This window comes from Desulfovibrio sp. JC022, from assembly GCF_010470665.1.
In the GTDB taxonomy this organism is placed as follows: Bacteria; Desulfobacterota; Desulfovibrionia; order Desulfovibrionales; family Desulfovibrionaceae; genus Maridesulfovibrio.
This window is the reverse complement of record NZ_VOPZ01000001.1, coordinates 115,343-173,013: the sequence shown is the minus strand read 5'-3', so window position 1 is coordinate 173,013 and position 57,671 is coordinate 115,343. Positions and strand designations below refer to the sequence as shown.

The window sequence follows — 57,671 nt, the reverse complement described above, 5'->3', positions numbered from 1 at the left end:
GATGTCAAACTTACCCCAGTCGCGACCGGAGTGAGCACCAGCGTTAGGAGCGAATTCACCGCCGACGTAAGCTGCAACAGCTTCCTGGTCGATGCGGATTTCATCACGCCACATACCTACAACGGAGAAGTCAGAACGAGCGAGAGCACAAACACAGCTGTTCGGGCAAGCGTCAAACTTAAACTTGAACTTGTAGGGGAAAGCAGGACGGTGGAGTTCGTCCTGGAATTCCATGGTCATGTCGTAGCAGAGAGCCTGCGCGTCGTAACATGCATACTCACAACGAGACATACCGAGACATGCTGCAGGGGTACGCAGGTTGGAGCCGGAGCCACCAAGGTCAACGTCTGCATCATGAGTCAGTTCGTAGAAAATTTCTTCGAGCTGAGGTGTGGTTGTTCCAAGGAAGACGATGTCACCGGTGGAACCGTGCATGTTGGTAAGACCGGAACCACGCATGTCCCAGATGTCAATGATCTGACGCAGGAATTCGGTGGTGTAGTACTTAGCAGTAGGCTGAGCAACACGAACAGTGTGAAAGTGTGCTACGCCGGGGAACATTTCGGGCTGGTCACAGTAACGACCGATAACGCCGCCGCCGTAACCGAAAACGCCAACGATACCGCCGTGTTTCCAGTGAGTTTCACCATCGGTGTAAGACAGCTCGAGAACACCGAGAAGGTCTTCGCAGACTTCAACGGGAATCTGATAATTCACGTCCTTCTCGTTTTTAGCTCTAACTTCGGCTTCTTGTTTTACGTCGGACACGAAGCTAGGCCAAGGCCCACTTTCAAGCTGGTCCAACAAGGGAGTTTTGTGTTTCGCCATTCCCTTAAACCTCCATAAAGTTTAATAAGATATACCTACCAATACAAATTAGGCATCCGGTACGTCAGCCGGATAAACCGACTTTAGCCCGGTTGCTTTCCTCTCTTAGTTCGAGACCCCGCTCATCTTTCGATGCAAGGGGAGGGAAAGATACCCCTAAGTGAAAAAAAACACAACCTATAGTGTTGGATAATTAACTAACACGCCTATTGTCAATACATGATTCAAATTATCACAATTGATAAACTCGGACTTGCCAAGCAAGCCGGATTCAGCGTATTTACTCTTCCCGAACACAAGGTGCGTCAGTAGCAGATAATTCCTACAAAAATTTTTGATAACCAGCAACATAAACTTGAAAAAGTGATTCCTTTAATATGAATGAATGCAAACAATGCGGAACCTGCTGCCGTAAAGGCGGCCCGGCACTGCACACATCGGACCTGCCTCTTCTTAAAGAGGCTGACGGCATTGACATTACTGATATTGTTACCCTGCGCAAAGGCGAACTGGCCTATGACCAGCCCGTTGGCGCGGTAATTCCACTTGAGGAAGAAATCCTCAAAGTAAAAGGATCAGGTGGAGAATGGATCTGTAAATTTTTGGCTCAGGCTTCCAATGTCTGCCGCATTTACAAAAACCGTCCTCTTGAATGTCAGAAACTTTTCTGCGAAGACCCGGAACCCCTGATGGAAATTTACAGCAAGGACAGAATTTCCAGAAAGGATGTGCTTCCCGCAGAACATCCGGTACTCGAACTCATCGAGGAACATGACCGCAAATGCGATCCCATCAAAATGTCCGAGCTTGCAGCCTCGGCCATTGAAAACTGGGACGAAAGTGCCGAACTTCAGGCCGGCTTGCGCGAAATGCTGATTTTCGATGCTTCAGTCCGTGAGCTGGTTATTGAGAAAGCCGGGCTTCCCGAGGAATCCATGGATTTTTTCTTCGGCAGACCCATGAGCATTCTTATTAAAGGGTACGGCATTATCGCCACCCCCAGCGGAAAATCTTTTTCACTGCGTAAACTTTAAGGACTTATATAATGAAAGACGAACGCGGACTTTATTACTACCCTTCCCTGCAAACCCGCGACACCAAAATGTACGTGCGGGAAACTGAAGGTTCTATTGAGTTCAGGCTCTGGTCAAACGACAACCCCGTTATCTGGGAAAAACATGAATGGCTGCCCTATGACGTAATCATGGAAGCTGCTGAAGAATACAAGAAGCGCGGCACCGACCGCAACCCGCTGGCACTTTACGATATCAACGTGGCCCAGCAGCTTATTAAAGAAGATAGAATTACGCATTAGTTTGATGCGCTCCGCGCTTTTGTTGAAATGAGCTTGCCTCCGGCGGCTTGAACCCTTTTAATAAGGCTTCGCCACGCTACAAGGCAAATCTTGCGTAAAAAAATATCCCGGAAATCTTTTTGGATTTCCGGGATATTTTTTATTCTGTTTCCAGTTCAAAGCCTTCTTTACGAAGCATGGCAGCAAACAGGCCGTCTCCATCAATCATGTTGCTGCTGAAGGTTCCGTCATAAATTTTTCCGATGCCGCAGGATGGTGAGCGGGCTTTGAGAATCGCTTTTTTACTGCCGAGCAATTTAGCGAGTTTAATTGCTTCTTCTGCTCCGCGCATAAAATTATCAGTCAGGTCCGCACCCTGATCGCTGACTACCTTTCCTGCCACTATTTCACAGGGAGGGCGCGGCGTGGTCAGTCCGCCCAGTTGCTCCGGACAGACCGGTACGGCCCTCCCTTCAGCAACCAGCTTCATGACTCTTTCATCTGCATTGTCCTTGCCGTCATAACGGCAACAAAGTCCGGCCAGACAGCCACTGACTATATACATACTCGTAACCTCCGAAAGGCTGATCTGCATTGTTAGCTTTCACTCATTGTGCTAATGATAAATTTCATAAACAATTTCCACGGTCAAGGAGGAGTTATGACCGCCATTACCACTTCTGTTTTCGAGCTCTTCAAAATCGGTCCCGGACCATCCAGTTCCCACACCATCGGTCCCATGAAAGCCGGATATAATTTTAATAGAACTGTTGCGGATCTTGCTCTTGAAGTGCAACCCGACAATATTGAAATCAGACTCTACGGAAGCCTCAGTGCTACCGGAGAAGGACACGGCACAGATCGCGCTGTAGTTGCAGGCCTCCTCGGTTTTAAGCCGGATAATGTTGAATGCGATTTTCTTGATTCCCTCGCTGACGGCAATCCGCATCAATTTAAAAGCGGCGTAATATCCCTGCCGCTTAGCGTAAAAGATGTAGTCTTCGCCGAAGTAAAAAACGATTTCCCCTATGCAAACACTCTGCTCCTGCGCCTGAGAAAAGGAGAAGAAATTCTTTTCGAGCAGGAATACTATTCTATCGGCGGCGGCTTTATTAAATGGAAGGGCCAACAGGAAGAGATTCCCCGCGTCCCACCGCATCAGTACTCCAATATGGAAGAGCTGAAAGCCATCCTCACTGAAAACGAACTGCGCATGCATCAGGCCATTCTTGCCAATGAAACCGCTATCAGCGGTATTTCAAAAGATGAGGTATATGAAAAACTGGATGTAATCCTTGATGCCATGAAAGAGGCAGTAAGAAACGGTCTTGCAGCTGAAGGCACCCTGCCCGGCCCCATCGGCTTACATCGCAAAGCGAAACGTCTTTTTGACAACAGTGTCCGTCCCAACTGCGCCGACAGCTTCCTGCTTCGGCTGAATGCATACGGATTTGCCGCGTCCGAGGAAAACGCTGCCGGACATATCGTTGTCACCGCGCCTACTTCCGGTTCAGCAGGAGTCATCCCTGCTGCCGTCTTCGCCCTTGAGGAAGAATTAGGGATCAGCCGCGAAAATGTGCGCCAAGGCATGCTAGTAGCAGCCGCCATCGGATTTATTGCCAAACATAATGCAAGTATTGCCGGTGCGGAAGTCGGCTGTCAGGGAGAAATCGGAGTGGCATCAGCAATGGCAGCAGGCTTGATTGCCTATGCCAACGGCAACCGTTTCTGGCGCACCGAGAACGCTGCGGAATCAGCCCTTGAGCACCATCTGGGCATCACCTGCGACCCCGTGGGCGGATACGTGCAGATTCCCTGCATCGAACGCAATGCCATGGGTGTGGTCCGGGCCTACAATGCTTATCTCATAGCATCTGTTGAAAATGAGAAATTCCACAAGGTCAGCTTTGACGAGGTCGTTCAGGCCATGGCTGAGACCGGAAAGGACATGAATAGCAAGTACAAGGAAACATCTCTTGGCGGACTGGCTGTGTCAGTTCCTAATTGCTAAGACTTAAAAGCCCCTACCGAACTCCATAAAGCTTTGCATCAGAAAAGATCTAACTGGTCCAAATTAAAACTCCGCAATATTTATAAATATTGCGGAGTTTTAATTTGAAAGACGCCCCAACAAGCTCTATGCGCAGCTTATTAAAAGATTTTGAAAAGGATGGGGTCCGGGGAAGGAAAAACTTTTGCAAAAGTTTTTCCTTCCCCGGCCGCCGGAGGCATCTTATTTAAACCAGCCCTTGATATGCAGGGCATTGGTCAGCTTAGCGAGCAATTCAGGCTTGCAGTTGAGGTCTGCTGTCTGCTCAAGGAAATGCCTGCGCTGGGCAAAGCGGTCCTTGAGAGTCTGAAAGTACTCGGCCCTGTGTTCCACGTTAGCCGGATTGTAGGTATCGTAGAAACCGGGCAGCACTTTTTCCATGCAGTTACGCTTGGGAATCTGTGCGCCGGGCAGCAGATCCCAATCTTCCCATTCCAGCTGATCAGTTAAGACCATTGTCTGGAGAGTGAGAGAAGTCTGCAAGGGAATGGGAGTCAGGTCGGTATCTGAAGCATGCCAGAAACCGACGGAGTTAAAGCTGTAACCTTTTGCGCCGCAATCAAAGACATGCGCGAAAGCTTCAACATCCTTCCAGAGTTCATACACGCGGAAAGGGTTGGCATAGGGGATGAAAACAAGTTTCTTGAGTTCTTCCTCAGAAACGTTTTCAGCAAGGTTGCGCTTAGTTGTCAGCGCAGCACCCATAGCCACAGCAAGGTAGGTATCGGTAAAACGGATGATCGGCGGCAGACAAGTATCCTTCATCAGCCAGCACAAAGAATTAGGGAAGGTACAGCGATTGACGTGATCACCGATAACATCGCGGTCGATAAGTGCACGCCCGTTGGGGTTACGGATATCCTCACCCAAAGGCATAACCTTGCCGTCAATTTCCAGCATGGCATGGTTCATTACGGAAATCATATATTTCCAGTCCTGGTGACCCAGCGGACGGGAATCTGTTTTGTCAAAAAGGGTCGGTTCCCATGCGCGGCAGACGCGGTTTTCCGTATCAATCTGGAAAGCGTCATCGTGCAGTACTTTTTTGGCAAACCCTTTAGGAAGAGTTCCGCCATTGTCATGGGAGTTGGTGTGGGATGATTTACCGGTACCGGAAAGACCGAAGAAAGCAATGGACTTTTTGCCCAGCTTTTTAATGTCTTTATCCGGGCACGCGGAGAAATCAATCTCCTTGATGCCGCCGTGGCAGGCGGCCATGCCTACGCGTATGCCGGAAGTCCAGGCAAGAGTGAGAGTTCCCTTCTTGCGCTCACCAAAATAGCGCATGCCGAAGTTGTAAATAACGTTACACTCTTCATCCACGAGTGCCAGCTGCGGAAAACCCTGATTGTGGTAAAAAGGATCATCGTTGCGCCAAAGGTTATCACCGATAATGATGATATCCTGAATGGGCAGCTTTGCACTCTTGGCATATTCTTCAGCCAGCTCATCAAATGGAGTAAAGTTTACCAGCCAGTTAAAAATATTGGCCGCATCGTCTTCACCGCCAAGAATGGTGGCCTTGATCATAAGGTCCTGATCAAGACCGACAATAGCTTCGGCCTTGATGAGCGGACGTTCCTGCATGTCGGAAATAGCTTCTCTCAAATCACCGAGAACCTTGCGCTGATCCGGTCCATTCAAGCCGTTATAGAACCGGCGAGCCAAAGCGGTACGACCGACGATCTTACCGTGGCAATGGTTGAGAAGCTTTGCGCCCTCGGGAAGGCCGAGCCTTTTTGCAGCTTCAGGATAAACAGGATGATCTGTTTCCATTACGTCCCACTGCTTACGGGCAAGTTCATATGCTTCTGCCGCATTTACTTTTCTTACCCTTTTATCTGCAAGCAGAGTTTCCGCGATCGCCCGGAGAGGCGGAATCTTGGAAAGGTCATCTTTGTAAAACTCATAGGTTGACTGACTAGCCACTGTTTTTTCCTCCAAAGAAAATGTAAGTCGTCACGACTTCTGATGAGACGCCCTAACGCCATTTGCGATAAAATGCCACTGTTCATTTACTTAAAATTAATAAGTTTTCCCTAATGAACCGGTTCCCTGTTCGGCTTCGCAAATTTTTACACAATTAGACCAATAATGTTCACACTTCCCCCTGCCGGGGTATCATAAATGAAAAGGCGCATACTCTGGTTGAGTATGCGCCTTTTATTCGATCAGTTGTTACCTGCTGTTTCCAGCTTGCTTCCCTTCATGCCGGGATTCGCAATCGTATTTCTACGTTTGCGTTTTGTCATCACGGTTTGTTTGGAAAGCTTATTCATCCTGATTTCTCCTACATTGCCAGAACGGACCAGAGAACACCTGCACCAACTGCTGAACCGAGAACCCCGGCTACGTTGGGGGCCATGGCGTGCATGAGCAGGAAGTTATGCGGATCTTCATCACGGGCGACCATCTGAACCACTCGTGCGGAGTCGGGAACAGCGGATACGCCTGCGGCGCCTACCAGCGGGTTGATCTTGTCCTTGCTAAACACGTTCATGAGCTTGGCAAAAGCAAGTCCACTTGCAGTAGCAACACAGAAGGAGGCTGCACCCAGCCCGAAGATAAGCAGGCTGTCAGGTGTCAGAAAGGTCTGAGCCTGAGTGGATGCACCAACGGAGAAACCGAGCAGGATGGTAACTGAGTCGATAAGCGCGGTACGCGCAGTCTCAGCCAGACGCTCGGTAACACCGGATTCTTTGAGCAGGTTACCAAAGAAGAGCATACCGACCAGAGCAAGTGAGCCCGGAGCGATAAGCGCGGTGATGATAAAGCCGCCCACCGGGAAAAGAATCTTTTCACGGGTGGAGACTTCACGGGGCGCGCTCATACGAATGAGTCGCTCTTTCTTGGTGGTCATCAGCTTCATGATCGGAGGCTGAATAACCGGGACCAGTGCCATGTACGAATACGCGGCAATGGCGATAGCTCCCAGTAGATGCGGTGCCAGCTTGGAGGAGAGGAAGATAGCCGTAGGCCCGTCCGCCCCGCCGATAATGCCGATAGCACCGGCTTCACTGGGGGTGAAGCCCATATACATGGCCCCGAGGAGGGTCGCGAAGATCCCCATCTGGGCGGCTGCACCGAGCAACACAAGTCTCGGATTGGAGAGCATGCACGAAAAGTCGGTCATGGCTCCAATGCCGAGGAAGATCAAAGGCGGGAAGATCCCTGCGCTGACCCCGAAGTAGATATAATAAAGCACGCTGCCTTCGTCATAGACGCTGAGCGGCATCCCGGCGATGGAGGGGATGTTGCCCACGATGGCTCCGAACCCGATGGGCAGGAGCAGCAGCGGCTCGTAGTCCTTAATAATAGCAAGGGCGATGAAGATGATCCCGATGACAATCATGATGAAGTTGCCCGGGGTCATTTCTGCAAAGCCCGTTGTGCTTATGAAGTGCAGAAGTATATCCATAACGTCTGTCTAGCCCTTGTTTTTATGCAGATACGCCACTGCGGCAGCCACAATCTCGGCTTCCGAAGGTCCGGTCTGAACCTGAGGAGCAGGAGTATTGGCCACCGGCCCGCTGTGATGGGCGGAAGGCGGAATTATCTTATTTAAGAACGCGGCAAGCTTCGGCAGCAGCGCGATGTAGACACTGACTAGAATCAGGGCTGTGAACACGATGCACATACCTGTGATAGAAAGCGCCACGCCGTTACCCGCGACCACGTTGTCCCAACTGAACAACATCTGTTGCATTATTTATCTCCTATTAAGCTTATCTGTCAGGAGACTAGACTGTCATCTGTGCAAGAGGCTGTCCCTGCTGAACCTGATCACCCGCGGTAACGGAGAACGAGGAAACAGTTCCGGCCTTGTGCGCCTTAACTTCCATTTCCATCTTCATGGCTTCCATGACGATGATGGTCTGCCCTTCCTGAACCTGAGTACCGGGATCCACAGCCATTCTGATGATCAGACCGGGCATGGGAGCGGCGATAGGTTCGGTTGCACCTGCGGGTGCTGCGGGAGCCGCGCCGCCTGCTGCGGGAGCATCACCGGCACCGATGTTAAAGGACTTGCCGTTGATGGTCGCGGTGGAACCGTCAACATTAACTATATAGGACTGACCGTCCACAGTAACGTTAACAGGTCCGGAACCGGAACCGCCGCCGACAGTGGCACCGAGCTTCTTGAGCTGTTCGGCTTCAACATCTTTCTTATAACGGACACCGACGCGGGCTTCACCTTTAAGATAGCTGACACCCTTGTCTTTGCAGGTTGCCACGATGAAAACATTCTCATCGGTAAGCTCGAAACCTTCTTTTTCACAGATTTCGCGAGCAGGCGCGAGACCTTTGGATGAATCAGCGTCGTTAATTTCAAGGGGAGTTTTCTTGGTCGGCTCAAGTTCCATCTGTTCGGAAGCGAGCTTGACGATTTCCGGATCAGGCTCGACCGGAGTCTTGCCGAAGTAACCCAGAACCATTTTGCCGTAACCGTCGGCAAACTTTTCCCAAGGCCCGAACATTACGTTATTGAAAGCCTGCTGGAAGTAGAACTGGGAAACCGGGGTAACCGAAGTACCAAATCCACCCTTGCGCACAACTTCACTCATGGCCCGGATGATTTCGGGGTATTTGTCCATGAGGCCGTTATCGCGAAGCATCTGGGTGTTCGCGGTAAGCGCGCCGCCGGGCATGGGGCTGAAGGGAATCATGGGATCGACCTGAGTTGCTTCCGGAGGCAGGAAGTAATCCTTCATGCAGTCACGGAAAACGTCTTCAGCATCAATAATCTTATCAATATCAACATCAAGAGTATAATCAGTACCACGCAGGATGTGCCACATGGTGATGATATCAGTCTGACAGGTTCCGCCTGAAGCGGGAGCCATGGACAGGTCAATGGCATCTGCGCCGGCTTCGATAGCTGAGTGATAGCAAAGTCCGCCGATCCCTGCTGTTTCATGGGTATGAAAATGAAGCAGGACATCCTCGGGCAACATCTTTTTAGCCGCCTTGATGGTTTCATAAACCTTGGACGGAGTAGATGTACCGGATGCATCTTTAAAACAAACTGAATCAAAAGGAATATCCGCATCAAGAATCTGACGCAGGGTCTTCTCGTAAAAAGCGGCATCATGAGCACCGGAACATCCCGGAGGCAGCTCCATCATGGAAACTACAACCTGATGTTTAAGTCCGGCATTGGCAATACACTGACCGCTGTAGATCAGGTTGTTAACGTCGTTGAGAGCGTCGAAGTTACGGATGGTGGTGATGCCGTGCTTGGCAAAAAGGTCGGCATGGGCTTTGATGACGTCGCTGGGCTGGGATTCAAGTCCGACAACATTGACTCCACGAGCGAGTGTCTGAAGGTCGGCATCGGGACCTGCGGTCTCCCTGAACCTGTCCATCATATCAAAGGCACATTCATTGGAATAAAAGTAGAGGGCCTGGAACCGTGCGCCTCCGCCAGCTTCAAACCAGTTGATACCTGCTTCCTTGGCCGCTTCTACGGCAGGCAGGAAATCATCGGTCTTAACTCTGGCCCCGTACACGGACTGAAATCCGTCACGAAAGGCTGTACACATGAACCTAATCTTCTTCTTGGCCACTTCCCCTCCCTATGGTTTGAGAATGGAACACATCGCCGCAAGCGGGGAGCATGCGGATACATTCTTGTTAAACCCAAATTTTTTAAAGGAAACCAGTAATTTACGAGAACATATTCGTCTAGCCTGAAATAAAATGTGGCAATGAGACGAGCTGAAAGTAACACTGACTTAACACAATCCTCTGACAATTTCAGCAAAAAAGAGTAGCTAAAAAAAATTTAAGTAGTTAGGTTATAAATTTACCTCTCTGTGAGACGGTTTTTCACTTTACACGCATATCACCTTATCCGAAAAAAACAACATAACACACTGTTTTAATATTCTTTTTTTAAAAGAAACAAATCATTCCCCTTAACGTCACCCTTTACTAAACATGTAATCTCACTTTCGTTCATGACCGTTATTTCTTATGTAAAAGTTCATTTATGAACCTCAATTCAGACCAAAAACAACATATTTGAACATTTTTTCACAATATGATTTACATTTTTGTGCTTACACCATCGCAAAGCTTAATTAACTCTAAAAACATACTGGTAGAGTAGCTAATTAAGAAAAAGATGTGCTTTTATACCACTATGCCCGCCACCACAAAAAAAAGCCGCCCACGACATGCGGACGACTCAATTTATTAGGCTCACAACAACTTCCCGCCACCTGAGCAAAAAAGTATGCAAGCATTTAAAATGCTTAAATTTATTTAGTTTTGCTACTTTTGTCGAAGATCATTAATTCCGTCGTTGCCGCCACAGCAACCACTTTCCCGGTCTTTGGATCCTGGGCAGTCACAACCGCAGCCGCAACCTCCGCCTCCTGAACCGAACCACTTTCTGGCCAGATAGACGACTGCAATTCCGATTACACCGAAAACAATTATATTTTCCATTAGGGACCTCATCGATAAAGGATTTCATTTTCACCTAACCAGATTGTAACCCTGATTTAAATGAAGTCAACCCCGTCTGAAAAGATAACCTAAGATCAGGCGACAAAACCCTGAAACATCCCCAGAAGCTTGTTTACCGGTCCGGGGAAACGGTCAAGCAGGGTTTGACAAGCAATGTAGGTGGCAAACAGGAAAGCGGCAAAGCCTCCCCAGACTACAACATCAAATAAAACGGGTATGGTTCTTTCCGAGATTCGTTTTTTGGACATTTATTACCTCCTTGTTTCAAGAAAGCAACTTGCATACCAAATCATCTTAAGAAAGATTAATCAGACAACAGACTGAAATATAGACGAAAAACGACATGAAATCACGACCACTCTCATGGTCATAAATTTGGCGAGAACATTTGTCCCAGCATTCAAATGCTACTTGTGCGCAAGAGTATCAATGTGCCATAATCATAAGAATCTTTACGTTAACACCGGGACTTTACAATGGACATGAGCAAAGAAGAATTAGTCAGGGAACTTAAAGCCAGAGACAAACGCATCGCTGAGCTTGAAAAACAATTGTACGGAACTGACAGTTACCATGAAGAACGATTTCGTAAATTAATTGACCATGTGGAAATGGTTTCCGTGCAGGGCTACGACAAGAACCGTAAGGTTGTTTTCTGGAATACCGCTAGCGAGAGGCTATATGGATATTCACGCGAAGAGGCAATTGGCAAAAAACTTGAAGACCTGATCATTCCCGACTTTATGCGCGAGGGGGTGATCAACCATGTCCGCAACTGGCATGAAAACGGGGTCCGCATCCCGGCTGGAGAACTGGAACTCATTCGTAAAGACGGAAGCACTGTCCCGGTATACTCTGCCCATGCAATGCAGGAAAACCAGGACGGTACAAAATATATGTACTGTATTGACGTCGACCTTACAGAAATCAAGAAAGCCCACAGCCAGCTTATCCAAGCCAAGGAGCTTGCAGAATCCGCCAACCGGGCCAAAAGTGAATTCCTCGCCAATATGAGTCATGAAATCCGCACCCCGCTCAATGGTATTCTGGGAATGCTGCAACTGCTTAAACTTACCCCGCTAGACAAGGAACAACTGGAATATATCAACCTTGCCGTCATGGGAGCCAAAAGACTGACCACCCTGCTTTCAGATATACTGGATCTTTCCCGGGTAGAAGCGGGAAAACTTTCCATAGAATCCTCACCCTTTCAGCTGAATGAGTTACTGCATAATATTGCGGACCTATACCGCCCGGCAGCGCACCAGAAAAAACTGACAATAAAGCTATCCCCGCATCCGGCAACCCAGTGCCTAGTAAAAGGAGACGCCGCTCGTTTGCAGCAGGTGCTGACCAATATATTGGGTAACGCCATTAAATTCACTGAATCCGGAGATATTTTAATCGAAACCTACCCCCTGCCAGCTCCTTCTCCGGATCACACAAAAATTCTTTTCAGCATAACCGATACCGGACCGGGCATCCCGGACAGCAAACTGGATGAACTCTTCACCCCCTTCACTCAGGGAAACGTAGGATTCGACCGTCCGCATCAAGGAGCTGGGCTCGGCCTGACCATCTGCAAACAACTAGTACAATTAATGGGCGGCAATATTGCCATAGAAAGCGAATTAGGAAAGGGAACAACTATACATTTTTGTATAAATTTCGGAACAACTTCTTCTCAGCTACCTCAGCCCATTAAAGCTGACGAAAACAATATCCATCCGGTTAAGATGAAAATTCTGCTAGCCGAAGATGAAATCATAAGCAGGCTCGCAGCCAAGAAACAGATGGAACTGAATGGATGTGAAGTTACGGCAGTAGAAAACGGGCGGTTGGCATTGGAAAAAGTTTCAGCCGAAAAGTTCCATATAATAATGATGGACATCCAAATGCCGATCATGGATGGGATTGCAACCACTCAGGCCATTAGAGACGGGGAGGCCGGCAAGCAAAACCAGAACATCCCTATTATCGCCATGACCGCATATGCCATGAAGGGTGACCGGGAAAAGTTCATTAAATCCGGTATGGACGATTACCTGGCCAAACCTATCGACAAACATGACTTATTGAAAATACTAAACAAATATAGAACGGAATAGCCCCTGAGACACTATTTATTCTTTCCCCCTGCTTGACACAATCCTAGCTGTGCTATACTTTCAAAAAAAGTATGCAGACCGGGCCTCACAAATCAGAAAAGAGGACGTAATCAGCATTACTCATTTTAAAAAGGAATTAGCATATGCACATATCGGAAGGAATACTATCACTGCCGGTGCTTGCCAGTGGTGCTGCAATAGCAGCCACAGGAACCATGATCGGCCTGAAAAAGCTAGATTCGGAAAAACTCATTTCCGTGGCCCTGCTCTCCTCTGTCTTTTTTATTGCTTCGCTGATCCACATCCCCATCGGCCCTTCCAGTGCCCACCTGATCCTAAGCGGACTCATGGGCCTGCTGCTCGGCTGGGCAGCTTTTCCGGCTATCCTGACGGGCTTACTTTTACAGGCAGTTCTCTTTCAATACGGCGGACTGACTGTTATCGGCGTCAACACAGCAACCATGGCCCTACCTGCTGTAGCCTGCCACTACATGTTCCGTCCGCTGCTTAATAAAAATATTTTCAGCATGAGTATTGGGGCTTTCCTTTGCGGAGCGGTCTCCATCGCGCTTTCCGCGATCCTGACCGCGCTGGCCCTCTCCTTTACTGACGAGAGCTTCGGGGCCGCCGCGCAGATGATTGTTTACGGGCACATCCCCATCATGATCATCGAAGGCTTTATCTGTGCCTCAGCCTACGGATTCCTGCAAAAAGTCAGGCCGGAAATGCTGCTGGCTACACAGGAAACATAAAATTTTACTTGTTAGAAACAAGTAAGGCCGGGTTGAACTCAATCAACCCGGCCTTTTGTTTTCGCTTAGTAAATAAAAATTTAATTCTTTCTTCTGACGACAATTCCTATCAATGCCGCAAATCCCAGTGCCAACCATTCCAAACCGAATCCGGCTGCGGGATTCATCACGCACCCGCCTCCACCATTCATAGCTCCAAGAGCCGCAGGGTCCTTGATGGAGCCCAAGGTTCGGTCTTCATCATAAATACCGTTATCTTTTACAACGTAGTTTACCCAGTAGTTGGTACCCGCTGTCAGGGCAGCTCCTTGATCAAGGTAGTTGCCATCATCATCTTCCAGCCACCAGGCCCCTTCGGTGTCAGGGTCAATGGCAGTGGAATAGGCTCCAAAAGCCATGCTGGTTCCATTGGTGTCATAACATTTATACAGCCGGATATCGCTGGTCGTACCATTCAGGCTGGTTGAATTGAAGCGGAAGACCCCGTTAGCTCCGTTACTGTCCACGGTGGCTGTAAACGCACCTACAGGAGCACGCAATTCAAAATTACTCGGCATATGATAGGTCTGTTGTAGAACCTCATCAGTAGTTGCGTTTTCGGTATTGGAAAGAAGTGAGACATTAACCCCGCTTTGCTGGTGCTCTGAAGGGCGCACGTAGCCGTTACGGAGAACTGCCATGGGTACGGGCCGAGCAAGATCAGCACTGGAATATTGCCATTGCGGGGCAACATCACCATTATCTGTTGTCTTGTATACGTTAATTTTCCCGTCGCCATACTGGGATGAATAAATATAGTCATCTTTCACCACAAGTCCGTAAGGACTACTCAGCTTAGTTAAACCACCTTTAATCGTCGCTGCAGGCTCCACAGCACCGTTAGTGGAAATAGGAAAAAGCATAATCCTGTTATATGCATCTGCCACGTAAACAAATTTTCCATCTACATCCAAGCCATAAGGGGTAACGAAATTGCCATCTTTATGTTTTATTACGCGCTTCGGTCTTACATTTGAATTGGCATTTATATCAAAAACACAAATTTTTTCCTTATCAGTCACGAATATTTCGGAACCGTAAATAACTAAACTTCTTATGGTACTAAGAGAAAAGTCAAGGAAATTACAGCTGATCGTCCGCTTAGGAACAGCAGCTCCAGAATCATCTAAATTAAATACCTTTACCTTCCCACTCCCACGCTCGCCATTGAAGGTATCGCCAACAAAGATTTCACCACCGGACACAGACACACCGCTGGGATAATCAAGACCTGTGATTTTACGTTTGGGGGCTACATTTCCATTAGCATCTACATCGAAAACGACCAGACGCTTCTGACCATCAACAGTCCCGAATATCTCATTATTATATACAAAAATCCCCCACAGATCATTAAACCCGAGCAACGTACCCGCACCTGAAATAACCCGCTTTGTGGCCGGGGTAGGATGATCATTAATATCTATTGTTACAATTGAATTATTATCAACATCCCCTATATATAAATCTTCCGCACAAACAGGAACTGAAAGAAAAACCGCCAGAAAGACAAACATCCAAGAATATAAATATCTACTAAACACCTGCACCTCCGAATTATATTCTATTCAGCACCCCCTTCAAGGTGGTTTAACCCTACTAACAACGGCAAAACAATAGATCAAGCCTATTGGATAAAAAATAACCCAAGCACTTTACCTATAACAAAACCGGAACAGGTTTCCCCATTCCGGTTCTTAAGATCATGTATGCATTGGAATTATTCTACTCAATCACCCGCATACTCTCCCACTTACCGGACCGGAACCGCCAATAGAAGGCAGCAGCCAACACAATGACGTAAAGGGTGAAAATGGCCCACAGGAAATAAGGTCCCAACGGGAAGATCTCAACGCCCATATAGCAGGGGATTACCATCACCGCGATGCAGCAGATTCCCACGCTTTTCATTACATAGACAACATCCCCCGCCCCTTTTAAAGCACCGGAGTAAACCAGTGCCACTCCGTCGAAGAGGATATAGGCCGCAGTGAAGAGCAGAAAATGGGTTCCGTAATCCAGTACGTCTGCAAATACGGCATCTGTTATGTTGTCCGGACGGAACAGAGATAAGAGCACTTCCGGGAAAATCAGATAAATCAACCCCATAAAGAGCATCCAGACGGTGGTGATGTGCAAAGCGCACTTAGTGGCCCGCCGGGCATAGTCCGGCCTGCCCTGCCCGATGGCCTGCCCCACCAGCGTACTTACCCCCACTGCAATGCCGTAAGCCGGAAAGAAAGAAACCCCGTCAATGGAAAGAACAATGTTGCTCGCCGCCAGAATAACCGTTCCCAAGCGACCGACCATGTACACAAAAAAAGTAATCGCAAAAATATCCAGAAAAAACTGTACCCCGTTGGAAAGCCCGAAGGAGATGAACCGCTTGAACAGTTCCGGCTCAAAGCGGAAGTTGCTGCGGGTCTTGAAAGCTTTTTCATTCTCGCGGTTAAAAATCAGCGGTATATAAATGGATACGATAACCAGCATGGCAGTTATCGTGGCAATAGCAGCCCCGCGAATACCCATTTCCGGAAAAATCCAGACACCGTTGATGAGCGCGTAGTCAAGCGGGATATTCACCGCCGCGCCGATCATATTAACAATCATTACCGTGCGGGTCAGGCCACGTCCGGCAAAGAAGCCGGAAAGGGCGGTATCAAGAACAGGAAGTCCGGCACCCAGCATGAGGATACGAAAATATTGAATTTCCAGCTCCAGAACTTCAGGGGGATGCCCTCCGCTTTCCAGCAACGGGGTAAGCCAGAATCCCATGACACCCAGCAGCAGCCATGACCCCAGCGCGAAATATATACCCTGCCAGAGGCTGGAAGCAACCCGTTCCGGTTTGGCTGCCCCGGTATACTGGGCGATAAATACATTAATATAGCTGGCCACTCCCATGAAAAAAGAAATAAACAGAAAGGACATGATCCCCGCAGGAAGTGCAGCGGCAATCGCTTCCATGGAATAATGGCCCAGAAAAATGCGGTCTGTGACCTGCATAATGGTGGTGGAAGCCATACTCACCGCAAGGGGCATACTTATATCAAGCACATGCTTGTATCCGAAAGGTTTGTTCCATAAAGATTTCATATATCAACTCCGATAGCTTGAAACTCAGCTAGGCATAATAATTAATAAGCACATGACATTTTTTATCATCTTCAACCGGGAGCGCAGCGGAACGAGAGGAAGGCTATGAGTAATCTTTTTTATTGTACACATAAAAAAAGCCGTTCCCGGTTACCCGGAAACGGCTTTAAAACTTCTTCAGAACCAGAATTATTTAACTGCGTCCTTGAGGAATTTTCCGGGAGTGAATTTTACGCCACGGGAAGCGGGGATCTGGATGGCTTCGCCGGTCTGGGGGTTGCGTCCGGTACGTGCGGAACGCTCAACAGTCTTGAATGTACCGAAACCTGTAAGGGTAACATTGCCTTCTTCTTTGAGGCCGTCTTCGATTGCGCTGAGAACGCCGTCCAGTGCGGCAGATGCATCTTTTGCACTCAGCTCCATTTTTTCCCGGATTTTCTTAACAAGAACAGTCTTACTCATAATTAACTCCTTCAAAAGTATTTTTCCCGCACTCAGGCGGCGGATGTCCGTACCCCTAAAAGCCCACTACACCAGAAATTTAGAAAAAGCCATAGCGAAAAGCTGATCCTGACCTGAGAAGATATTATATTCAGTAAAACACACAAAACAGAAACTTTTCGCCGGCGCAGCGGGCCCTGTCAAACAGGGCGGAAGGGGCGGATTACAGGCATTTGCGCGGGATTGTCAAGCTGATTACGACAAATGCTATATTTAGTCTCAAAATTGATTCAAAGAGCGCAACAAGAATCTCTTCATAAAAAGCTATATTTTTTTGATCCACGGTGTTGACATATGCGCTGAGCGTCTTAGTTTATTTCAGCTTCTGCGGAAGCATCCGGCCTGCTGAGATACGCAGGCTTTGAAATTTAAAAGTATGATCCGCCATAATCACGCGGATTACTTAATCTTATTAAAAAGTTTATTTATTCTGGAGGAAACATGAATCTCAAGCCGTTGCAGGACCGTGTACTTATCAAGCGTCTGGAAACCGAGCAGAAAACAGCTAGCGGCATCATCATCCCTGATTCCGCACAGGAAAAACCCATGAAAGGCGAAGTTGTTGCTGCCGGTCCCGGTAAAGACAACAACCCCATGACCGTAAAAGCAGGCGATGTTGTCCTGTTCGCCAAATATGCCGGTAATGAACTGAAAATCGACGCAGACGAATTCATCATCATGCGCGAAGACGAAATCCTCGCAGTTGTCGAATAATATCCCCTTAATAAATTAATTTTTCCAGATCAGGAGAATCATCAAAATGGCTAAAACTATCGAATTTGATGTAACAGCACGTGACCGCCTTAAAAAAGGTGTGGACACCCTCGCAGAAGCAGTAAAAGTTACCCTCGGACCCCGTGGCCGTAACGTAGTTATTGAAAAATCCTGGGGCGCTCCCACCATCACTAAAGACGGTGTTACCGTTGCCAAGGAAATCGACCTCGAAGACAACTTCGAAAACATGGGCGCACAGATGGTTAAGGAAGTTGCTTCCAAAACCAACGACATCGCTGGTGACGGTACCACCACTGCTACCGTTCTTGCCCAGTCCATCTTCGCAGAAGGTGTAAAGCTGGTTGCAGCAGGCCGTAACCCCATGTCCATCAAACGTGGTATTGATTCCGCTGTTGAAGCTATCGTTGAAGAGCTCGGCCAGCTTGCCAAGCCCACCCGCGACAAAGCTGAAATCGCTCAGGTCGGTACCATCTCCGCAAACAGCGATTCCACCATCGGTGAAATCCTCGCTGAAGCCATGGACAAAGTAGGTAAAGAAGGCGTTATCACCGTTGAGGAAGCCAAATCCATGAAAACCGAACTGGACGTCGTAGAAGGCATGCAGTTCGACCGCGGATACCTTTCCCCCTACTTCGCAACCGACACCGACAAAATGGTTTGCGAATTCGACGATCCCATGATTCTTCTTGTTGAAAAGAAAGTTTCCAACATGAAAGATCTGCTCCCCATCCTTGAGCAGGTTCTGAAAATGTCCCGTCCTCTGCTCATCGTAGCTGAAGACGTTGACGGCGAAGCTCTGGCTACTCTCGTAGTAAACAGACTGCGCGCCAACCTTAATGTCTGCGCTATCAAGGCTCCCGGTTTCGGTGACCGCCGCAAGGAAATGCTCAAAGACCTCGCAACCCTCACCGGTGCGACTGTTGTTTCCGAAGACATCGGTCTTTCCCTCGATGCCATGACCGTTGAAGGTCTGGGTACCGCCAAGCGCGTACGCATCGACAAAGAAAACACCGTTATCGTAGACGGCGCAGGTGCTGTTGAAGAAATCAAAGCACGCGTTAAGCAGATCGAATCTCAGATTGCAGATTCATCTTCTGACTACGACCGTGAAAAACTTCAGGAACGCCTCGCCAAGCTGGTCGGCGGCGTTGCAGTAATCAAAGTCGGTGCTGCTACTGAAGTTGAAATGAAAGAAAAGAAAGCACGCGTTGAAGATGCTCTTAACGCTACTCGCGCTGCTGTTGAAGAAGGCATCGTAGCCGGTGGCGGTACCGCTCTGGTTCGCTGCTCCAAAGTCCTCGACGGTCTCAAAGCAGGCAACGACGACGAACTGGCCGGTATCAACATCATCCGCCGCGCTGCCCAGCAGCCCCTGCGCATGATCGCTGAGAACGCTGGTTTCGAAGGTTCCGTTGTTGTTGAAAAGGTTTCCGAAGGCAAAGACGGTTTCGGCTTCAACGCAGGAACCGGCGAATACGAAGACCTGATCAAGGCCGGTGTTATCGACCCCAAAAAGGTTACCCGTATAGCTCTCCAGAACTCCGCTTCCGTGTCCAGCCTGCTGCTGACCACCGAATGCGCCATCACTGACGCAGTCGAAGACGAAGAATAGTTCTGACATTCAGACAAGTTAAAAGGCCCGGCAACGCGAGTTGCCGGGCCTTTTTTTATATTTTACACGTAAGGTCATTGTAACCAAAACTATTTCTATCAGGAGTTGCCATGGGCGAACTTATCCTTGCCGGAGCCGGACACGCGCATATGTTGCTTATGGAAGCCATCCCGGAAATCATTGCGGACGGACACCGCGTCACGGTCATCGGCCCGGATGAACGCCATTACTATTCCGGGATGGGTCCCGGCATGCTCGGAGGAACCTATCGCCCGGACGAAATCAGCTTTCCCGTAAAAGATATGGTGGAAAGCAGGGGCGGAACGTTTGTGCTCGGCAAGGTTGCCCGTATTGATCCCCGCAAGCGTCTGGTTTTTCTTAATGGGGAAAAGAAAGAACCCTATCCCTACGATGTCCTCTCCTGCAATTTGGGCAGCACCGTACCCGACAGCCTCGCAGAAGCGAACAGCAAAGATGTCTACAGCGTAAAACCTATACAAAACCTTTTGCAGGCCCGCATGAGGATTCAAGAAATCGCTTCTGAACGGACGGTGCGCATCGGTATATGCGGGGGCGGCCCCGCAGCATTTGAAATTGCCGGAAACGCTTGGGCAGAAATCCAAAAGCAGGGGCGCAGCAGCGCGAAAATTCAAATTTTTACAGGCAATACATTTCTGCACAATCAGTCGGAAAGAGTGCGCAACCTAGCTCTCAAAATCCTGACCAAACGCGGAATTGAACTTGTACAAGGCAGTTACGTGCAGAGGGTAGCATCCGGGAACGTCATATTGCAAAACAGAGAACACTACGCGCAAGACATCATCTTTCTGGCTTTGGGGGTGACTCCTTCTGAAGTCTTTGCCGACTCGAATATGCCTACAGGGAAGGATGGCGGGCTGAAGGTTAACCGCTATCTGCAATCAATTTCATACCCGGAAATTTTCGGGGGAGGCGATTGTATCTGTTTCGAATCGGCCCCGCTGGATAAGGTGGGCGTTTATGCTGTACGCCAGAACCCCGTGCTCGTACACAATGTGCGAGCGCAACTCGAAGGGGGCAACCTGAAGCAGTTTGATCCGGGCGGCTCCTATCTGCTCATATTGAATGCCGGAGGCGGGAAAGGCATATTGCACAAAAACGGATTGAGCTTTGGCGGTTCTCCCGCATTTTGGATCAAAGATTATATCGACCGCCGATTCATAAAACGGTTCAAGCCTTGAGGTACACTATAGCCAAAGATAGTCATAGAATAAAAAAGGCCGCGTTCCCGAGGGAAACGCGGCCTTCGCTTTTTATCTAACTACCAGACTACCAGTTCAAGGTTTCCTTGAAAGCAGTTGCGAGGTCTTCAACCTTGCTGCGGACAATACCTTCAGAACCTTCCATGAGGCCGAAGGAGTTGCCGCCCACGGTCATACCGATGCGCTGGCAGATCTGGCCTGCGAAGAGTTCTTCAAACTTGCCTGCATTCTCAGGAGCCACGGTAACCGCGAAACGGGATGCGGACTCACTGTAAAGAACAGACAGAGTAGACATGCCGTACTCGGTGGGCACAGAGCGAAGATCAACTTCACAACCGATGCGTCCGCCAAGGGACATCTCGGCAAGGGCCACACCCAGACCGCCGTCAGAGAGGTCGTGGCAGGAGCTTACCAGACGCTGACGCATGGCCTGATTAAGAGTCATATAGCGAGCCTTGGCAGTAAGCGCTTCTACATGAGGCACCTTGTCATGCACAAAGCCAAGCTGGGAAGCGATTTCAGAACCACCCATCTCATCACGGGTCATACCGAGCACGTAGATGAATTCACCGGGCTTCTTGAAATCGGAAGTCACACACATGTTAATGTCCGGGACAATACCGACTGCGGAGAAGAGCACGGTAGGCGGAATGGAGATTTTTACGCCGCCGCCCTTGTAATCGTTCTTCATGGAGTCCTTACCGGAGATGCAGGGCACTCCGAAAGCACGGCAGAAGTGGGACAGAGCCTGGTTGGCACGAACAAGCTGAGCCAGCTTGTAATGACCGTCCGGGGTGGATTCGGACTGAACCGGATCACACCAGCAGAAGTTGTCGATACCGGCCATATGGGTGATATCACCACCAACAGCAACTGCGTTACGGATGCCTTCATCAACTGCGTTAGCCATCATCCAGTAGGTATCAATATCTGAGAATTTGGGGCAGATACCGTGAGATACGACCAGACCTTTGTCATCATCAAAGTCAGGACGAAGCACACCTGCATCAGCGGGACCATCTTCCTGCTCACCGACCAGAGGCTTGACTACACTGCGGCCCTGCACTTCATGGTCATACTGGCGAATTACGTATTCCTTGCTGCAAATATTAAGTCTGCCGAGCATATCCTTGAGCAGTCCGGTATGGTCTGCAACTTCAGGTTCCCCGGTAAATTCAATTTCAGGACGTTCCCAGACCGCTTTGAGCTGCATCTGAGGCACGCCGTCATGGAGGAAATCCATGCGCAGGCAGGCCACAGGCTTTTCGCCGTAACGAATATTGTAGAGACCGCTGTCAGTGTAAGTACCGAGCGCGGAAGCTTCAACGTCCATTTCATCAGCAAGGGCCATGAACTCGTCCAGCTTTTCCGGCGGAACAGCAAGGGTCATACGTTCCTGTGCTTCGGAAACAAGGATTTCCCAAGGCTTGAGGCCGTCATACTTAAGCGGTGCTTTTGAAAGATCGAGATCACAACCGCCGGAATCCTCGGCCATTTCACCAACGGAAGAGGACAGGCCGCCCGCACCGTTATCAGTGATAGCGTTGTACAGACCCATGTCACGGGCGCGCATCAGGCAGTCGTACATTTTACGCTGGGTGATGGGGTCGCCGATCTGAACCGCAGTTGCCGGGGAACCTTCATGCAGTTCCTCGGATGAAAATGTTGCACCGTGAATACCGTCTTTACCGATACGGCCACCGGTCATGACGATAATATCACCGGGCATAGCCTGCTTTTCGTAGCTGAGGCGACCAGCGGATTCAACGGGCATGGTTCCTACGGTTCCGCAGTAAACCAGCGGTTTACCAAGGTAACGTTCATCAAAAACAATGGAACCGTTCACAGTGGGGACACCGGATTTGTTACCGCCATGCTCCACACCTTCACGCACGCCTTCAAATACGCGGCGGGGATGCAGCAAACGCGGAGGCAGCTCACCTTCGTGAAAAGGAGAAGCAAAACAAAATACATCAGTGTTGCAGAGCAGGTTCGCGCCCAGTCCGGTACCCATGGGGTCACGGTTAACACCGACAATCCCGGTCAATGCTCCACCGTAAGGGTCAAGAGCGGAAGGACTGTTGTGGGTCTCCATTTTAACGCAGACATTAAGTTTGTCGTTAAACTTGATAACACCTGCGTTATCCTTGAACACGGAAAGGCAAAAATCATCATCGCCCTTTTCAGCGCGAATTTCCTTAGTGGTGTTCATGATGCAGGTTTTGTAGAGACTGTCTACAGTGGAAGAAACCCCGGTTTCCTTGTTTTCGTACTCAATTTTAGAGCTGAAAATTTTATGCTTGCAGTGCTCGGACCAAGTCTGAGCCAGAGCTTCAAGCTCGGCATCGGTAGGCAGGGCGGTGAGTCCCATTTCCTCACGCTGCTTAACCACTTCGGGATCAGCGTAGTAATTACGGATACCGTGGAATTCCTCAAGGCTCAGCGCCAGAGTGTTCTCGCGGCTGAAAGCCATCATCTCATCATCAGACATGGCTGCGAGATCGATAACCGCAACCTCATCACTTGCCTTTCCGGTAACGCGGGCAGCCTTGGCTTCAAAGCCGGGGGACTTTACCCACTCATCTGCGGAACGGATTTCGTAACGCTGGATGAGTTCGTTAGCCAGCAGGTCCTTGGCAATATGGCTGATCTGCTCCAGACCAAGGTCTTCGGCAAAAAGGTACTGGATAGAGGTGTAAACTTTCACCGCTTCCACATCAGCGGGTTCGGTAACCAGAATTACCGATTCCTTGGCGGTACGGCCTTCGTTATCGGTAACACCGGGACGGAAGCCCACTTCAAGGTTCCATGCGAAATCCTTGGCCAGAGGCTCAAGGGAAGGGTTATGCAGAACCGGGTCGTGCAATACACCCAGCTCCAAAACCTTTTCAATCTCGTCTTTTTCAAGACCTTCTACAGTATATACCTTGATGGTCCGGACCCCGCCGGCCTCAATACCGAGTTCTTCTTTGATCTTATTGGAAACTTTATGACCGTGAACATCACGGACATGGTCTTTAAGTGCGACCTCGACACGCCAGAGCATGGCTATCTCCTCTTAATAATTAAAGTCCGGGCTATTTAGCCCAGACCAGTACATTTCCGCCCAAATCCTTGGCTTCATACGTAGCTTTGTCAGCACGGTTCAACATGGCTGCGGAAGTATCCCCTTCCTTAAGCACAGTGAGTCCGCCGCTGATAGTTACCTTGCCAGAAAATTTCTTCTCCACCCGGAGCCTGATCCTGTTACCGATGCTCTCCAAAGCTTCAGACCGGACTTCAGTAACAATAACCCCGAATTCATCCCCTCCGTAACGACAGGGAAAGTCCATGCCCGAACGGAGTTCGTTACGCAGTATTTCACCAACACTCTTCAACACTTCATCACCGACCTGATGTCCCTCAGTATCATTAACAGCCTTGAAACCGTCCAAATCAAAGAATAACAAGCCCACAGGACGCCCGGTGCGCCTGCTGCGGTTGATTTCACGAGCCAACAGGGTGTTGAACTGGGTATGATTGAAAAGATCAGTCAGTCCGTCAAAAACCGCTTGCCGCCTGAGCTTGTCTTCCAGCCTGCGGATGGCAGTCAAGTCACGAGCAACGATCAGGCTTTTCTCACCCGATCCGGCCAGTCTGGTGACAACAAACTCAAAAGGACGTCCGGCAGTATCAGTCCGTTTCAAAAGGACTTCAACAACGGTTTTAGACCGATCAAACATATCCGGCCCCCAGCGTCCGGTGTATGTTTCACTGGGAGCTGCAATATCAAAAATATTACGGCCCAGAAAAATCTTTGAAAATCGTGAGGATGCGTAAGTAATATTCCCGCGATTATCCACAGTCAGCACCACATCGCGCATGGACTCCACAAGACCTTCAAGAAAATCCCGCTGTTTGAGAGCCTGAATCTGACTCTCGGACATCTCCCTGATATCTTCCATGACCAGCGAAATGACCTGTTCATCACCACGAACCTGTTTATACGCGGAAACATAAAGGCAGGCATCCCGCGGCATGCCCCCGGTTCTTAAGCTTACGCAAATAATTTTACTGAAAGATTTTTTTTCCTCGTCATCAAGGAAGACATTCCAGGTTTCCCCCAATCCCCCACCGACTCCGAGCTTGAAAAGTTCGCTGAAATTCCTTGTACCGGAAATAGAAGCCCCGCCGAGCAGCCGGATCATCTCTTCGTTCATATCAATGAGATCACCTTGAGCATCAAGGCTGGCAACTCCCAGCGGCAAAGTATCAAGAGTCTCTGCACGGTCTTCAATCAAATGCTGCTTGGCGCAATAGTGCTCATAAGCCTGACCGATAAAACGGAAATAGAGTTTTAGATTCTTCCTGTCTCCGGAATTAAGACTTTTAGAACTAAACCTGAATCGACCTAACAGGACATTTCTACTGACTATGTCTTCACCGCCAGTACGTTTCTGCCATGGGATATTATCCTCGGTACAATCGGTAGCCACAACCTCAAGTCCGGTCCCTTCTTCAATACGGTAAAATTTATACTTGTTAGTATGCGGAGATTTGAGGGCCAGTTCCCAGCTGACAATATCCCAACTAAGCTTGAGATGTCTGCCGATGGTACGCGCAATGGAATCAACTCCGCCCTCAGCTGTAAGCAGTTCCAGACTTAAAAAATAACTGGACTGAAGGCTTCTGATGGAATGGTTGTAAAAATGAGCGTCTCCGCCGTCATCGGACATACCGAGAATCTTGAGCATTGACTGAAACTTGGTCCGGCAGACTTCCCTAAATCCTTCAATGGCTTCCTCGTCCATATCAAGAGAACGTTGCAGCTGAACTTCAAATTGCAACACATTAAAGGGAGCAGATCTACTGCCCAGTTCCATTTCAGCCCATCTGGTAGCTAAAATAACAGCCTGAGTAGGCAGGTCAAAAGAATCAATTTCATCAAGTGCGTGATGATGCTGAATAGCCGAACAATCAAGGTTGTCCATCTTCCAGCGATTCAAAAGTAACTGACTGAGAGCACCATGGTTCATGCCCCAGATTTCATTTTCAGAATCCTGCTGCCCCGGCTTGGACTGGGTCACAGAATCTTTTGAAATCTCCTCCGGCAATTCTCCCGGAGCTGCGCAACGCAGAAAAAACAGGGAAATATCTTTCAACAGGCAACAAAGGTAAACCTTGTCAGCCTGATCAGGGCAAATACGCGAGGCAATGAGCTGGGCAGAAATAGCTCCCCACACGGTGAGCATCCAATCATTGTAAATTTTGTAATCGTCCAGCTGCATATGGGTACAGATATGCTTTTGATATGTAACCGTAACTGCAAGATTAAGCAGTTCGCGGGTTCCAAGCACAACTGTAGCCCTTTTGAAGTCTGTAATTTCCTGAGAAAGGCCGTAAAACGGAGAGTTGACGAGATTAAGAATGGTGGTTGAAAGAGCGGGATCCATGCTGATAATTTTACCAAGCACCGCAAAATCAGGCTCAGGCTTGCAGGCTTCCTGCATCAGCTGGAGCATGACCGGAGGGAAGCTGAGTTTCATCATCAATCGTGGTGATTCAAGAATATCATCCAAACTCATAGCTACAGCTCCTCTCTTTTGGTCTCACCTATTTTTTACGGGTCAGCACAAAGTCTGCGGCCTGCTTGAGGACCTGCTTTTCCTGACTTTCGGGCAGCGGCATCAAACACGATTTGGCTTTTTCCACATATTCTGCCGCATAGGTTCTAGTCCTTGAACCCAGACCGTGCTTTCTGATCTCCGCGAGTACACGCTCCCGCTTATCATCCGCCAGAGTCCGGTTCTTGATTTCAGCAAGCAACTGCTCTGCCTCTTTTTCTTGTAACATTTCAAGATAAAGAATCAAAGGCAAAGTAATTTTACCTTCCTTAAGGTCTCCGCCTTCGGGCTTACCGGTATCATCGGAAGGAGATTCGTAATCAAGAGCATCGTCTACAAGCTGGAAAGCTATGCCCATATTCAAGCCGAAATTACCGACCGCATCTTCCATTTCCCGGTCATCGGATGCGAGGATGGCCCCAAGCCGGCAGGAAGTTTCAATCAAACGCGCTGTCTTGCCGATAATAATATCCATATAGGTATCACGGTCCATGAGCGGCTCAGAAATATGAGCGATTTCGAGAATCTCACCTTCAACTGTAGCCATAATCCCTGAAGCAAGCACAGAACTGATCCGGGGTTTCCCGTAATCAGCACCGATCTTGTTGGCCAGAGCAAGCAACACATCCCCGGCGAGGATTGTTTCAGTGGTCCCGAAAACCAGATGTGAAGCCTCTACGCCACGGCGCAGGTCTGCATCATCTAAAATATCGTCATGCAGGAGAGTCGCGGCGTGGAGAAGCTCCAGTGAACCTGACAGGGGGTAAATGTCATCTTTCCCATACCCCAAACCGCGGGCGGAAAGAATAGTCAAAACAGGACGAATCCTTTTACCCGGAGCAAGCAGCACATGCCTTGCAACATCCTTAACCAACCCCTCAAGTTTAGCGGTTTCCGTATCAAGGAAATCGTTAATAAGAGGCAGTTCCTTTTCAAAATAGGCTAATAACTCAATCATCCGCGTATGAATTATCCCGGTTGCGAGAGAAGAAGAGCAGTCTTTGGAAAATCACTTGACCAGAGCTGAGCAGACCCGCCCCAACTCCGCAAGGGCACCGCGCAAATCCCAATCATCACTATCTCTTGATCCCACAAGGTTCGAAACAGTCCGCACCTGACATAGCCCCACCCCGACAAGGGCGCACACATACGCAGCCGCAAAACCTTCCATATTTTCTATATCCGCCGCATATTCATTTCTGTGTGCGACAGCACCCTCAGCCGTAGCGGTCACCCCGCTCACGGTCAAAGACACAGCTTCGGGTAGATTTTCAAATCGGTCAAGTCCTGAATCAACAAGACTTTTTCCAGAACAGAGTTGTACTTCGTTCCAGACAGGCTGCCCGTCAATTTCCGCAAGGCTAAAACCCAGCCCTTTGGGATCAACATGGTCACCCTTTTTCAGCCCGTACTCGGACCAGATTTCCTTTCTTACCACACAGGCTGAACGAAGAGGGAACTGTTCTGCGTTAAATGTCCCGGCAATTCCAGCCAGCACAACCACGCCCACATCATTCCCGGACAATGCCCGCCCAAGGGCGAAAGAAGTATTAATCACCCCGATTCCGGTTACCAGCAACAGCCCGGAACGATCGCCGAACATAAACGGAACAAGCTTGCCCTGCTCCAAACGGGGCAGCTTGCAAACCCCGCCCAGCGCGGCTTTCATTTCCTTGGCTGTTGCCGTAACAAAAAGAATCGGTTTCAAAAATTACAATCTCCAGTGCCTGATGCCGGCTTCATCCAGTTCCGCGCGATCAAAGAAGCATTTCACGTCGATGATCAGAGCATTATCAGGATTACGGAACCAGCCCTTGATGGTATCGAGGCCTATTTCACGATATTTATCGTGGGAAACTGCCAGAATAACCGCTTCAAGGTCTTTGAACTCGTCAAAAGAAACAGTATCAATACCGTATTCCTCAACAGCCTCTTCAGGATCAGCGTAAGCATCGTGAATAAGCACATCCACGCCGAAGGACTCCAGTTCATCCACAACATCAACAACTTTGGTGTTGCGCAGATCAGGCACATTTTCCTTAAAGGTCAGACCGAGGATACCGACCTTGGCACCCTTAACCCTGCTATCGCCGTTGATCATCTGCTTAATGGTGGTGTCTGCAATGAACTTACCCACGGAATCGTTGATCTTACGGCCTGCAAGAATAACCTGCGGGTGATGGCCTATCTCTTCCGCCTTGGTGGTCAGATAGTAAGGGTCAACACCGATGCAATGTCCGCCAACCAGACCGGGACGGAAAGGCAGGAAGTTCCACTTGGTTCCGGCAGCTTCCAGAACATCAAGAGTATCGATACCCATTTTATCGAAGATCATGGAAAGTTCGTTCATGAGCGAGATGTTAAGGTCACGCTGGGTGTTTTCAATTACCTTGGCAGCCTCGGCAACCTTGATGCAGGAAGCGCGATGAGTTCCGGCAGTGATAATTGAAGAGTAAAGTTTATCAAGAAGCTCGGCAACTTCAGCATTATTACCTGCAACAACCTTAACGATGGTCTGCAAGGTGTGCTCACGGTCACCGGGGTTGATACGTTCTGGGGAATAACCGACCCCAAAATCTTTGCCGTATTTGAGACCGGATTTTTCTTCGAGAATGGGAACGCAGATATCTTCAGTAAGTCCGGGGTATACTGTGGATTCGTAGACAACCACAGATCCGGCGGACATATTCTCACCGACCATGGTGGAAGAACCGACCACAGGACGCAGGTCCGGGTTGCGGGCTTCATCAATAGGGGTAGGTACGGCAACAATGATCACACCGCAATCCTTGAGCAGGGAAGCGTCAGTGCTGAATTCTACATAATTATGGAAATCGTTTTCCAGCACTTCAGCGGTGCGGTCGTAACCTTCGCGCAATTCTTTAACGCGCTGTTCGGAAATATCAAGCCCGAGCACCTTGAACTTACGGCCAAGGGCAACTGCGAGGGGCAGGCCGACATAGCCGAGGCCGACCACCGCAATTGTAGTATTCTTCTTTTCAATGTCAGAGTAATTAATCATAAATATCGTCCTTTATTGCTTAGATAACAAAATAAGCCTTCAAAAACACTTGTATAATAATTCCGGCCTTAAAATTTAATAAAACAACTCTGTTCCGTTAAGGGTAGACATAATCAACCAGCACATATACATAGCTACTATTATGAATATCGACTGGTCCTTTCTTCTGTCCGCCCTCGGCCTGGCCTTCATTATTGAAGGGATTCCTTATTTTGTTTTTTCTGAGCGCATGCCCAGAATCCTTATTTCAATTATCGAGCGAGGCCCGAGGCAATTACGCATACTCGGCCTGATCGCCATGATATTCGGCTTGCTGCTTATCTCGCTGGGCCAGTCTCTGACCGACCTTTAAGATTATTCCGCCGGTTTTTCCGCTACATGGATATAAACTATCCCGGAAAGCAGCGGAATAAACATCACCCGTCCGAAACCGGCACTGCGCAATTCCTCACCGAGACTTCTTTCATCCGGGAAAGAGCGGATAGTATCCGCCAGATATGAATATGCCCCGGAATCACCTGAAACGACCTTGCCCAAAAGAGGCAGGACCTTGTTCAGGTAAAAATTGTAAACACCCTTCCAGATTTTCTTGCTCCCGGAGCCGAACTCCAGAATACAGAACCGTGCGCCGGGCTTGAGTGTCCGAAGGACCTCTTTATAGCAATCCTCACGGGGAAGTATATTTCTGATGCCGAAAGATATTGTAGCTCCGTCCAGGCATGAGTCCGGCAAAGGCAAGACCCTTCCGTCGGCCTGAACCGCAGCGATGCTCTCACTGCGAACAATATGTTTGCCTTCCAGCTTTTTTGTCTTCCCGCAAGCAAGCATCTCATGGGTGAAGTCCATGGCCAGAACTTTCACATCAGGATACTGGCGCAAAAGCTCCACGGAAACATCAAGGGTTCCGGCTGCAAGATCGAGCACCAGCCCGTCTTTGCCCGGACGGACAAGCTTAACCTGACGATAACGCCAATAAATATCCTGTCCGGCACTTAAAAAATGGTTCAGGAAATCATACCATCCGGCAATCCTGCCGAACATATCCCTGACCTTTCTGCCATGCTCCTGATCAGATACCTGCGCCATCTACTGAGCATCTCCCTTGCCGTCAGCAGCAAGAGCCTTTTCCTGCTCCACTACAGAAGCGACAACATCAGCGTGAATGGCACTGAAGTGTTCAGAAAAATTGGAGGGGGAAATTCTTCCGACCTCAATAAATTTTACTACGATTTCTTTAGCGACCTGCAAAGCCTGCTTCTGAATCTTATCCATGGTATATATCCTTGATTAGGCTTGAAAAACCCCGCCCGGTGGGAAATGGCCACGACCTCCACAGGTAGGGCGCCGGGCGGGTAAAAAGAAGAAAACCTGTTAAGCACCCTTCTTTTGTGAGGCTCTTTAGCATGAGACCTCCAAATAGTCGACCCGCTTTTTGCTGCCTCCGGCGGCGAGATGAGGGCTTAACCCCTTTTGCGAAAGGGTTTAAGAATCCCAAAACCTTTTATTAAGACTTCACCGCATCGACTGCAAAACCGAGGGCCGTAGGCTTTTTCTTTTTCCCACGCACTTAATACAAATCAAATCGGTCCGGCAGACATATGTCCGCCGGACCGATCAAAAAAACATTATTAATAAAAATTACCCTTCAAGTTCACGGGCAAGAGCCGCAATCTCTTCACGGATAATCCGGGCAGCTTCGGCAGGCACAGCCCGCTCAAGCTTGTCAGCAAGAAGCTCCTCAACAGAAGCCTTAAAGGATTCTTCAAGCTCGCCCTTCATGTTCTCAATTTTCTCAACCAGACGCGGAGCAAGGTAATCTTCGATGTCTTCGGTCAGACGGCCTTTGATGCGATAAAAGGCCGGGGAATCAGGATCAAGTTCCTTTTCAAGGGCCTTACTTACAACATCTTCCACATCAGGCAGAGCTTCGAGTTTTTCCTCAATCTCAGCCAGACGCGGTTCAGGATCAGGAACTTCATCAAGTCGGGCTTCAACTGCCGCAATGCGCGGTTCATGGTCTGGAGCTTCATCAAATCGGTCTTCAACTGCCGCAATACGCGGTTCATGGTCTAGAGCTTCATCCAAACGGGACTCAAGAGCATTCATGCGCGGCTCAAGCTCGGGACCTTCAGCAAGCTTAGTCTCGATAGCGGCAACACGCTCTTCGGAATCTGCGCGAACTTCACGCAGGCCCAGCTGAACCTGATCATTAATTTTATCGCCCACTTCATCAGCCGCCGCCGCAGCAATAGCAACAACCGCAGCAGAATCAGGACTCAGGGCTTCACTAAGCTGTTGACTCACAGCAGACTCAACTCCGCTGCCTTGAACAACCTTCTCCTCAAGCAAACGCATATTTTCCGCAAAAGCGGCCATATTTGCTTCAAAGGAGTCAACCTGCGCGATACGCTCAGTGGCGGACTCCAAAGCCTGTTCAAGCACCGCAATGCGCTCAGTCGCATCATTCAGAGAAATTTCAAGAGCTTCGGAACGTTTGGCAGCAAAAACTGCTTTTTCTTCAAGCTCCTCAATTATAGCAGCTTGTTCACCTGCATCGTCCAAACCGTCAGCATCATCGGCTTCAAGTTCAGCATCAAGATCGGAAAAATCTATTTCAGCATCCTCAAGCAGTTCACCGAGATCAAGGTCATCGGCATCGGCATTAAGCTCCTCGTCACTGACCATTTCAAGGTCGGCGGCAAGATCAACATCCCCTGCAATGATTTCAGGCTCTACTGCTTCACTTTCTTCAGTGGGGATATCTTCGACTACAGGCTCTTCAATTTCAACTACAGCCTCTTCTGCAACGGATTCTGCAATCACTGGTTCGACAACTTCAGGCTCGACGACCTCAACTTCAGAAACAGCCTCAAGAACCGGCTGCTCTTCTAATTCGTCTGCAACCTCATCCAGCAGATCAAGACCTTCTTCGTGCAGTTCGAGAACTTCTTCGTGATCATCGCTCAGCAGACCTTCGATGTCTTCATCAGCAAGGACGTCCTCACCAAGATCACCGAGTTCCACCTTGTCCTCCACTTCACCAAGAAGACCGTCCAGCTCGTCGTCTTCATCCGCTCCGGCTTCTTCCAGCAGGGAATCTAGATTTTCAACATCGGAATCTTCTTCGAACAGAGCGTCTATATCCTCGGCATCATCTTCAGCTACGGTTGCGTCACCGCCAAGGTCGTCAATAAGACCGTCAAGGCCGTCAGCGTCAAGTTCACCGTTTTCAACTCCGTCAGCGGCAAGGACCTCGGCCTCACCGAGATCAAAATCAATATCATCTCCGAGGTCAGTTTCAGCCACAGCCTCTTCTGCCGGAGATTCAGAAATTTCTATTGCTTCTTCAGCAACTTCACCGAGATCAAGAACATCACCGGCATCTTCTAAAACATCATCAAGTTCAAGAACATCTTCCCCGGAAGCATCTTCAACAATGTCGTCCAGCACAAGGGCGTCGTCTCCAGCGTCTTCAACTATATCATCAAGTTCAAGAACGTCATCCCCTGCATCTTCAACGACATCGTCCAATTCAAGAACATCGTCCTCACCGGCTTCAACAACATCATCAAGCACCAGCAGGTCATCGTCACCACTTGCCTCGACAACATCATCCAGCACAAGAAGATCGTCTGAATCATCCATGCTCAATTCAGGTTCTTCAATTTCAAGGTCTTCAGAAAAAAGGTCTTCGAGTTCCTGCTCAAAGCTGGCATCAACCTCTTCAGCAACATCATTAAGGTCGAGAACCTCTTCCGTGCCTTTCTTATCCGGTGAATCCGGGGTCATAGACTACCCTCTTAAAAAAATTTAAAAAAAGGGGGCGGGCAGCCCCCTTTTAATTACACATCAAGAAAACTTACTATTTTTTCTTGGGGTGGCAGTCACCACATTTGGTGGGACCAGTTGCCTTCTTGGCTTTCTTCAGAGCCTTATGGCAGCCTACGCAGCTCATGTCAGACTTGGAGTGGAAAGCAGAGTAGAAAGAAGTAGGCTTCTTTTTACCTTTTTTGCTGGTGTCAGCGTGACAACCTTCAGCAGAACATTTTTTCACAGCAGCTTTTCCGTCCCAAGTGTGGTGACACTTAGTACAGTCAACAGCAGCATGTCCCTTGTGAGAAAAATCAACAGGAGACTTTTTCATTTTTGCACCAGCAGGTGCTTTCAGAACCATGTCGCCGGGAGCATCAACAGCGTACAGGCTGGGAAGTGCGAAAGCACATACCAGAGCAGCTGTTACCATGCAGATAAGCAGGGTCTTTTTCATCCTCAGTTCCTCCTTAAAATAACGTTAACCTAATTACAGTCTTCTTGTGGATTTAATTTAGATAAAAAACCATGTCAAGCACGGTAAAAAAATCTACTGATTAAAATTAGCGGTATCAAATAGTTATCCCGCACAAAATCAGATGTCATACTTGTTGGCGTAACCACGCGGAGTGAGCATTTTCCCCGCAACCTCCCTAGTAGAGGAATTCCCAACAATCAGAACTGTTTGCATATCAACATCATTAACATCAAGAGTATCAAGAGTAACGACACGCACCTGCTGTCCCTCGCGATAAGCCTTGTTTACGATGCCGAGCGGAGTGTTTCCTTCGCGGTATTTTTTCAAAATATCAACAGCTTCACTTAGATGTCCGGCCCTTTTCTTGGAACGGGGATTGTAAATTGCAATTACAAAATCAGCCGAGGCAGCAGCTTCAAGTCTTTTCGCAATCTTTTCCCACGGTGTGAGCAGATCACTGAGACTGATGGAAGCGAAATCATGCATAAGAGGTGCTCCGAGCAGAGCCGCAGCCGCAGAAAAAGCAGGAATTCCCGGCACGACTTCAAAAACAACTTTATCGAACAAGTCGCCAGCTTCAAGCAATTCCATAACCAGTCCGGACATGGCATAAATCCCCGGATCACCGCTGCAAACCATAACCACATTACGCCCGGCAACAGCACCCTCAACCGCCTTGCGGCAACGCTCCACCTCGGCCATCATGCCTGTGGAAAGCACTTCGCGCCCTTCAAGCAACTCCTGCGGAACCAGCTTCACGTACCCGGTGTAACCGACCACGGCATCAGCCTCCACAATGGCCTGCCGGGCCTGCGGGGCCAGCAGACATTCATCCCCCGGACCAAGCCCGATCACTTTTATACAACCTTTACTCATATTTTCCTTGCTACAGCCGCAGTCACCCGCGCGCTTTTACTCTTGGGAATCAAAATTTCAGTGGAGTCAGCCAGCTTCATTGCCGCTGCCTCGCAAACACCGTTAACTCCCATATGTTTCATAACCATGCCCGAAGGATTGGCGACTTCAATCTTATCAAGTTCCGCCGCACTGAAAAACTTCAATTCCAGTCCTAAAATTTCCGCCGCCTCAAGCAGCCCTTCTTCATCACTTTTGGCATCAATTGAGCCCATGCAAAATATGGACTTGGGAGCGAGATCACTTTCCCCGACCACCCGGAAAATCAGCTCCAGAATCTCATTTGCAGGGACTCCGCGCCGGCAGCCGACCCCAAGACTCAAACACTGCGGATAAAGAGTCAGCACCCGCTCCCCCACTTCATGTCTCCGCCAATCCACAACAACACCGCAGCGAGACTCCGACAACACATCAACATCGTCCACCACATAAAAATAATCACTAATTGCGGATATGTCCAAAAAACCGTCAGGATCGTAGACCGGAACCTTCTGCCCATCCAGAATTACGGCATTGATGTGTTTAATTAAACCGATATCGCCAATGTTCAGCCCCTGATCACGGGCGATCAAGTCCACGGAAGGTACGCCCGCGCAGTCCGTAGCCGTGGTAATCACCGGAACGGCCCCGATTTTATCACCCACCAGACGCGCCAGTTCATTGGCTCCGCCCAGATGCCCGGAGACCAGACTGACGGCAAACTCCCCTTCCTGATCCACAACAACCACAGCCGGGTCCACATCCTTACTTTTCAGATGCGGCGCGATCATACGCACCGCAATTCCCGAGGCGGCAATGAAAACATGGGCCTCATATCTGGAAAACTTATCGGCAACTGTATCTTTCAGGGATTCAAAGGGAATATCATATTTTGTGGCGTAACGGTCCAGCGCATGGCAGTCGGCCTGCAATGCTACGGCAAGTTCATGGGCTATTTCTGTGCCTTTTCGAGTGAGGGCAAATATGGCTGTACGATTTTTCATGGGGAATCCCACTGTAACAAAAAACGGAGGGAGTTTCCTCCCCCCGTCAAAATTGAAACCTACTAAAAAGTTTTGGGATTCTTAAACCCTTTTCCCAAAAGGGTTTAAGGCCCCCGGCAGGGTCGCCGAAGGCTTCTTATCCTTTAAAGCTTTTAACAGCTTCCAGAGTGGCTTCGTAGTCTGCTTCGCTGTGCGCGAAGGAAGTGAAAGTACACTCAAAGCTGGACGGAGCAAGGTTTACGCCGTTCTCACGCATATGGCGATAGAACTTGGAGTAAAGCTCGGCATCGCCGGTCTTGGCGGATTCGAAATCAGTCACTTCCTGATCAGTGAAGAATAGAGTGAAGATGGAAGCGATGTGATTCAGGGTAATCTTGAAACCGTTGGCTTCAAGGGCTGCTTTCATGTCCTGCGCCAGCTTGAGGGTACGAGCTTCAAGCGCATCGTAATCCTGCTGCTGCAAGGAACGCAGGGTAGCAACGCCAGCTGCCATGGCAACGGGGTTACCGGAAAGTGTCCCGGCCTGATAAACATCACCGCAGGGAGAAATGCGGCTCATGTATTCTTTTTTACCACCGTAACAACCCACAGGAAAACCGCCGCCGATGATCTTACCAAGGGTGGTCAGATCCGGGGTTACGTTGAAACGGGGACCTACGCCGCCGGAAGTTACGCGGAATCCGGTAATGACTTCGTCAAAAATCAGCAATGCGCCATGCTCGTCGCAAAGTGCGCGCAGCCCTTCGAGGAATCCTTCCTTAGGCAGCACGAGGCCCATGTTGCCTGCTACGGGCTCAACGATGATCGCGGCGATATTTTTGCCTTCTTTTTCAAAGACAGCTTTTACGGCATCAAGATCGTTATAGGGAGCAAGCAGGGTATCCTTTACGGTTCCTTCGGGAACACCGGGAGTTCCGGGAATGGAAAAAGTAGCCAGACCGGAACCTGCGCTGGCCAGAAAACAATCGCTGTGACCGTGGTAGCAACCCTCGAATTTGAGAACCTTGTCACGACCGGTAACCCCACGTGCGAGACGCAGTGCGGACATGGTTGCTTCGGTACCGGAGTTGACCATGCGCACCATCTCTATGGAGGGGACCATTTTGATGATCTCTTCGGCCAACTCGATTTCACCGGGACAGGGAGCACCATAACTTGCGCCCATGTCTACTGCCTTGTGAGCAGCTTCTTTGATTGCTTCATAGCCGTGGCCGAGCATCATCGGACCCCAGCTCATGACATAGTCGATAAGTTCCTGTCCTTCCACAGACCACATTTTGCTTCCTTCAGCCTTTTCAATGAAAAGGGGGTCGCAGCCAACGGATTTGCAGGCGCGTACCGGGCTGTTCACGCCGCCGGGAAGCAGTTCCTGTGCTTTACCAAAAAGTTCAGATGATGATGTCATGTGAGATTCCTTTTAAGAAATTTGATGCGCTTCGCGCTTTTATTAAAAAGATTTCGCCTCCGGCGGCTTAAACCCTTTTTGAAAAAAGGGTTTAAGAATCCCAAAAACTTTTATTAGGGCTTCGCCACTATGAGGCTATGAATTGTGCGCGGGGAATATGAAGAGTGCTCCCCGTAAAATTTTATTTCTGTTCAAAATAGACCATGGAGGTCTTTTTAAGTTCTTTCAGACTGCGCAGGGTGCAATGATCAGTGATCCCGGTCTGCTCTTCAAGTTCTGCGACAACGTTTTTACAATCATCCGGGCCTTTGCCGTGGATCATTGTATAAAGGTTGTACGGCCAGTCTTCGTAAGTAAGACGCAGGTAACAATGGCTGATTTCAGGACGCGCGGCCATGAATTCGCCGACTTTCTCAGGCTCCTGATCCTCGGTGACCCGCCATGCGACCATGGCGTTAGCACCGTATCCGGCCTTCTGGTGCCTGAGTGTTGCGCCGAATCGACGGATGATTTTGTCGTCTTTCAAGCGGGTTAAAAGGTCGAGCACTTCCTGCTCGGTACAGCCCACCTGCTCTGCAATATCTGCATACGGAGTTGCGCTCCATGAAAGGTTGGTGCCTGCCAGTGCCAGAATATTATGTTCAAGTTCAGTAAATTTTTTTGCCATATCCCATCCTTGGTCTTTTCTTTGGTCAGCCTGTGATACCCGCATATTGTTTCATCCTCAAGTGCTGAAGCCGAAATATTTGTTTTATCGGTCCTGCCCCAAAAAGAGACGCATTATTTTCTGACTTAAGTCATAGATTTAATTTCAAGGTTATGAGATATTGAGAGTGGTGTATTTTTTTATCTCCAAACAAAGGAGGAACTAAAGCAGCAAAATTTTATAGAATAATGTTAATGAGGCCAAAGTAAACTTGTAGAGAGAGGTGTCTATGAACTTTAACTCGGTTCTACGGTTCTGTGCCTTGGCAAGTGTTACAGTCGCTGTGGTAATGGGGGTGTATTTGGTCCAAGAGTCCAAAGCCACTTCCTACATGTCCAATGATTCCACAGCCTGTATCAACTGCCACGTCATGGAGAGTTATTACGCGACATGGCAGCACAGTTCCCACGCTCAACGTGCCGAATGTGTTGACTGTCATTTGCCGGTGGAGAACTACATCGACAAATACGCGTCAAAGACCCGCGACGGATGGAACCACTCTGTCGCTTTCACATTGAACACATATGGAAAACGCATGCTCATCACAGATGACGGAGCCCGGCGTGTTCAGGAAAACTGCATCAGATGTCATTCCAGCTTTTCAAAAACGCTCATTAAAAATGTCGACCGCTACCATGCGTTTGACAGCGAGTCGTTAGGGGAAAGAAAATGCTGGGATTGCCACCGGTATGTCCCGCACGGGAAAGTACGCAGTATTGATGCTGCACCCGTAAGACTCGGCGTAAAGTATACTCAATAATTTTTTTTGAGATGAATGGGGGAACAATGAAGAAAAATACTATCATATTAGTGGGGGCTCTTATCGCAATAGCCTTCATGACCTACATGCTGCTTTCAATCCAAACTAAGAAAACTGAACAGGTTCTGCTGAACACCGCTCCGGTTATTAAAGAAAAGGGAGTAGAAGCCAGAAGCGATATCTGGGGTAAAGAATATCCCCGCCAATATGACACCTGGAAAAAGACCAGGGAGAGTAACAAGATTGAAGATCTGGTGGAAAAATATCCCCAGTTGGCAATTCTTTGGTCCGGTTACGGTTTCGCCAAAGACTATAATGCACCTCGCGGGCACTTCAATGCCCTGCAAAGTAACATCAATACCCTGCGCACAGGCGCACCCACCGGCCCCAATGACGGCCCCATGCCCATGGCATGCTGGTCCTGTAAATCTTCTGATGTTCCGCGCCTTATGGAAAGAGACGGTGAACTTGAATACTTTACCGGAAAATGGGCAAGAATGGGTAGCGAGATCGTAAACCCCATCGGCTGTGCAGACTGCCACAACAGTCAGACAAGCCAGCTTGAAATCTCAAGACCTTACCTCAAGCGCGGCCTTGAAGCGAGCGGCAGAAAACTGGAAGACCTTACTTTTCAGGACATGCGCTCACTTGCCTGTGCACAGTGCCACTCTGAATATTACTTCAAGAAAACCCCTTACACCGATAAGGCCGGCAACAAGCAGATTGCTGCTGTAGTAACCTTCCCGTGGGCCAAGGGCCTCGCTGCCGAAAACATGGAAGAATACTACAACGAATACGGATTCAAGGACTGGACTCACAAGCTGAGTAAAACTCCCATGCTGAAAGCCCAGCATCCCGGTTATGAAATATTCACCACCGGTATTCACTACAAGCGCGGCCTCTCCTGCGCGGATTGCCACATGCCCTACGTTCAGGAAGGCAGTGTCAAATTCTCTGATCACCAGATTCAGAGCCCTCTCAACAACGTCACAAACTCCTGCCTGACCTGCCACCGCCAGAGCGAGGAAGAGTTCAAGCAGATTGTAGAAGAAAAACTGAAGCGTAAGAACCAGCTGAACGTTATCGCCATGAACAGCCTTGCCAATGCACACCTTTTAGCCAAGAAGGCATGGGAAGTGGGTGCAACTGAAGCTGAAATGCAAAAGCCTATCGAAACTATTCGCTCCGCGCAGTGGCTCTGGGATTACTCCATTGCCAGCCACGGTTCCTTCTTCCACGCTCCCGGCGAGACTCTGCGTCTCCTTGGTGTAGCAAACAACAAGGCCATGCAGGCCCGTCTGGAACTTCAGAACATTCTCGCCAACCACGGTGTAACCAACTACGAAGTGCCTGACTTCTCCACCAAGGAAAAGGCTCAGAAGCTGGCCGGAGTAGCTTTTGACAAACTCGTTAAAGAAAAAATGAGATTCAAGAAGGGATTGGTTGTTGAATGGTATGATGATGCTGTGAAGGCTGGACGTTTAGATAAGAACTGGTGGAAGATTCTGCCGGACAACACTGCTTACCCGCAGAACTAAACTCCCGCTGACGGCTTCACAACCAATACTTGGTTGACTGTAAAAAGAACCGCACTGCCCCCGGACTTAGGTCCGGGGGCTTTTTTAAAATCCTGCCCGCCCTATTGTATTTATTAAGATTTACCCTTCCCGAAAAGACTCATCAAAACCACGGATGATCGGGTCAAGAAAATAAGTAATCAGCCTGCGCTGCCCCACCTGCATTTCAGCTGCCAGCTGCATGCCGGGAATGAGGGTAAAACCTTCAGGCACATTGCGCAGTTCGCTCTGCTCTATTTTGACCTTGGCCCGGTAGACCAGTTTCTCACCACCTTCGCCGGACTGCTCTAAAAATGCGTCTGGACTGATTACTGCCACACTGCCGAGCAGAATTCCATGTCGCTGAAAAGGAAATGCTTCCAGCTTGATGCGCACCGGAACTCCCTTGTGCACGCGCCCGATATCACGTCCGTTAATTTCCACGTCCGCCTCAAGGGTGGACCCCAGCGGGGCGAGAACCATCAGCGGTTCGGCTTCGCGAGCGATGGAACCTGCCGCAAGCCGGGCTGTTTCCTTAACCACTGCCCGGCGCGGGGCACGGATTTCCACCAGTTCACGGATGCGTTCAGCCTTGATGTGGCGATGGCGAAGTTCATTAAGCTCCTGACGGGCCTCAACCAATGCCTTGGTCAATTCTGCATGGTAATCTTTTTCCTGTGAAATACGCTGGGAACGGGCTTTTTCCAGCTGTTCCCTGAGCTGTGCTGCGGATTCCCCGGCGGCTGCAACTCTACGCGAAAGCTCCCGGCGGTCCTCGCGAGCTTTCAGGTATTCAAGTTTGGAACACATTTTCTTTTCAAAGAGGCCCTTATAGGTTTCTTCAATCTCACGCAGACTTTTGCGGCTTAGACGCAAACGGTCCTGTTCTGCCTCAGCTGCCTCCACCTTGCGCTCAAGGGTGTCGATTTCATTATCAAGGGATTCCAGCCGAAACTTCTGCTGTTCCATGCGAATAGCCATAAGTCGGACCTGCCCCTGCACCAGTGGACTGGTAACAGCGTTGATTTCGCGCCCTTCAAGCTCAGCCTCAACTCTCTCCGCCAGGGCCAGAAGATATTCCTCACGGCTGGCGATTTCAGCTTCATCGGCATCGGAAAATGTCGGGTCCAAAGTCGCCAGCACCTGCCCTGCTTCCACAACATCACCTTCTTTCACATTCATGGTGCGGATGATTGCGGTTTGAATAGGCTGAATTACCACCGGACGGTCAGAAGTAACGACCTTGCCCTTAGCGATGACCACCTTATCCACCCGACCGATGCAGGCCCAGCTGATGCCGAATGCGATCAGGCCCAGAATGGTAAATAGGGAAAAGCGTGCTGCCAACGGAACCCTGCGTTCACGAATTTTTACAGAGTCAGGAAAAAATTTCAGTTCGTTATTTTTTAATTTTGATCTTCGTCTCATGAATGCCTCCGGCGGCCCTGCGGGGCTAGGCTTTGATGCGCTTCGCGCTTTATTACAAAACGATTTCGCCTCCGGCGGCTTAAACCCTTTTTGTAAAAAGGGTTTAAGAATCCCCAAAACTTTTATTAAGCTTCGCTACTTGAACGCCAGAGATTTGCCTAACTTTTACGCTGCTTCCATGCCTCTGGTCTGCTTTTCCCACAGATTTCTATAAATTGGTGAGGCCATGAGCAGTTCGTTATGGGTGCCCTGCGCTTCAATACTCCCATCTTCCATGACTATGATCCGGTCAGCATGGCGCAGGGTGGAAAGTCTATGGGCCACGATGATCATGGAACGGCCCTCGGCTATCTGTTCAAGGTTTTCCTGAATGCGGTATTCGCTTTCCGGGTCAAGGGCTGAGGTAGCCTCGTCAAAAATAATCAATCCGGGGTCCTTCATGAGCGCACGGGCTATTGCCAGACGCTGCTTCTGGCCACCGGAAAGGTTTGCCCCGTTTTCATCTAGTATGGTGTCGTAGCCCTGCGGCAGTTTACGGATGAATTCATCAGCCCCGGCAAGCTTAGCGGAATCAACGACCTGTTCAAAATCAGCCCCGGGCCTTGCCAGTCCGATATTCTCACGCACCATACCGTGGAATATAAAATTCTCCTGCAAAACCACTCCGATGGAATCACGCAAATGGCGGATATCCATTTCCCGGATTTCAGTGCCGTCAAAGGAGATACTGCCCTTCTGGACCGGATAAAGACCTTGAATGAGTCTGGTCAGGGTGGTCTTGCCCGATCCACTACGCCCGACCACGCCCAGCACTTCACCGGGCTGAATATTCAGGTCTATGTTGTCCAAGGCAGGATTTTCTCCCGGCACATATGAAAAGCTGAGATTACTGATTTCCAGACCGCCCTTGATTTCAGAACGGATGCCGCGCCGATCAAACCCCGGTTCCGGCCTGCGGTTCATGATTTCGCCAAGCATATTCACCGCAAGATGGGTCTTCTGGTATTCGTGGACCAGTTCCACCAGCCTGATAAGCGGAGTGGTTACATTCTGGGAAAGCATCTGAAACGCAATCAACGCACCCACAGTCATGGTGCCCTCAAAGACAGAACTCACCCCTACCCAGATGACTGAAACTGTCATCAACCGTTCAAGAGTTTTAATGATGGCCTGTCCGGCAGCTGCCATTTTTTCCACAGAAAAATTACTTGATACGGACTGCGCAGAGCCGTCCTCCCAGCGTTTGTTACGCGAGGGTTCAAGAGCCAGCGACTTAACAGTATTCATACCGGTTATGGTCTCAACCAATAGGGCCTGTCTTTTACCTTCCGCATCATAAAGGCGAAGGAGCCGTCCGTAAAAAGGCCCGAGCATCAGACCAATGCAAACAGCCGTGATCAACGCAAAACCGAGTACGATAAAAGTGAGCTGCGGGCTGTACAGATAAAGAATGGGCAAAAAAACCAGCAGGGCCGTGGCATCAAGCATGGTTTCCAGCATATTTCCGGTCAGGAATTCACGAATCTGCTCCACCTGCTGCATATGCTTAACCACCACCCCGGCAAAGCTGCGCTCAAAAAAATCCAACGGCAAGCGCACCAGCCGTGCAAAGGTATTCATAGCCAGCCGCAAATCAATGCGCGAAGTTGCAAACCGGAGCAGATATTCCCTCAAAAAACGCAGGACGCCTTCAAAAAGCACTGCGCCCACCACACCGATGCCCATGACGTGCAAAGTGGTCACCGCATGGTGGGCCAGCACCTTATCGACTACATTCTGAAAATAAAGCGGGATGGCAAAAGCGAGCAGGTTAAGGACCAGCGCAATAATGACCACCTCGGAAAAAATACGCTTCTCAAACAAAACCTGCGCTCCGAACCAGAGCAACCCGAATCGTTTCTCGCTCTCTTGTTTCACGGGCTTGAAAAGAACAACTTCCCCGGTCCAGATTTCTTCCATTTCAACGCGGGAAACAAACTGCAATCCTTCCCCGGTGAAAAGGACAAGACGGTCATCATTCTTGGTTTCGCCCTGCTCAAAACCGGAAAAAACAAGAGTATCCCCATTACGAAGTATGCCCAGAACCGGGAAGGTTTCTTCCAGACTGTGCAGCCTCTTCCAGCCAATTCTGCGAACTCCGCCCTCAAGGCCGTTCTCACGGGCCATACGCAAAAAACGGGAAATTCCGACCTGCTGGCCGGATAGATCGTATTCACGCCGCAAATCATCTGCCGAGACATTCTGCCCGTGATGGGAAAGCATTGCCGAAAGGTTGGCTATTGCTGAAATATTTAATTCTCTTGTCCGTGCCATTTTTACCTCCCCAGATTGCCTTCGGCGACCCTGCCGGGGACCTTAAACCCTTTTCCAAAAGGGGTTAAGAATCCCAAAACGTTTTAATAGAGATTTGCCGTCTTTTTATTCGAAAAGCGTCTTAGTAAGCTATTTGCGAAGCATACTAAAAAGTTTTGAGAGGATGGGGTCTGGGGAAGGGGAACTTTTCCCGAAAGTTCCTCTTCCCCAGCCGCCGGAGGCAGCTCCCTAGCTTGCCAAAAGTTGAGTTTTCTTTTCCTTGTCACCGGAAACAGAGCTATCTGCACTGGAGGCACTCAGTTTGGAGTAGTCACGGTAGGCCAGCGACTGTCCATTGGCGGGTGCGCTGCTCAGAGAACCGCTTTTAGCTTCTGCTACAGCCTTGGTTCCGGTGAGAAAATTCTTTGCGGTATTAAAATACTTTTTACCTTCCTTGTAAGTTCCTGCCACCCATGTCTTGGCGGTGCTGTACTTTTTCTTAGCCCAGTTGGAGGCGGTAAGAGCGGTATTGCCGACCCACTTGGCGGCGGTGCTGACCTTTCCGGCCAGCCAGTTGGCCGCTCCTCCGATTGATTCCGCCGTTAACTTCACAGTTCCGTTTTTAATCCCCTTGAACCAGTTTGACGCAGTGGACACAGTACTCTTCACAAAAGAAGCTGCTTCATTGTACTTCTTGGTCACAAAAGCGGCCGCGGTCTTGTAGCTCTTGGTTACGAAACTCTTTACCTGTGCTGCTTTTTTCTTAATCCATGAAAAAAATCCCATAATTCACTCCTTTTACGTTGTGGTAGTTGCATCCAACTTGCCTCTGCCTTTAGCTTTCTTAAGGCATCAACCGTGCCACATCAGTTAACAACTTGAATTAATTGGCTTCAGCTTAATTTTGCATTGATTTTGTCACTCGATATTTCATAAACCTATTTGATTTAATCATCCGGTTACGATATTTCGGTAGTACTTGTTGAAAAACTCCCCGCATATGAAACCACCCACAGGACAAACAAATGCCCTATGTTAGCTTTCTTAAAGAACTGGCCGAAGAACTTTCCATCAGCGAATTGCAGAAAAGATTCCTGCAACTGATCCTCAATCTGCAAAACGTGGAGCGTGGTTCCATATGGATTAAAAAAGGCGACCGCATTCAGTGCATCGAAGCGGAAGGGGTGGAAAGCCAGAATGTGATCGGCATGACCATGAGTACCAAAGATACAAGCATAGTCGGCTGGGTGCTTGAAAACAGGGAGATGACCATTGCTGAAGGTGGTGTAGACCAACGCCATTACACCGGGGTGGAAGAAAATTTCAAACTCAAAAGCAAACTGATCCTTTGCTTTCCCCTTTTCCTGACCAACGGAGAAATTTACGGGGCTTTGCAGGTCATCGATACCAGTTCCGGCGGACGGAGACTCAATCTCCAACCCGAGAATATGAAAATCCTGCAAGATATGATCGACATCGGGTCCATCGCCCTGTCCAATGCCCTGATCCAGCACAAGCGGCTGAAACAGGTCAAAGAACTTACCCGGACAATTGACTCAATGTACTCGGGTCGATTCATCATCGGGGTCAGCCAATCCTTTAATGAAGTAATGGAGCTGGTAGACAGCTACGCGGTCACTGACTATCCCATTCTTATTTACGGGGAATCCGGCACAGGTAAGGAGCTCATTGCCAAAGAAATCCACCGCCGCAGCCACCGAAGGGACATGCCGCTCATGGTCCAGAATTGTAGTGCCATTCCGGGCCAGCTACTGGAATCAGAGCTTTTCGGTTACGTGAAAGGGGCATTTACCGGAGCCTCACAGAATAAAGCCGGACTTTTTGAGGCAGCGGACGGCGGCACAGTATTTCTGGATGAATTGGGGGAGATGGAATACGGACTGCAAGCCAAAATGCTGCGAGCACTGGAAGAGAATGAGATAAAACCGCTTGGTTCGCCACAGTCGCGCAAAGTCAATATGCGCATCATTTCTGCCACCAACAAAAACCTTGAAAAAGCCATTGCAGACAGTGAATTCCGGCAGGACCTTTTTTACAGATTGAATGTTCTGCCCCTGCATCTACCGCCACTTCGCGAACGCAAAGAAGACATTCCTTTTCTAGCCGAACATTTCATCAATCGCGAAGCTAAATTCATGAACTGTGAACGCAAAAAGATCAGTCCCGAAGCCATGAAGCTGATCCGCGCCTACCGCTGGCCCGGTAATATTAGGGAACTGGAAAATTTTATCCGCCAGCTCATGGTGCTCTGCCATGATGATGTTGTGGAAGCAAAACATCTACCCGGCTACATTCAGGAAAACCAGTGGTGGTGTGAGGCTCCCTTTGAACATGTGCACGACAATTACACACCTTTCCGGGAAGACGGCTGTGCTGTCTCCAGTCTTGAAATGGAAGGATTGACATGGAATGAGGTGGAAGGGGCTTACGCCAAATTTGTACTGGAAAAATGTGAAGGAAACATTTCACGAGCGGCGAAAGTGGCAAACCTGAACCGCTCCACCTTTGATTCGCGACTCTCCAAGCTTGGGGTAAAAAAAATACCCAACTGATCAGGATAAATCTTTCAAAGCCTGTTCCAACATTTGATGTGCTGTTTCCAGCACATCTGTTATTTCCTGACGGGTTGCGTTTTCAAGATGAATTCCGCAGACCACTGAAACAGTGCAATTGAACGTGCTAGCCAATTCATAGGAAAATTTACGGGCCAGCTCATCTTCTTTATGTCCGCAAACAGTCAACAGGGAAACAGAAGCATCAATCTTTTCCCTGTTCCGTAATCCGGCATGGGGTACGGCCAAAGCCACGGCTCCGATATGCGGATCATCTCCGCCGTAAAGACTTACGTTCAAATCTTTGCCCATATGTTCAATGGTCATTACTAATGTGAAACGGGGTGCTGTTTTTTCAATACGGATCATGAAACAATCCTTTCTATAAATTCTTAAAACAACAAAAGAATATACGGCACTCCCCATCCATGCAAATATTCTTTTTCACTATCGATAACCCCCTTTCATTTTTGAACAGGTTGCTAAATTTTCCTGCGGGAGGTAACTTGGATTTGATAATAAATTCACGCTGAATTCAATTTCCAAGGAGATAATAAATGAAAATTGCCGTAATCGGAGCCGGAGCTTGGGGCACTACCCTTGCAAACACACTTGCTAAAAATGGACACGATACACACCTCTGGGTCCGCGAAAAAGAACTTTGCGAAGAAATAACTAAAACCGGATACAACTCAGTATTTCTGCCTGATTTCAAACTTTCTGCGGACCTGAAATGCAGCAGCGATGCAGAGCAGGTTATGCAGGATGCAGACTACTACCTTCTTGTTGTTCCCAGTCAGTTCCTCCGCAGTGCTCTGACTGACATGAAACGGTTCTTCCCGGAAAACCCGGCTGTCATCTGCGCCAGCAAAGGAATTGAACTGAACACCGGTGCACCTATGTCAGAGGTGGTCCACGAAAGTCTGGAAGGACTGAATCCCAGATTCGCCCATCTTTCCGGCCCTACCTTTGCCTATGAACTAAGTGCCGAACTTCCGACTTCCATCGTGCTCGGCTGTGAAAATGAAAAACTGGCCGCTGAAGTACAGGATATTTTCTCAACCCCGTATTTGCGGATCTACACCAACCCCGATTACCGGGGAGTTGAACTGGGCGGTGCCATAAAAAACATCATGGCTATTGCCGCAGGTATGGCCGACGGCCTGAAATTCGGGCATAACACTCGGGCAGCCCTGATCACGAGGGGTATTGCCGAAATGAGCAGACTAGGTGAAGCCATGGGTGCGCAAACCTCCACTTTCATGGGCCTTTCCGGCATGGGAGATCTAGTGTTGACCTGCACCGGAGACCTTTCCCGCAACAGGCAGGTCGGCCTCAAACTCGGACAAGGGCTGAAACTGGATGAAATCCTGAAAATGCGTATGGTGGCTGAAGGAGTTAAAACAACCGAATCGGTTCACTTTCTGGCCCGAAAACTGGGCGTAGAACTGCCCATAACAGAACAGGTCTACAAAATTCTATATGAAGACAAAGATCCTGCAACAGCGGTACGCGACCTGATGACCCGCGACCTTAAAGCAGAATAATTTTTAAAGGAGTCCTGAATGAAGAAAATTCTATTGCTGACAGCGGCCCTGCTGTTACTCGGGGGATGCGGATCGTGGCACAACCCGAACATTGCCGACCCGGCCAAGGAAAAAGAAATTTTCAAGCGCGACCGGGAATTCTGTGAAAAACAGAACCAGCAAAATGTTCCGGTAGGTGCGCAGACCGACGGGGCACCGCCGGAACCCACCACTTATGAAGCCGAGTTTTCCGAAAACTACGCCTACACAACAACATTTGAAAAATGCATGAAAAGGCGCGGCTGGGTTAAAAAATAAAAAACAGAACTCCCCTTCGTTTAACACAACGGAGGGGAGTTTTTTCTTCCGCAAGATTTCAGAACGTGTTAAAAATTATCCATGTTTCGAAAAAACACATTCCTTCTCTTAAGCAGCACCATTATTGTGTTTGCTCTATGCATGATCAACCTGAGTTCAGCGGCAACAGCTGATGCCCAGCCTTTAGTGGTTTCCGGGCAGATGCACTGGAAACCTTTCCTTATGAAGAACAAGACAGGCCGAGTATACGGCCTGATGTACGAAATTCTTGAAAAGGCTGCCCATGCCAACGGCTACTCCCTGCAATACCGGGATATGCCTTGGAAGCGGGCGGTAATGTCTCTGGAGAAAGGAAAAATTGATATCATATGCGGGATATTCTGGAACAAGAATAGAGCGGAGAAGTTCCTCTTTTCTCCCCCGATACTACGCAATGAACTGCGCATTTTTACCGGTACGCCTTTTAAACTTGAAAAACTCATAGATCTGCAAGGGAAAAGAGGGGATAAAATCAGAGGTGGCAGTTACGGCGAGTATTTTGACACCTTTGCAAAATCTGGAAAAGCAAAATTTAAAGAAGTGACCGATGATCAAACAGCCATAAACAGGCTTGTCAGGGGATATTCCGATTTTTTCATAGGCACATATATCGATACGGTAATTAAAATTTCAGAACAGGGCCTCACTGATAAAATTACCTCTCTGCCCTATATAATCGACACGGTAAACGTATACTTCGCATACCCCAGAAGATCAAAAAAATCAAATCATTACAAAAAGATAAACCAGACAATTGAACAGATGCTTACTAACGGTACAATTGCAGAAACAATCAATTCATATTTCCTAAAAACCGACATCGACCCCGCAAAAGTAATATTCAAACCATATGAATTACGCGGGCATTAGGCAGACATCCGCTTAGCCCTGTACTTTTCAATCAAGGCAATGGCCCGCCCGGTAAGTTCGTTAAATTCTGGTTTGGTTATCTGATCATCCGCTTTGACAGCCTCGCCTTTGTGGTAAAGCCCTTTAGTAATCAGGGATGAAAAGAGAATAACCGGCAGACAGGAAAGATCTGCATGATCCTTAACGTGCTTGGTCAGGGTGTAGCCGTCCATCTGGGGCATCTCAATATCAGAAACAACAATATCAATCACATCGTTGATTGAACCGCCACTTTCCTTGGCTTCGGCATTCATTTCCTGTAATGCCTCCCAAGCTTCCTGCCCGTTGGTATAAAGCTTGACCTCAAAATTAGAAGACTCAAAATTCCTATTAAGTAATGCCCGCACGGAAACGGAATCATCCACCAGCACAGCTGTCATCTTTTCCGGGGCAGTATAAACCTGACCATCGCTTCGCTCTGCCATTTCCGGGTCAAGCTCACCCAGAATGCGTTCAAGGTCGATCATGAGAATAAAGCGGTCTTCAAGATGAACAGTACCGGTGATACAGTTAGTGTCCATGTCCGCAATATATTTATTGGGAGTTTTCAAATCCCCCCAGCCGATGCGGTGAATCTGGGTCACTCCGGTAACCAAGAATCCGGTAATGACATTGTTCATTTCGGTAACCACGATGAGTTCGAATTCCGACTCCTTACGCTCAATGCCGAGCCAGACAGCCAGATCAATTACCGGCAGGATTATATCACGCAGAGACATGGTGCCCAGATAGCTGGGATGAGGTGCGCCTTCAGCTGCTTCCAGCCCGTCAGGAGCCTCAACTACTTCAAGCACCTTTGCCACGTTTATACCGAAATAGTCACGGTCTTCATTTCCTCCGTCAACTTCATCGATAAAAAATTCAATAATTTCGAACTCGTTAGTCCCGGCATCCAATAGTATTTCATTATCCAGCATATGGTGGCTCCCTCAAAATCAATCTCTAATTCCGCCCTACTCCACACAGGCTTAATTCTAGATACCTGTTCCGACCATTTCAAGGTATTACCCTTTTTTTCAAAATAAATACACCCATTCTTGTACTTCTGGAAAACTGCTCCAGTTAATGTGCCTTGTTATTGCTAGGCAACATGTATTGATATACAACTGATCCAAATTATCCAGTACGCAACTCAAGGGGTATTTATGTTAAAAAAATCCGGTCTTGTAAAACTTTTTTGTCTCTGTATGTTCATATTCCTCAGCGGCTGTGCCAGCCATGAGACAAAGCCAGCCGTCCCCATAACAGTATTCAACCCGACCCCCGGAACATTTAATGTTCAGGTTGTACTTTTCGAACTCAAGGGAAACGGACTGCCGCGAAAAGTTGAGGCCGGAGTCGTTCCCATGGAACAAAATATCATCAAATCCATTGAAGGAATCGGCTACAGCTATGCTCCTGACGGTAATGCAAACTACATAATAGAAGCCCGTATAGGCTCTATTTCGCCAAAACTTGCAGCTACCGGAGAATCCCAACGGGTGGGCTTTGCCTATGATGGTTTCTACGGAGATCCCTTTTTCGCAGAATACCCGGTACTGATCAATGAATGGACCCCGGAAATCCAGCGCATAAGAAGCGGGCCAAACAGTTGCTTCATCACCATGCAGATTCTGGTCAAGGAATCAAAAGCCGGACGCGACTCAGTCGTTTACCACGGAACACCCCGCCCCATGGAAGTGCCCTATGAACTGGGCTGCCCATTTTCAAAATGCGGGCAGAGAGTGAACCAAGCCCTGACCAGCTACCTGCTGGATCTTTTTTCCAGATCTGCCCGCAGATAAGCACACATACAAACTTGCAAGAATCTAAACAGATCAATATACTCGCTCCTCTTTAAAAGGAAAGTGGACCCCATGCGGGGGGATAAGGAATCTGCGCCGTTGCCGGATATTTCCGGCCTGCTGCCGCATTTCCAGACAGGAAAGAATTAAAATTCAATGCGTTGAATTAAGAAATAAGGGAAGGTAAGGAGTGGAGATTAATCGCCCATGGCTGGATCATTATGATTCGGATGTAGTAAAGAGTATTGATTTTGTATATCGCCCGTTATTTGAATATCTGGACCTGACAGCTGAGAAATGGCCAAAACGCAAGGCCATTGAATTCCAGAACTGGTCAATCACCTACGGCAAGCTGCAACAGCAGGTCGAAATCATGGCCGCCAACCTGCGCAAGCTGGGCATTGAGCCGGGTGATCGGGTCGCTATCATGTTACCCAACACCCCGCAGATGATCATGACCTACTTTGCCATCCTCAAGGCCGGGGCTATCGTAACCCTGACCAACCCGCTTTACATGGAAACTGAGATCGTCCACCAGCTCAGTGATTCCGGGGCCAAAATGCTGATCACCATCGACCTGCTCTGGTCCAAGGTGGAAAAGCTTCGCGACAAACTCCCGGTACGTAAATATCTGGTCACCAAGATTTCCGACACTCTTAAATTTCCCCTGAACATGCTTTACAAGGTAAAATGCATGCGGGAAAAAAGTTCTCCCAAAGTACCCTACAACGATTCTTCAATCCTCAAGTGGGATATCCTGCTGGCGGGCAAGGAACGTTACAGCGCACCGAACATCAGGCCGGAAGATACCGCCCTGCTGCAATACACCGGAGGAACCACCGGGCTGTCCAAGGGCTGCAACCTGACTCACGCCAACCTCGGCGCAAACGTGCAGCAAGCCCACGCCATGCTCAGTCAGTTAGGAGACGAAAGAGAAATCGTGATGGGCATTCTGCCCTATTTCCACATCTACGGACTGACTGTCTGTCTCAACTTCCCCGTCCTGCTGGGTGCGACCATGGTCCCATTTCCACGCTACGTGCCCCTTGATGTACTCAAAACCATGCACAAGCTGAAACCGACTATTTTCCCCGGAGCCCCGGCCCTGTATATTTCCCTACTCCAACAAAAGGAACTGGATAAATATGATGTGGCCTCGGTTAAATACTGTCTGTCCGGTTCCTCGCCCATGCCGGTAGAAGGAATTAAGCAATTCAAAGACGTTTTCGGGGCAACCATTGTAGAAGGGTTCGGCCTCACCGAAGCCTCACCTTTGACCCATCTCAACCCCCTTAATGGAACCAAGAAACCAGGTTCAATCGGAATGCCTGTTCCCTCCACTGACGCCGCCATCGTGGACATGGAAGTTGGCAGTGTGCAGCTTCCCCCCGGAAAGATGGGCGAACTGGTCATCCGCGGACCGCAGGTCATGAAAGGCTACTACAACAAGCCCGACGAAACCGCCGGGACCCTGCGCAACGGTTGGCTCTACACCGGAGACATCGCCTATATGGATGAGGACGGGTACTTCTACATAGTAGACCGCAAAAAAGACATGATCATTTCCAGCGGCTACAATATCTACCCACGTGAGGTGGATGAAGTCCTTTACAAACATCCCAAAATTCAGGAAGCCGTCACAGTCGGCCTGCCCCACAAGACCCGTGGCGAGATCATCAAGGTCTATATCGTGCTCAAGGAAGGCGAAAGCATGGACCGCGCCGAAATCATAGCCTACTGCCGCGAAAAGCTGGCTGGCTACAAAGTCCCCCGGCAGGTGGAATTCCGCAGCGACCTGCCCAAAACCATGGTCGGTAAAGTTCTTCGCCGTGCCCTGCGTGAAGAAGAAGCCAAAAAAAAGAAAAGTAAATAATTTATTTCAAACTATACCAGCAACTAAGGCCTGTCCGTAATTACTACGGACAGGCCTTTTTGATTTAGACGTTTGACAGCTACTGTTTTCCAGCGCATCATTACTAACAATTACAGACAATTATACCAACACAGACACAATTCAGCCCATCATTTTGCGAGGAATGTCATGCAGAAAAATCTCCAGACCGTGACGATACAAACCGGAATTCCGGGAACAATCACCCTGCTGCAAAAAGGAGTCACCATTCATGCAACTTCGGGTATGAGCATTCGCGACTTCATGGTTGAAGAGATCGGGCTCAGTCCTGATTATGCAGAAACACGGGTACGGGCAATTTTTGTGAACGGTTCCCCCGTGGATGATATTGACGGGGTCAAAATCAAGGATGGTGATGAAGTATCCCTTTCCGGTGCCCTGCCCGGAATCAGCGGTATTGCCATGTGCCGTGACACCCCTATCAGCGGCTTTCGCAGCGACATCAGTGCCAAAACATCTGAAGCTGTCCGTTCCGGTGACGCAATAATCTACTTGAAACTTTTCAATCTCATAGCGAAGGAAGCCGGACCGATCCTGTTGAAAAAGGGCGTAATTGCACAGGCCGAAGATGTACGAAATTTCCTAAAAGACAGTGCACCGGAAGGGCTGCCTGCGGAAGATGGGCCGATTTTGCTGAAAATATAACCTCATATCTTCAAGCAGCTATATTAAGCCAATAAGTTTACTAAAAAAGGGTTAGTCTCGCGTGAGACTAACCCTTTTATTTAATTCAATTTAAAACTAAATCCAATTAGCTGACACTACTCCAACCCAAGCATTTCTTTCATAGCATCCTTCATACCTGTGGTATCAATACCAAGCTCATTGCGCAGCTCAAGCTGGGTACCGTGCTCAATGAACTCATCGGGGATGCCGAGACGCTTGATCTCATGCCCGTCAATGGCATTATTGTCCACCAACAGCTCAACCACTGCGGAGCTAAATCCGCCAGCCTTGGCATTTTCTTCCACAATAAGGATTTTCTTGAACCGTCCGGCCAATTCCAGAATTTCTTTTTCCGGAAGCGGCTTGATGAACCGGGCGTTGAATACAGCAACAGCCTTCCCGTGCTCCTCATCAATTTCTTCCACCGCTTCTACGGCAGGCCAGACCCTTGAACCGACAGTGATGATAACCCCGTCAAATCCGTCACGCAGAAGCTCACCTTCACCGATTTCAAGGGTGCTGGGTGTCTCTTCAAGAATCGCCCCGATACCCACGCCGCGCGGATAGCGCACCGCAGCAGGACCATCAAAATCAATGGCAGTCCTGACCATGCGTGAAAGCTCGGCCTCATCTTTCGGTGCCATGAAGATCAGGTTGGGGATATGACGCATGAAGGACATATCAAATACACCGTGATGGGTAGCCCCGTCAGCACCGACAAGTCCACCGCGATCAAGGAAAAAATTTACATTCAGGTTCTGCAAACAGACATCATGCACCACCTGATCATAAGACCGCTGCATGAAGGTGGAATAAACAGCCACCGCAGGCTTGTAGCCCAAGGTAGCAAGCCCGGCGGCAAAGGTTACCGCATGCTGCTCACAGATACCCACATCTACAAAACGATCCGGGAACTGCTCGCGAAAAGTGTCGGTTCCGGTCCCTTCCGGCATGGCGGCGGTGATGGCAACAATCTTGTCATCCTTTTCCGCCAGCTTACAGAGAGTCTTACCAAAAACTTCAGTATAGGAAGGCAGACCGCCCTTGAATTTCTTGGCACGGCCTGTTTCCGGCTCAAAGCTGCCCACACCGTGAAAATAGGTGGGATTGTCTTCAGCCGGGGCATAACCCTTACCTTTCTTGGTCAGCACATGAACCAGCACGGGCCCGTCCATCTTCTTGACCTGCTCCAAAACATCGACCAGCTCGTTCAGATTATGTCCATCAATAGGTCCGAGGTAGGTAAAATCAAGAGACTCGAAAAGCATACCCGGAGTGAAGAAACTCTTAAAGGAATCTTCACCGCGCTTGGCGTACATGGCCAGATCATCACCGATTTTGGGAACCTGTTTGAGGATGGATTCAAAATCCTTCTTGAAACGGTTCATAACCGGATGGGAAAGCTTACGGCTCAGGAAAGCGGAAAGCGCACCCACATTGGTGGAGATGGACATCTCGTTATCGTTGAGAATAACCACCATCTTGCGCTTCATACCCCCGGCCTGATTGAGGCCTTCAAAGGCCTGTCCGGCGGTCATGGAGCCGTCACCGATAACTGCAACACAGTTACGGTTATCGCCTTCAAGGTCACTGGCTACAGCCATACCGAGAGCGGCAGAAATGGAAGTACTTGAATGGCCCACGCCGAAATGATCATACTTATTTTCCGCCATACGCGGAAAACCGCTGATGCCGTCCTTCTGGCGCAGAGTATGAAATTCCTTGTAACGTCCGGTCAGAATTTTATGGGCATAAGCCTGATGGCCCACATCCCAGACCAGACGGTCATAATCAAGGTTAAAACACTTGAACAGAGCCAAAGTCAGTTCAATTACTCCGAGGGAAGGTGCAAGATGCCCGCCGCCCACGGAAACAGTATTTATTATACACTGACGCAGTTCTTCTGCCAGCTGAGTAAGTTCCTCATCGCTTAGCTCCTGAACCTGCGCAGGATTATTTATTTTCTGTAGAAGCTCGTATTTTCCGCATCCACAGGAAGTATCATTTTTACTCATATTCCCCAGAACCTCACCACTGGTTTCTTAGCACTATGACAATTAAGCGGCATCACAACTGGTTCCCCACTTCCCTCGAATCCAACTGCCGGCGCACACCACTTAACACTGTTAACTTTGCAACGTATAAAAAATTTAATTCATTACGGGTTCTAATTTATCCTAGTAAACCCGGTCCACTATATAGCGAGCCAGTTCTGCGAGGAACTCGGCTTCTTCACCTGAATATGGGGAAAGCAATTCAACAGCCTCGTCAACGTATTTACGGGCAAGTTCCTTACTCTCTTCAAGTCCGATCAGACTGGGGTAGGTGGACTTACCCTGCTCAATGTCACTGCCTACGGGTTTACCGAGAGTAGCTTCATCGCCGACCACGTCCAGAACATCGTCCACGATCTGGAATGCCACGCCGATAAGTCTTCCGTACTCTTCCGCTCTTCGAACATCATCTTCAGACGCATCTGCACCTTTAGCCAGAATTGCGCCTGATTTACAAGCAGAAAGAATAAGTGCCCCGGTTTTCATGGAATGCATGATTTTGAGTTCATCAAGGGTCACGCCTTCGCGTCCGGTGTAGCTCATATCCACGACCTGACCGCCGACCATGCCCGCACTGCCTGCGGATTTTGCCATCAGAGCGATGGCCTCAACCACGTGCTGTGCAGGAGCGTCAGCCTTAGCCATGAAACCGAAAGCTTCAGTGAGCAACCCGTCTCCGGCGAGAATGGCGGTAGCTTCATCAAACTGTTTATGGTTTGAAGGCTTACCGCGACGCAGATCGTCATCGTCCATAGCCGGGAGATCGTCATGGATAAGCGAATAGGTATGAATCATCTCAAGGCTGGCAGCAAAAGGCATTACCGCCTCTTTTTTTGCGCCCAGCATCTTGGCCCAGACCAGCACCAGAACCGGGCGCAGACGTTTGCCTCCGGCCAGCAGGCTATAGTCCATGGATTCCAGAAGATTTTCAGGAATTCCCATATCTTTAAGACATTCACCCAGATATTTTTCAACTTCCGCAGCATGTACCGCGAGTTTTTCTTTAACTGTCATCCGCTGTATCCTCTTCTGTATCAACGTCGAAGTCATCCACTTCGCCGTCAGTGACTATTTTCACTTCATTACGGGCTTTTTCCAGCTGCGAAGCACATTCCTTTGAAAGGGACTGGCCTTCTTTAAAAAGGGCCACACCTTCCTCAAGGGGCAGGTCGCCCTTTTCAAGGGCGGACACTATCGCCTTCAAGCGGTCCAAGCGGTCTTCAAATGTTTTATTATCTTTTTTCAATTTTAAAAATCTTATTTTATTCCGAGCAATTGGTCGGTTGTTTTATGCATTACATAATTGGGGTCCACCAGTTTTCCCTGCACTGATAGGCTCATGTGCAGGTGCGGGCCGGTTACCCTTCCGGTAGAACCTATGCCGCCGATAAGCTGGCCCCGTTCCACCATTTCGCCTTCCTTAACATCTATCCTTGAAAGATGGAAATACATAGTCACCACTCCGCTGCCGTGGTCAATGTAAACGGAGTTTCCAGCGTAGTAATGTTTGCCGACCAGCACGACTTTACCGTCCGCCATGGCTTTGATGGCATTTCCTTTGGCACCCCGGAAATCGAGACCGCGGTGCGGATTCTTAGGCTTACCGTTCAAAATACGCTGCGCACCGTAAGGGCTGGACTGAGATCCCTTGGTAGGACGGGTAAACGGAACAAACCACTTACGGTCATGACTCATGGCAGCCTTGGCTGCCGCCACCTCTTTACGGTCCTGCGCAATTTTGTCGTAAACTTCCTGCGGTGGGGTGACCATTTTCTTGGGCAGGGTCAACCGCTGAATTTTATACTTCTTTTTACGAACCTTAACCGTTCTTCCAAAAGTACGTTCCTTTCCTTCGGATACGGTTTTTATGACCAGCTTGTCCCGGCCTATTTTGTCAGAAAGCACATCAGTGCCGAACATTGCCAGCGCAACAGAACGCCCTTTCCAAGTACGGATTTCAGGCTCCACGCTTTTGCCCTTCCACTTGATGGAAACGGACTCCAGCGGTTTATCCGAAGTCACCCGGACCAGAAACGGCTCACCGAGACCTACGTTCTTAGGGTAGGCCAGAAAGACTGAAGCCAGCGCAGTGGAAGCACAGAGCAAAAGCAGAAACAGAGTAAGAAAAGCAATGCGAAATTGTTTGTATCTGTTCATTTTGTATAAATCTCCACAAATTATTCAGATGTAACCCTTGCCCGG

At 49.0% G+C, this 57,671-nt stretch carries 52 protein-coding genes (2 of these 52 running past the window's edge); 18 read left to right on the top strand and 34 right to left on the bottom strand.

Annotated features, from left to right (window positions below; translation table 11 throughout):
* Positions 1 to 828: the 5' portion of a dissimilatory-type sulfite reductase subunit alpha gene (dsrA, locus tag FMS18_RS00730; protein ID WP_163291827.1), read on the bottom strand. The gene continues 486 nt to the left of window position 1, outside the view; the window shows 828 of its 1,314 coding nt (coding positions 1-828); its start codon is at positions 826 to 828; its stop codon lies beyond the left edge, outside the window.
* 377 nt (positions 829 to 1,205) lie between these two features.
* On the opposite strand from dsrA, the gene FMS18_RS00725 reads away from it, so the two are divergent.
* Complete coding sequence (locus tag FMS18_RS00725) at positions 1,206 to 1,862, top strand: YkgJ family cysteine cluster protein (RefSeq protein WP_163291826.1); 657 nt, start codon at positions 1,206 to 1,208, stop codon at positions 1,860 to 1,862.
* An 11-nt stretch (positions 1,863 to 1,873) separates the two neighbouring features.
* Complete coding sequence (locus tag FMS18_RS00720; protein ID WP_163291825.1) at positions 1,874 to 2,143, top strand: hypothetical protein; 270 nt, start codon at positions 1,874 to 1,876, stop codon at positions 2,141 to 2,143.
* A gap of 139 nt (positions 2,144 to 2,282) precedes the next feature.
* On the opposite strand, the gene FMS18_RS00715 is transcribed toward FMS18_RS00720, so the two are convergent.
* On the bottom strand, positions 2,283 to 2,687 hold the full coding sequence (locus FMS18_RS00715; RefSeq protein WP_163291824.1) for a DUF523 domain-containing protein: 405 nt from the start codon (positions 2,685 to 2,687) through the stop codon (positions 2,283 to 2,285).
* A gap of 96 nt (positions 2,688 to 2,783) precedes the next feature.
* Here FMS18_RS00715 and FMS18_RS00710 point away from each other — a divergent pair, with 96 nt between their 5' ends.
* Positions 2,784 to 4,133: an L-serine ammonia-lyase gene (locus tag FMS18_RS00710; RefSeq protein ID WP_163291823.1), complete on the top strand. Its 1,350-nt coding sequence runs from the start codon at positions 2,784 to 2,786 to the stop codon at positions 4,131 to 4,133.
* Positions 4,134 to 4,355: 222 nt separating this feature from the next.
* On the opposite strand, the gene FMS18_RS00705 is transcribed toward FMS18_RS00710, so the two are convergent.
* The 6 genes from FMS18_RS00705 to FMS18_RS20445 form a co-directional block, all read right to left on the bottom strand.
* Positions 4,356 to 6,101 carry a phosphoenolpyruvate carboxykinase (ATP) gene (locus FMS18_RS00705; RefSeq protein WP_163291822.1) on the bottom strand — a complete coding sequence of 582 codons (1,746 nt, stop codon included), beginning with the start codon at positions 6,099 to 6,101 and terminating at the stop codon, positions 4,356 to 4,358.
* A gap of 361 nt (positions 6,102 to 6,462) precedes the next feature.
* A complete protein-coding gene (locus FMS18_RS00700; RefSeq protein ID WP_163291821.1) occupies positions 6,463 to 7,590 on the bottom strand; it encodes a sodium ion-translocating decarboxylase subunit beta in 1,128 nt (375 codons plus the stop codon).
* Positions 7,591 to 7,599: 9 nt separating this feature from the next.
* Positions 7,600 to 7,830, bottom strand: a complete 231-nt coding sequence (locus FMS18_RS00695; RefSeq protein ID WP_368854135.1) for an OadG family protein — start codon at positions 7,828 to 7,830, stop codon at positions 7,600 to 7,602.
* Positions 7,831 to 7,912: 82 nt separating this feature from the next.
* A complete protein-coding gene (locus tag FMS18_RS00690) occupies positions 7,913 to 9,739 on the bottom strand; it encodes a biotin/lipoyl-containing protein (protein ID WP_368854134.1) in 1,827 nt (608 codons plus the stop codon).
* Between the two features lie 709 nt (positions 9,740 to 10,448).
* Entirely contained in the window at positions 10,449 to 10,625 is a 177-nt protein-coding gene (locus tag FMS18_RS00685; RefSeq protein WP_163291819.1) for a FeoB-associated Cys-rich membrane protein, read from the bottom strand.
* A 95-nt stretch (positions 10,626 to 10,720) separates the two neighbouring features.
* Positions 10,721 to 10,894, bottom strand: coding sequence for a hypothetical protein (locus FMS18_RS20445; protein ID WP_203544475.1), 174 nt, complete (start codon positions 10,892 to 10,894; stop codon positions 10,721 to 10,723).
* 228 nt (positions 10,895 to 11,122) lie between these two features.
* Between FMS18_RS20445 and FMS18_RS00680 the strand changes: the two genes are divergently transcribed.
* Complete coding sequence (locus FMS18_RS00680) at positions 11,123 to 12,754, top strand: ATP-binding protein (RefSeq protein WP_163291818.1); 1,632 nt, start codon at positions 11,123 to 11,125, stop codon at positions 12,752 to 12,754.
* A 143-nt stretch (positions 12,755 to 12,897) separates the two neighbouring features.
* Complete coding sequence (gene cbiM, locus FMS18_RS00675; protein ID WP_163291817.1) at positions 12,898 to 13,506, top strand: cobalt transporter CbiM; 609 nt, start codon at positions 12,898 to 12,900, stop codon at positions 13,504 to 13,506.
* 80 nt (positions 13,507 to 13,586) lie between these two features.
* On the opposite strand, the gene FMS18_RS00670 is transcribed toward cbiM, so the two are convergent.
* The 3 genes from FMS18_RS00670 to FMS18_RS00660 form a co-directional block, all read right to left on the bottom strand.
* The gene (locus tag FMS18_RS00670) at positions 13,587 to 15,089 is read right to left on the bottom strand and encodes a hypothetical protein (protein WP_163291816.1); all 1,503 of its coding nucleotides are present in this window, start codon (positions 15,087 to 15,089) and stop codon (positions 13,587 to 13,589) included.
* Positions 15,090 to 15,270: 181 nt separating this feature from the next.
* Positions 15,271 to 16,641, bottom strand: coding sequence for an MATE family efflux transporter (locus FMS18_RS00665; protein ID WP_163291815.1), 1,371 nt, complete (start codon positions 16,639 to 16,641; stop codon positions 15,271 to 15,273).
* Between the two features lie 189 nt (positions 16,642 to 16,830).
* On the bottom strand, positions 16,831 to 17,103 hold the full coding sequence (locus FMS18_RS00660) for an HU family DNA-binding protein (RefSeq protein ID WP_163291814.1): 273 nt from the start codon (positions 17,101 to 17,103) through the stop codon (positions 16,831 to 16,833).
* Positions 17,104 to 17,583: 480 nt separating this feature from the next.
* Here FMS18_RS00660 and FMS18_RS00655 point away from each other — a divergent pair, with 480 nt between their 5' ends.
* The 3 genes from FMS18_RS00655 (at position 17,584) to FMS18_RS00645 (ending at position 20,709) form a co-directional block, all read left to right on the top strand.
* Positions 17,584 to 17,856 carry a co-chaperone GroES gene (locus FMS18_RS00655; RefSeq protein ID WP_136673679.1) on the top strand — a complete coding sequence of 91 codons (273 nt, stop codon included), beginning with the start codon at positions 17,584 to 17,586 and terminating at the stop codon, positions 17,854 to 17,856.
* Positions 17,857 to 17,902: 46 nt separating this feature from the next.
* Positions 17,903 to 19,489 (top strand): chaperonin GroEL, encoded by a 1,587-nt coding sequence (gene groL, locus FMS18_RS00650; RefSeq protein WP_163291813.1) that lies wholly within the window; start codon positions 17,903 to 17,905, stop codon positions 19,487 to 19,489.
* 110 nt (positions 19,490 to 19,599) lie between these two features.
* Complete coding sequence (locus tag FMS18_RS00645) at positions 19,600 to 20,709, top strand: NAD(P)/FAD-dependent oxidoreductase (RefSeq protein ID WP_163291812.1); 1,110 nt, start codon at positions 19,600 to 19,602, stop codon at positions 20,707 to 20,709.
* Between the two features lie 88 nt (positions 20,710 to 20,797).
* Here the strand turns inward: FMS18_RS00645 and FMS18_RS00640 are convergent, their stop codons facing one another.
* Genes FMS18_RS00640 through FMS18_RS00620 form a run of 5 tightly spaced genes read right to left on the bottom strand, consistent with a single transcriptional unit; the run spans position 20,798 to position 29,355 of the window.
* On the bottom strand, positions 20,798 to 23,776 hold the full coding sequence (locus FMS18_RS00640) for a phosphoribosylformylglycinamidine synthase subunit PurS (protein ID WP_163291811.1): 2,979 nt from the start codon (positions 23,774 to 23,776) through the stop codon (positions 20,798 to 20,800).
* Positions 23,777 to 23,807: 31 nt separating this feature from the next.
* Positions 23,808 to 26,294 (bottom strand): HDOD domain-containing protein, encoded by a 2,487-nt coding sequence (locus tag FMS18_RS00635; protein WP_163291810.1) that lies wholly within the window; start codon positions 26,292 to 26,294, stop codon positions 23,808 to 23,810.
* 28 nt (positions 26,295 to 26,322) lie between these two features.
* Positions 26,323 to 27,291: a polyprenyl synthetase family protein gene (locus FMS18_RS00630; protein ID WP_163291809.1), complete on the bottom strand. Its 969-nt coding sequence runs from the start codon at positions 27,289 to 27,291 to the stop codon at positions 26,323 to 26,325.
* 51 nt (positions 27,292 to 27,342) lie between these two features.
* A complete protein-coding gene (gene mqnB, locus FMS18_RS00625; protein WP_163291808.1) occupies positions 27,343 to 28,041 on the bottom strand; it encodes a futalosine hydrolase in 699 nt (232 codons plus the stop codon).
* Positions 28,042 to 28,044: 3 nt separating this feature from the next.
* Complete coding sequence (locus FMS18_RS00620; RefSeq protein WP_163291807.1) at positions 28,045 to 29,355, bottom strand: nucleotide sugar dehydrogenase; 1,311 nt, start codon at positions 29,353 to 29,355, stop codon at positions 28,045 to 28,047.
* 142 nt (positions 29,356 to 29,497) lie between these two features.
* Between FMS18_RS00620 and FMS18_RS00615 the strand changes: the two genes are divergently transcribed.
* Entirely contained in the window at positions 29,498 to 29,707 is a 210-nt protein-coding gene (locus FMS18_RS00615; RefSeq protein WP_163291806.1) for a DUF2065 domain-containing protein, read from the top strand.
* A gap of 2 nt (positions 29,708 to 29,709) precedes the next feature.
* Here the strand turns inward: FMS18_RS00615 and FMS18_RS00610 are convergent, their stop codons facing one another.
* The 8 genes from FMS18_RS00610 to FMS18_RS00575 all read right to left on the bottom strand — a co-directional run bounded on the left by FMS18_RS00610 (position 29,710) and on the right by FMS18_RS00575 (position 37,613).
* Positions 29,710 to 30,441: a ubiquinone/menaquinone biosynthesis methyltransferase gene (locus FMS18_RS00610; protein ID WP_163291805.1), complete on the bottom strand. Its 732-nt coding sequence runs from the start codon at positions 30,439 to 30,441 to the stop codon at positions 29,710 to 29,712.
* Positions 30,442 to 30,627 carry a hypothetical protein gene (locus FMS18_RS00605; RefSeq protein WP_163291804.1) on the bottom strand — a complete coding sequence of 62 codons (186 nt, stop codon included), beginning with the start codon at positions 30,625 to 30,627 and terminating at the stop codon, positions 30,442 to 30,444.
* 366 nt (positions 30,628 to 30,993) lie between these two features.
* On the bottom strand, positions 30,994 to 33,144 hold the full coding sequence (locus FMS18_RS00600) for a hypothetical protein (protein WP_163291803.1): 2,151 nt from the start codon (positions 33,142 to 33,144) through the stop codon (positions 30,994 to 30,996).
* A 73-nt stretch (positions 33,145 to 33,217) separates the two neighbouring features.
* On the bottom strand, positions 33,218 to 33,622 hold the full coding sequence (locus FMS18_RS00595; RefSeq protein WP_163291802.1) for a cytochrome c3 family protein: 405 nt from the start codon (positions 33,620 to 33,622) through the stop codon (positions 33,218 to 33,220).
* 138 nt (positions 33,623 to 33,760) lie between these two features.
* Positions 33,761 to 34,519: a precorrin-3B C(17)-methyltransferase gene (gene cobJ, locus FMS18_RS00590; protein WP_163291801.1), complete on the bottom strand. Its 759-nt coding sequence runs from the start codon at positions 34,517 to 34,519 to the stop codon at positions 33,761 to 33,763.
* Complete coding sequence (locus FMS18_RS00585; protein WP_163291800.1) at positions 34,516 to 35,541, bottom strand: cobalamin biosynthesis protein; 1,026 nt, start codon at positions 35,539 to 35,541, stop codon at positions 34,516 to 34,518. The genes cobJ and FMS18_RS00585 overlap by 4 nt, the downstream gene beginning before the upstream one ends.
* Before the next feature lie 136 nt (positions 35,542 to 35,677).
* Complete coding sequence (gene hemL / locus FMS18_RS00580; protein WP_163291799.1) at positions 35,678 to 36,946, bottom strand: glutamate-1-semialdehyde 2,1-aminomutase; 1,269 nt, start codon at positions 36,944 to 36,946, stop codon at positions 35,678 to 35,680.
* 181 nt (positions 36,947 to 37,127) lie between these two features.
* Positions 37,128 to 37,613 (bottom strand): Lrp/AsnC family transcriptional regulator, encoded by a 486-nt coding sequence (locus tag FMS18_RS00575; protein ID WP_163291798.1) that lies wholly within the window; start codon positions 37,611 to 37,613, stop codon positions 37,128 to 37,130.
* A gap of 268 nt (positions 37,614 to 37,881) precedes the next feature.
* On the opposite strand from FMS18_RS00575, the gene nrfH reads away from it, so the two are divergent.
* Together nrfH and nrfA are read left to right on the top strand one after the other, a co-directional pair.
* Positions 37,882 to 38,412, top strand: coding sequence for a cytochrome c nitrite reductase small subunit (nrfH, locus tag FMS18_RS00570; protein ID WP_163291797.1), 531 nt, complete (start codon positions 37,882 to 37,884; stop codon positions 38,410 to 38,412).
* 26 nt (positions 38,413 to 38,438) lie between these two features.
* Positions 38,439 to 39,950, top strand: a complete 1,512-nt coding sequence (gene nrfA / locus FMS18_RS00565; RefSeq protein ID WP_163291796.1) for an ammonia-forming cytochrome c nitrite reductase — start codon at positions 38,439 to 38,441, stop codon at positions 39,948 to 39,950.
* A gap of 120 nt (positions 39,951 to 40,070) precedes the next feature.
* Here nrfA and FMS18_RS00560 read toward each other — a convergent pair whose 3' ends face one another.
* The 3 genes from FMS18_RS00560 to FMS18_RS00550 form a co-directional block, all read right to left on the bottom strand.
* A complete protein-coding gene (locus FMS18_RS00560) occupies positions 40,071 to 41,396 on the bottom strand; it encodes an HlyD family type I secretion periplasmic adaptor subunit (protein ID WP_163291795.1) in 1,326 nt (441 codons plus the stop codon).
* Between the two features lie 165 nt (positions 41,397 to 41,561).
* A complete protein-coding gene (locus FMS18_RS00555) occupies positions 41,562 to 43,709 on the bottom strand; it encodes a peptidase domain-containing ABC transporter (protein WP_163291794.1) in 2,148 nt (715 codons plus the stop codon).
* A 228-nt stretch (positions 43,710 to 43,937) separates the two neighbouring features.
* Positions 43,938 to 44,474 (bottom strand): hypothetical protein, encoded by a 537-nt coding sequence (locus FMS18_RS00550; RefSeq protein ID WP_163291793.1) that lies wholly within the window; start codon positions 44,472 to 44,474, stop codon positions 43,938 to 43,940.
* 239 nt (positions 44,475 to 44,713) lie between these two features.
* Here FMS18_RS00550 and FMS18_RS00545 point away from each other — a divergent pair, with 239 nt between their 5' ends.
* A complete protein-coding gene (locus FMS18_RS00545) occupies positions 44,714 to 46,261 on the top strand; it encodes a sigma 54-interacting transcriptional regulator (protein WP_163291792.1) in 1,548 nt (515 codons plus the stop codon).
* On the opposite strand, the gene FMS18_RS00540 is transcribed toward FMS18_RS00545, so the two are convergent.
* Positions 46,262 to 46,630, bottom strand: a complete 369-nt coding sequence (locus FMS18_RS00540; RefSeq protein ID WP_163291791.1) for a hypothetical protein — start codon at positions 46,628 to 46,630, stop codon at positions 46,262 to 46,264.
* Positions 46,631 to 46,818: 188 nt separating this feature from the next.
* On the opposite strand from FMS18_RS00540, the gene FMS18_RS00535 reads away from it, so the two are divergent.
* The 3 genes from FMS18_RS00535 to FMS18_RS00525 all read left to right on the top strand — a co-directional run bounded on the left by FMS18_RS00535 (position 46,819) and on the right by FMS18_RS00525 (position 49,014).
* Positions 46,819 to 47,808, top strand: a complete 990-nt coding sequence (locus FMS18_RS00535) for an NAD(P)H-dependent glycerol-3-phosphate dehydrogenase (protein WP_163291790.1) — start codon at positions 46,819 to 46,821, stop codon at positions 47,806 to 47,808.
* 18 nt (positions 47,809 to 47,826) lie between these two features.
* Complete coding sequence (locus FMS18_RS00530; protein WP_163291789.1) at positions 47,827 to 48,105, top strand: hypothetical protein; 279 nt, start codon at positions 47,827 to 47,829, stop codon at positions 48,103 to 48,105.
* 126 nt (positions 48,106 to 48,231) lie between these two features.
* Positions 48,232 to 49,014, top strand: a complete 783-nt coding sequence (locus tag FMS18_RS00525; protein WP_163291788.1) for a transporter substrate-binding domain-containing protein — start codon at positions 48,232 to 48,234, stop codon at positions 49,012 to 49,014.
* Here FMS18_RS00525 and FMS18_RS00520 read toward each other — a convergent pair.
* Positions 49,011 to 49,970 carry a chemotaxis protein gene (locus tag FMS18_RS00520; RefSeq protein ID WP_163291787.1) on the bottom strand — a complete coding sequence of 320 codons (960 nt, stop codon included), beginning with the start codon at positions 49,968 to 49,970 and terminating at the stop codon, positions 49,011 to 49,013. The genes FMS18_RS00525 and FMS18_RS00520 overlap by 4 nt on opposite strands.
* A 228-nt stretch (positions 49,971 to 50,198) precedes the next feature.
* On the opposite strand from FMS18_RS00520, the gene FMS18_RS00515 reads away from it, so the two are divergent.
* From FMS18_RS00515 to FMS18_RS00505, 3 genes are all read left to right on the top strand, one after another.
* Positions 50,199 to 50,837 carry a hypothetical protein gene (locus FMS18_RS00515; protein WP_203544474.1) on the top strand — a complete coding sequence of 213 codons (639 nt, stop codon included), beginning with the start codon at positions 50,199 to 50,201 and terminating at the stop codon, positions 50,835 to 50,837.
* A 190-nt stretch (positions 50,838 to 51,027) separates the two neighbouring features.
* On the top strand, positions 51,028 to 52,710 hold the full coding sequence (locus FMS18_RS00510) for a long-chain fatty acid--CoA ligase (RefSeq protein ID WP_163291786.1): 1,683 nt from the start codon (positions 51,028 to 51,030) through the stop codon (positions 52,708 to 52,710).
* 168 nt (positions 52,711 to 52,878) lie between these two features.
* The gene (locus FMS18_RS00505; RefSeq protein ID WP_163291785.1) at positions 52,879 to 53,394 is read left to right on the top strand and encodes a hypothetical protein; all 516 of its coding nucleotides are present in this window, start codon (positions 52,879 to 52,881) and stop codon (positions 53,392 to 53,394) included.
* Positions 53,395 to 53,510: 116 nt separating this feature from the next.
* Here FMS18_RS00505 and dxs read toward each other — a convergent pair whose 3' ends face one another.
* The 5 genes from dxs to xseA all read right to left on the bottom strand — a co-directional run.
* The gene (gene dxs / locus FMS18_RS00500) at positions 53,511 to 55,430 is read right to left on the bottom strand and encodes a 1-deoxy-D-xylulose-5-phosphate synthase (RefSeq protein ID WP_163291784.1); all 1,920 of its coding nucleotides are present in this window, start codon (positions 55,428 to 55,430) and stop codon (positions 53,511 to 53,513) included.
* 162 nt (positions 55,431 to 55,592) lie between these two features.
* Positions 55,593 to 56,483, bottom strand: coding sequence for a polyprenyl synthetase family protein (locus tag FMS18_RS00495; protein WP_163291783.1), 891 nt, complete (start codon positions 56,481 to 56,483; stop codon positions 55,593 to 55,595).
* On the bottom strand, positions 56,473 to 56,715 hold the full coding sequence (locus FMS18_RS00490; protein WP_163291782.1) for an exodeoxyribonuclease VII small subunit: 243 nt from the start codon (positions 56,713 to 56,715) through the stop codon (positions 56,473 to 56,475). Before FMS18_RS00490 ends, FMS18_RS00495 begins: the two co-directional genes overlap by 11 nt.
* Before the next feature lie 11 nt (positions 56,716 to 56,726).
* The gene (locus FMS18_RS00485) at positions 56,727 to 57,626 is read right to left on the bottom strand and encodes a M23 family metallopeptidase (protein WP_163291781.1); all 900 of its coding nucleotides are present in this window, start codon (positions 57,624 to 57,626) and stop codon (positions 56,727 to 56,729) included.
* A gap of 20 nt (positions 57,627 to 57,646) precedes the next feature.
* Positions 57,647 to 57,671, bottom strand: partial view of an exodeoxyribonuclease VII large subunit gene (gene xseA / locus FMS18_RS00480; protein ID WP_163291780.1) — the 3' end only. Its footprint extends 1,355 nt past the window's final position; 25 of the gene's 1,380 nt are visible here — the last part of the coding sequence; the start codon falls outside the window, past its right edge — the gene reads right to left on this strand; the stop codon is at positions 57,647 to 57,649.

Coding starts and splice junctions, on each gene's coding strand:
- FMS18_RS00725 (WP_163291826.1), top strand. CDS start 1,206: ATGAATGAATGCAAACAATGCGGAACCTGCTGCCGTAAAGGCGGCCCG.
- FMS18_RS00720 (WP_163291825.1), top strand. CDS start 1,874: ATGAAAGACGAACGCGGACTTTATTACTACCCTTCCCTGCAAACCCGC.
- FMS18_RS00715 (WP_163291824.1), bottom strand. CDS start 2,687: ATGTATATAGTCAGTGGCTGTCTGGCCGGACTTTGTTGCCGTTATGAC.
- FMS18_RS00710 (WP_163291823.1), top strand. CDS start 2,784: ATGACCGCCATTACCACTTCTGTTTTCGAGCTCTTCAAAATCGGTCCC.
- FMS18_RS00700 (WP_163291821.1), bottom strand. CDS start 7,590: ATGGATATACTTCTGCACTTCATAAGCACAACGGGCTTTGCAGAAATG.
- FMS18_RS00685 (WP_163291819.1), bottom strand. CDS start 10,625: ATGGAAAATATAATTGTTTTCGGTGTAATCGGAATTGCAGTCGTCTAT.
- FMS18_RS20445 (WP_203544475.1), bottom strand. CDS start 10,894: ATGTCCAAAAAACGAATCTCGGAAAGAACCATACCCGTTTTATTTGAT.
- FMS18_RS00680 (WP_163291818.1), top strand. CDS start 11,123: ATGGACATGAGCAAAGAAGAATTAGTCAGGGAACTTAAAGCCAGAGAC.
- cbiM (WP_163291817.1), top strand. CDS start 12,898: ATGCACATATCGGAAGGAATACTATCACTGCCGGTGCTTGCCAGTGGT.
- FMS18_RS00665 (WP_163291815.1), bottom strand. CDS start 16,641: ATGAAATCTTTATGGAACAAACCTTTCGGATACAAGCATGTGCTTGAT.
- FMS18_RS00660 (WP_163291814.1), bottom strand. CDS start 17,103: ATGAGTAAGACTGTTCTTGTTAAGAAAATCCGGGAAAAAATGGAGCTG.
- FMS18_RS00655 (WP_136673679.1), top strand. CDS start 17,584: ATGAATCTCAAGCCGTTGCAGGACCGTGTACTTATCAAGCGTCTGGAA.
- groL (WP_163291813.1), top strand. CDS start 17,903: ATGGCTAAAACTATCGAATTTGATGTAACAGCACGTGACCGCCTTAAA.
- FMS18_RS00645 (WP_163291812.1), top strand. CDS start 19,600: ATGGGCGAACTTATCCTTGCCGGAGCCGGACACGCGCATATGTTGCTT.
- FMS18_RS00640 (WP_163291811.1), bottom strand. CDS start 23,776: ATGCTCTGGCGTGTCGAGGTCGCACTTAAAGACCATGTCCGTGATGTT.
- FMS18_RS00635 (WP_163291810.1), bottom strand. CDS start 26,294: ATGAGTTTGGATGATATTCTTGAATCACCACGATTGATGATGAAACTC.
- FMS18_RS00630 (WP_163291809.1), bottom strand. CDS start 27,291: ATGATTGAGTTATTAGCCTATTTTGAAAAGGAACTGCCTCTTATTAAC.
- FMS18_RS00620 (WP_163291807.1), bottom strand. CDS start 29,355: ATGATTAATTACTCTGACATTGAAAAGAAGAATACTACAATTGCGGTG.
- FMS18_RS00615 (WP_163291806.1), top strand. CDS start 29,498: ATGAATATCGACTGGTCCTTTCTTCTGTCCGCCCTCGGCCTGGCCTTC.
- FMS18_RS00610 (WP_163291805.1), bottom strand. CDS start 30,441: ATGGCGCAGGTATCTGATCAGGAGCATGGCAGAAAGGTCAGGGATATG.
- FMS18_RS00605 (WP_163291804.1), bottom strand. CDS start 30,627: ATGGATAAGATTCAGAAGCAGGCTTTGCAGGTCGCTAAAGAAATCGTA.
- FMS18_RS00600 (WP_163291803.1), bottom strand. CDS start 33,144: ATGACCCCGGATTCACCGGATAAGAAAGGCACGGAAGAGGTTCTCGAC.
- FMS18_RS00595 (WP_163291802.1), bottom strand. CDS start 33,622: ATGAAAAAGACCCTGCTTATCTGCATGGTAACAGCTGCTCTGGTATGT.
- cobJ (WP_163291801.1), bottom strand. CDS start 34,519: ATGAGTAAAGGTTGTATAAAAGTGATCGGGCTTGGTCCGGGGGATGAA.
- FMS18_RS00585 (WP_163291800.1), bottom strand. CDS start 35,541: ATGAAAAATCGTACAGCCATATTTGCCCTCACTCGAAAAGGCACAGAA.
- hemL (WP_163291799.1), bottom strand. CDS start 36,946: ATGACATCATCATCTGAACTTTTTGGTAAAGCACAGGAACTGCTTCCC.
- FMS18_RS00575 (WP_163291798.1), bottom strand. CDS start 37,613: ATGGCAAAAAAATTTACTGAACTTGAACATAATATTCTGGCACTGGCA.
- nrfH (WP_163291797.1), top strand. CDS start 37,882: ATGAACTTTAACTCGGTTCTACGGTTCTGTGCCTTGGCAAGTGTTACA.
- nrfA (WP_163291796.1), top strand. CDS start 38,439: ATGAAGAAAAATACTATCATATTAGTGGGGGCTCTTATCGCAATAGCC.
- FMS18_RS00560 (WP_163291795.1), bottom strand. CDS start 41,396: ATGAGACGAAGATCAAAATTAAAAAATAACGAACTGAAATTTTTTCCT.
- FMS18_RS00555 (WP_163291794.1), bottom strand. CDS start 43,709: ATGGCACGGACAAGAGAATTAAATATTTCAGCAATAGCCAACCTTTCG.
- FMS18_RS00550 (WP_163291793.1), bottom strand. CDS start 44,474: ATGGGATTTTTTTCATGGATTAAGAAAAAAGCAGCACAGGTAAAGAGT.
- FMS18_RS00545 (WP_163291792.1), top strand. CDS start 44,714: ATGCCCTATGTTAGCTTTCTTAAAGAACTGGCCGAAGAACTTTCCATC.
- FMS18_RS00540 (WP_163291791.1), bottom strand. CDS start 46,630: ATGATCCGTATTGAAAAAACAGCACCCCGTTTCACATTAGTAATGACC.
- FMS18_RS00535 (WP_163291790.1), top strand. CDS start 46,819: ATGAAAATTGCCGTAATCGGAGCCGGAGCTTGGGGCACTACCCTTGCA.
- FMS18_RS00530 (WP_163291789.1), top strand. CDS start 47,827: ATGAAGAAAATTCTATTGCTGACAGCGGCCCTGCTGTTACTCGGGGGA.
- FMS18_RS00520 (WP_163291787.1), bottom strand. CDS start 49,970: ATGCTGGATAATGAAATACTATTGGATGCCGGGACTAACGAGTTCGAA.
- FMS18_RS00515 (WP_203544474.1), top strand. CDS start 50,199: ATGTTAAAAAAATCCGGTCTTGTAAAACTTTTTTGTCTCTGTATGTTC.
- FMS18_RS00505 (WP_163291785.1), top strand. CDS start 52,879: ATGCAGAAAAATCTCCAGACCGTGACGATACAAACCGGAATTCCGGGA.
- dxs (WP_163291784.1), bottom strand. CDS start 55,430: ATGAGTAAAAATGATACTTCCTGTGGATGCGGAAAATACGAGCTTCTA.
- FMS18_RS00495 (WP_163291783.1), bottom strand. CDS start 56,483: ATGACAGTTAAAGAAAAACTCGCGGTACATGCTGCGGAAGTTGAAAAA.
- FMS18_RS00485 (WP_163291781.1), bottom strand. CDS start 57,626: ATGAACAGATACAAACAATTTCGCATTGCTTTTCTTACTCTGTTTCTG.